The sequence below is a fragment of the Bradyrhizobium sp. JYMT SZCCT0428 genome, from assembly GCF_018131075.1.
GTDB lineage: Bacteria > Pseudomonadota > Alphaproteobacteria > Rhizobiales > Xanthobacteraceae > Bradyrhizobium.
The window spans coordinates 56,498-110,053 of sequence record NZ_JAFCLS010000020.1; the positions used below are offsets into that span (position 1 = coordinate 56,498).

66 protein-coding genes and 2 pseudogenes (2 of these 68 only partly in view) are annotated in these 53,556 nt (G+C 62.8%); 17 read left to right on the forward strand and 51 right to left on the reverse strand.

Annotated elements, in window-relative coordinates:
• From JQ575_RS21410 to JQ575_RS21420, 3 genes are all read left to right on the forward strand, one after another.
• Positions 1-4, forward strand: the 3' portion of a protein-coding gene (locus JQ575_RS21410) for a helix-turn-helix transcriptional regulator (protein ID WP_212035169.1). It extends 695 nt beyond the left edge of the window; 4 of the gene's 699 nt are visible here — the last part of the coding sequence; its start codon lies off the left edge, out of view; the stop codon is at positions 2-4.
• Positions 5-202: 198 nt separating this feature from the next.
• On the forward strand, positions 203-466 hold the full coding sequence (locus tag JQ575_RS21415) for a GCG_CRPN prefix-to-repeats domain-containing protein (RefSeq protein WP_212035170.1): 264 nt from the start codon (positions 203-205) through the stop codon (positions 464-466).
• A 110-nt stretch (positions 467-576) separates the two neighbouring features.
• Positions 577-1,086 (forward strand): hypothetical protein, encoded by a 510-nt coding sequence (locus tag JQ575_RS21420; RefSeq protein WP_212035171.1) that lies wholly within the window; start codon positions 577-579, stop codon positions 1,084-1,086.
• A 76-nt stretch (positions 1,087-1,162) separates the two neighbouring features.
• Here the strand turns inward: JQ575_RS21420 and JQ575_RS21425 are convergent, their stop codons facing one another.
• The gene (locus JQ575_RS21425; RefSeq protein WP_212035172.1) at positions 1,163-1,552 is read right to left on the reverse strand and encodes a twin-arginine translocation signal domain-containing protein; all 390 of its coding nucleotides are present in this window, start codon (positions 1,550-1,552) and stop codon (positions 1,163-1,165) included.
• Between the two features lie 245 nt (positions 1,553-1,797).
• Complete coding sequence (locus JQ575_RS21430; RefSeq protein WP_212035173.1) at positions 1,798-2,106, reverse strand: hypothetical protein; 309 nt, start codon at positions 2,104-2,106, stop codon at positions 1,798-1,800.
• Positions 2,107-2,256: 150 nt separating this feature from the next.
• On the opposite strand from JQ575_RS21430, the gene JQ575_RS21435 reads away from it, so the two are divergent.
• Together JQ575_RS21435 and JQ575_RS21440 are read left to right on the forward strand one after the other, a co-directional pair.
• Positions 2,257-3,504, forward strand: coding sequence for a glycerophosphodiester phosphodiesterase family protein (locus JQ575_RS21435; RefSeq protein WP_212035174.1), 1,248 nt, complete (start codon positions 2,257-2,259; stop codon positions 3,502-3,504).
• A gap of 185 nt (positions 3,505-3,689) precedes the next feature.
• Positions 3,690-4,211, forward strand: a complete 522-nt coding sequence (locus tag JQ575_RS21440; RefSeq protein ID WP_212035175.1) for a hypothetical protein — start codon at positions 3,690-3,692, stop codon at positions 4,209-4,211.
• Positions 4,212-4,230: 19 nt separating this feature from the next.
• Here JQ575_RS21440 and JQ575_RS21445 read toward each other — a convergent pair whose 3' ends face one another.
• The gene (locus JQ575_RS21445) at positions 4,231-4,578 is read right to left on the reverse strand and encodes a hypothetical protein (RefSeq protein WP_212035176.1); all 348 of its coding nucleotides are present in this window, start codon (positions 4,576-4,578) and stop codon (positions 4,231-4,233) included.
• A 262-nt stretch (positions 4,579-4,840) separates the two neighbouring features.
• On the opposite strand from JQ575_RS21445, the gene JQ575_RS21450 reads away from it, so the two are divergent.
• The gene (locus JQ575_RS21450) at positions 4,841-5,845 is read left to right on the forward strand and encodes an alpha/beta fold hydrolase (RefSeq protein WP_212035177.1); all 1,005 of its coding nucleotides are present in this window, start codon (positions 4,841-4,843) and stop codon (positions 5,843-5,845) included.
• A gap of 107 nt (positions 5,846-5,952) precedes the next feature.
• Here JQ575_RS21450 and JQ575_RS21455 read toward each other — a convergent pair whose 3' ends face one another.
• Positions 5,953-7,485: an acyl-CoA carboxylase subunit beta gene (locus JQ575_RS21455; protein ID WP_212035178.1), complete on the reverse strand. Its 1,533-nt coding sequence runs from the start codon at positions 7,483-7,485 to the stop codon at positions 5,953-5,955.
• 192 nt (positions 7,486-7,677) lie between these two features.
• On the opposite strand from JQ575_RS21455, the gene JQ575_RS21460 reads away from it, so the two are divergent.
• Together JQ575_RS21460 and JQ575_RS21465 are read left to right on the forward strand one after the other, a co-directional pair.
• Positions 7,678-8,028, forward strand: a complete 351-nt coding sequence (locus tag JQ575_RS21460; RefSeq protein ID WP_409364809.1) for a DUF4260 domain-containing protein — start codon at positions 7,678-7,680, stop codon at positions 8,026-8,028.
• A gap of 75 nt (positions 8,029-8,103) precedes the next feature.
• Complete coding sequence (locus JQ575_RS21465; protein WP_212035180.1) at positions 8,104-9,105, forward strand: dienelactone hydrolase family protein; 1,002 nt, start codon at positions 8,104-8,106, stop codon at positions 9,103-9,105.
• A 106-nt stretch (positions 9,106-9,211) separates the two neighbouring features.
• Here JQ575_RS21465 and JQ575_RS44785 read toward each other — a convergent pair.
• Positions 9,212-9,673: pseudogene (locus JQ575_RS44785) on the reverse strand (penicillin-binding transpeptidase domain-containing protein); the annotation flags it as partial.
• Between the two features lie 294 nt (positions 9,674-9,967).
• Positions 9,968-10,414: pseudogene (locus tag JQ575_RS44790) on the reverse strand (saccharopine dehydrogenase NADP-binding domain-containing protein); the annotation flags it as partial.
• A 119-nt stretch (positions 10,415-10,533) separates the two neighbouring features.
• On the opposite strand from JQ575_RS44790, the gene JQ575_RS21475 reads away from it, so the two are divergent.
• Positions 10,534-11,151, forward strand: a complete 618-nt coding sequence (locus tag JQ575_RS21475) for a TetR/AcrR family transcriptional regulator (RefSeq protein WP_212035182.1) — start codon at positions 10,534-10,536, stop codon at positions 11,149-11,151.
• On the opposite strand, the gene JQ575_RS21480 is transcribed toward JQ575_RS21475, so the two are convergent.
• The 3 genes from JQ575_RS21480 to JQ575_RS21490 all read right to left on the reverse strand — a co-directional run bounded on the left by JQ575_RS21480 (position 11,148) and on the right by JQ575_RS21490 (position 13,837).
• Entirely contained in the window at positions 11,148-11,414 is a 267-nt protein-coding gene (locus JQ575_RS21480) for an EscU/YscU/HrcU family type III secretion system export apparatus switch protein (protein WP_212035183.1), read from the reverse strand. The genes JQ575_RS21475 and JQ575_RS21480 overlap by 4 nt on opposite strands.
• Positions 11,411-12,991, reverse strand: a complete 1,581-nt coding sequence (locus JQ575_RS21485) for a flagellar hook-length control protein FliK (protein ID WP_212035184.1) — start codon at positions 12,989-12,991, stop codon at positions 11,411-11,413. Before JQ575_RS21485 ends, JQ575_RS21480 begins: the two co-directional genes overlap by 4 nt.
• Before the next feature lie 69 nt (positions 12,992-13,060).
• Positions 13,061-13,837 carry an ATP12 family chaperone protein gene (locus JQ575_RS21490; RefSeq protein ID WP_212035185.1) on the reverse strand — a complete coding sequence of 259 codons (777 nt, stop codon included), beginning with the start codon at positions 13,835-13,837 and terminating at the stop codon, positions 13,061-13,063.
• 141 nt (positions 13,838-13,978) lie between these two features.
• Between JQ575_RS21490 and JQ575_RS21495 the strand changes: the two genes are divergently transcribed.
• A complete protein-coding gene (locus JQ575_RS21495) occupies positions 13,979-14,425 on the forward strand; it encodes a hypothetical protein (RefSeq protein WP_212035186.1) in 447 nt (148 codons plus the stop codon).
• Position 14,426: 1 nt separating this feature from the next.
• Here JQ575_RS21495 and JQ575_RS21500 read toward each other — a convergent pair whose 3' ends face one another.
• The 3 genes from JQ575_RS21500 to JQ575_RS21510 form a co-directional block, all read right to left on the reverse strand.
• Positions 14,427-15,431 (reverse strand): amidohydrolase family protein, encoded by a 1,005-nt coding sequence (locus JQ575_RS21500; protein ID WP_212035187.1) that lies wholly within the window; start codon positions 15,429-15,431, stop codon positions 14,427-14,429.
• An 18-nt stretch (positions 15,432-15,449) separates the two neighbouring features.
• Positions 15,450-15,653 carry a hypothetical protein gene (locus JQ575_RS21505; protein ID WP_212035188.1) on the reverse strand — a complete coding sequence of 68 codons (204 nt, stop codon included), beginning with the start codon at positions 15,651-15,653 and terminating at the stop codon, positions 15,450-15,452.
• 137 nt (positions 15,654-15,790) lie between these two features.
• Positions 15,791-16,990 (reverse strand): RluA family pseudouridine synthase, encoded by a 1,200-nt coding sequence (locus JQ575_RS21510; RefSeq protein ID WP_212035189.1) that lies wholly within the window; start codon positions 16,988-16,990, stop codon positions 15,791-15,793.
• A 303-nt stretch (positions 16,991-17,293) separates the two neighbouring features.
• Between JQ575_RS21510 and JQ575_RS21515 the strand changes: the two genes are divergently transcribed.
• The gene (locus tag JQ575_RS21515; RefSeq protein WP_249166806.1) at positions 17,294-18,196 is read left to right on the forward strand and encodes an alpha/beta hydrolase; all 903 of its coding nucleotides are present in this window, start codon (positions 17,294-17,296) and stop codon (positions 18,194-18,196) included.
• A 203-nt stretch (positions 18,197-18,399) separates the two neighbouring features.
• The gene (locus tag JQ575_RS21520; RefSeq protein ID WP_212035191.1) at positions 18,400-18,744 is read left to right on the forward strand and encodes a hypothetical protein; all 345 of its coding nucleotides are present in this window, start codon (positions 18,400-18,402) and stop codon (positions 18,742-18,744) included.
• A 31-nt stretch (positions 18,745-18,775) separates the two neighbouring features.
• On the opposite strand, the gene JQ575_RS21525 is transcribed toward JQ575_RS21520, so the two are convergent.
• From JQ575_RS21525 to JQ575_RS21540, 4 genes are all read right to left on the reverse strand, one after another.
• Positions 18,776-19,375 (reverse strand): tetratricopeptide repeat protein, encoded by a 600-nt coding sequence (locus tag JQ575_RS21525; protein WP_312015982.1) that lies wholly within the window; start codon positions 19,373-19,375, stop codon positions 18,776-18,778.
• Between the two features lie 111 nt (positions 19,376-19,486).
• On the reverse strand, positions 19,487-20,824 hold the full coding sequence (locus JQ575_RS21530; protein ID WP_212035193.1) for a replication-associated recombination protein A: 1,338 nt from the start codon (positions 20,822-20,824) through the stop codon (positions 19,487-19,489).
• On the reverse strand, positions 20,821-22,212 hold the full coding sequence (locus JQ575_RS21535; RefSeq protein WP_212035194.1) for a DegQ family serine endoprotease: 1,392 nt from the start codon (positions 22,210-22,212) through the stop codon (positions 20,821-20,823). The genes JQ575_RS21530 and JQ575_RS21535 overlap by 4 nt, the downstream gene beginning before the upstream one ends.
• Before the next feature lie 74 nt (positions 22,213-22,286).
• Entirely contained in the window at positions 22,287-22,664 is a 378-nt protein-coding gene (locus JQ575_RS21540) for a helix-turn-helix domain-containing protein (RefSeq protein WP_212035195.1), read from the reverse strand.
• Between the two features lie 118 nt (positions 22,665-22,782).
• Here JQ575_RS21540 and JQ575_RS21545 point away from each other — a divergent pair, with 118 nt between their 5' ends.
• From JQ575_RS21545 to JQ575_RS21560, 4 genes are all read left to right on the forward strand, one after another.
• Positions 22,783-23,796, forward strand: a complete 1,014-nt coding sequence (locus JQ575_RS21545) for a zinc-binding alcohol dehydrogenase family protein (RefSeq protein ID WP_212035196.1) — start codon at positions 22,783-22,785, stop codon at positions 23,794-23,796.
• Positions 23,797-23,926: 130 nt separating this feature from the next.
• Positions 23,927-24,904 carry a tripartite tricarboxylate transporter substrate binding protein gene (locus tag JQ575_RS21550; RefSeq protein ID WP_249166800.1) on the forward strand — a complete coding sequence of 326 codons (978 nt, stop codon included), beginning with the start codon at positions 23,927-23,929 and terminating at the stop codon, positions 24,902-24,904.
• A 21-nt stretch (positions 24,905-24,925) separates the two neighbouring features.
• Complete coding sequence (locus tag JQ575_RS21555; RefSeq protein ID WP_212035197.1) at positions 24,926-26,419, forward strand: amidase; 1,494 nt, start codon at positions 24,926-24,928, stop codon at positions 26,417-26,419.
• A gap of 229 nt (positions 26,420-26,648) precedes the next feature.
• On the forward strand, positions 26,649-27,053 hold the full coding sequence (locus tag JQ575_RS21560; RefSeq protein ID WP_212035198.1) for a hypothetical protein: 405 nt from the start codon (positions 26,649-26,651) through the stop codon (positions 27,051-27,053).
• A gap of 103 nt (positions 27,054-27,156) precedes the next feature.
• On the opposite strand, the gene JQ575_RS21565 is transcribed toward JQ575_RS21560, so the two are convergent.
• The 33 genes from JQ575_RS21565 to rpsL form a co-directional block, all read right to left on the reverse strand.
• Positions 27,157-27,951, reverse strand: a complete 795-nt coding sequence (locus tag JQ575_RS21565; RefSeq protein WP_212035199.1) for an SDR family NAD(P)-dependent oxidoreductase — start codon at positions 27,949-27,951, stop codon at positions 27,157-27,159.
• Between the two features lie 135 nt (positions 27,952-28,086).
• A complete protein-coding gene (gene rplQ, locus JQ575_RS21570; RefSeq protein WP_192733846.1) occupies positions 28,087-28,503 on the reverse strand; it encodes a 50S ribosomal protein L17 in 417 nt (138 codons plus the stop codon).
• 124 nt (positions 28,504-28,627) lie between these two features.
• Complete coding sequence (locus JQ575_RS21575) at positions 28,628-29,659, reverse strand: DNA-directed RNA polymerase subunit alpha (protein ID WP_192733847.1); 1,032 nt, start codon at positions 29,657-29,659, stop codon at positions 28,628-28,630.
• A gap of 118 nt (positions 29,660-29,777) precedes the next feature.
• The gene (gene rpsK, locus JQ575_RS21580; protein ID WP_192733848.1) at positions 29,778-30,167 is read right to left on the reverse strand and encodes a 30S ribosomal protein S11; all 390 of its coding nucleotides are present in this window, start codon (positions 30,165-30,167) and stop codon (positions 29,778-29,780) included.
• Positions 30,168-30,288: 121 nt separating this feature from the next.
• The gene (gene rpsM, locus JQ575_RS21585) at positions 30,289-30,657 is read right to left on the reverse strand and encodes a 30S ribosomal protein S13 (protein WP_192733849.1); all 369 of its coding nucleotides are present in this window, start codon (positions 30,655-30,657) and stop codon (positions 30,289-30,291) included.
• Between the two features lie 184 nt (positions 30,658-30,841).
• Positions 30,842-31,711 carry an adenylate kinase gene (locus tag JQ575_RS21590; RefSeq protein ID WP_212035200.1) on the reverse strand — a complete coding sequence of 290 codons (870 nt, stop codon included), beginning with the start codon at positions 31,709-31,711 and terminating at the stop codon, positions 30,842-30,844.
• Complete coding sequence (locus tag JQ575_RS21595) at positions 31,708-32,817, reverse strand: preprotein translocase subunit SecY (protein ID WP_249166801.1); 1,110 nt, start codon at positions 32,815-32,817, stop codon at positions 31,708-31,710. The genes JQ575_RS21590 and JQ575_RS21595 overlap by 4 nt, the downstream gene beginning before the upstream one ends.
• A gap of 95 nt (positions 32,818-32,912) precedes the next feature.
• Entirely contained in the window at positions 32,913-34,244 is a 1,332-nt protein-coding gene (secY, locus tag JQ575_RS21600; protein ID WP_192733852.1) for a preprotein translocase subunit SecY, read from the reverse strand.
• A gap of 146 nt (positions 34,245-34,390) precedes the next feature.
• Positions 34,391-34,879 (reverse strand): 50S ribosomal protein L15, encoded by a 489-nt coding sequence (gene rplO / locus JQ575_RS21605; RefSeq protein WP_212035202.1) that lies wholly within the window; start codon positions 34,877-34,879, stop codon positions 34,391-34,393.
• An 83-nt stretch (positions 34,880-34,962) separates the two neighbouring features.
• Entirely contained in the window at positions 34,963-35,154 is a 192-nt protein-coding gene (rpmD, locus tag JQ575_RS21610; RefSeq protein WP_212035203.1) for a 50S ribosomal protein L30, read from the reverse strand.
• Positions 35,155-35,195: 41 nt separating this feature from the next.
• Positions 35,196-35,771: a 30S ribosomal protein S5 gene (rpsE, locus tag JQ575_RS21615; RefSeq protein WP_028349043.1), complete on the reverse strand. Its 576-nt coding sequence runs from the start codon at positions 35,769-35,771 to the stop codon at positions 35,196-35,198.
• Between the two features lie 62 nt (positions 35,772-35,833).
• Entirely contained in the window at positions 35,834-36,193 is a 360-nt protein-coding gene (gene rplR, locus JQ575_RS21620; RefSeq protein ID WP_212035204.1) for a 50S ribosomal protein L18, read from the reverse strand.
• An 11-nt stretch (positions 36,194-36,204) separates the two neighbouring features.
• On the reverse strand, positions 36,205-36,738 hold the full coding sequence (rplF, locus tag JQ575_RS21625) for a 50S ribosomal protein L6 (RefSeq protein WP_212035205.1): 534 nt from the start codon (positions 36,736-36,738) through the stop codon (positions 36,205-36,207).
• Between the two features lie 14 nt (positions 36,739-36,752).
• A complete protein-coding gene (rpsH, locus tag JQ575_RS21630) occupies positions 36,753-37,151 on the reverse strand; it encodes a 30S ribosomal protein S8 (protein WP_212035206.1) in 399 nt (132 codons plus the stop codon).
• Between the two features lie 14 nt (positions 37,152-37,165).
• Entirely contained in the window at positions 37,166-37,471 is a 306-nt protein-coding gene (rpsN, locus tag JQ575_RS21635) for a 30S ribosomal protein S14 (RefSeq protein WP_192733858.1), read from the reverse strand.
• A 44-nt stretch (positions 37,472-37,515) separates the two neighbouring features.
• Positions 37,516-38,073 (reverse strand): 50S ribosomal protein L5, encoded by a 558-nt coding sequence (rplE, locus tag JQ575_RS21640; RefSeq protein ID WP_192733859.1) that lies wholly within the window; start codon positions 38,071-38,073, stop codon positions 37,516-37,518.
• Positions 38,066-38,380, reverse strand: a complete 315-nt coding sequence (gene rplX / locus JQ575_RS21645; protein WP_212035207.1) for a 50S ribosomal protein L24 — start codon at positions 38,378-38,380, stop codon at positions 38,066-38,068. The genes rplE and rplX overlap by 8 nt, the downstream gene beginning before the upstream one ends.
• Entirely contained in the window at positions 38,380-38,748 is a 369-nt protein-coding gene (gene rplN, locus JQ575_RS21650) for a 50S ribosomal protein L14 (RefSeq protein ID WP_011473865.1), read from the reverse strand. Before rplN ends, rplX begins: the two co-directional genes overlap by 1 nt.
• Before the next feature lie 84 nt (positions 38,749-38,832).
• Positions 38,833-39,081, reverse strand: a complete 249-nt coding sequence (rpsQ, locus tag JQ575_RS21655) for a 30S ribosomal protein S17 (protein ID WP_192733861.1) — start codon at positions 39,079-39,081, stop codon at positions 38,833-38,835.
• A 10-nt stretch (positions 39,082-39,091) separates the two neighbouring features.
• Positions 39,092-39,298: a 50S ribosomal protein L29 gene (gene rpmC / locus JQ575_RS21660; protein WP_192733862.1), complete on the reverse strand. Its 207-nt coding sequence runs from the start codon at positions 39,296-39,298 to the stop codon at positions 39,092-39,094.
• A 5-nt stretch (positions 39,299-39,303) separates the two neighbouring features.
• Entirely contained in the window at positions 39,304-39,717 is a 414-nt protein-coding gene (gene rplP / locus JQ575_RS21665; protein WP_025588649.1) for a 50S ribosomal protein L16, read from the reverse strand.
• A gap of 30 nt (positions 39,718-39,747) precedes the next feature.
• Positions 39,748-40,446: a 30S ribosomal protein S3 gene (rpsC, locus tag JQ575_RS21670; RefSeq protein ID WP_192733863.1), complete on the reverse strand. Its 699-nt coding sequence runs from the start codon at positions 40,444-40,446 to the stop codon at positions 39,748-39,750.
• A gap of 17 nt (positions 40,447-40,463) precedes the next feature.
• Entirely contained in the window at positions 40,464-40,850 is a 387-nt protein-coding gene (gene rplV / locus JQ575_RS21675; protein WP_192733864.1) for a 50S ribosomal protein L22, read from the reverse strand.
• A 10-nt stretch (positions 40,851-40,860) separates the two neighbouring features.
• Positions 40,861-41,139, reverse strand: coding sequence for a 30S ribosomal protein S19 (rpsS, locus tag JQ575_RS21680; RefSeq protein ID WP_027536815.1), 279 nt, complete (start codon positions 41,137-41,139; stop codon positions 40,861-40,863).
• 12 nt (positions 41,140-41,151) lie between these two features.
• Complete coding sequence (rplB, locus tag JQ575_RS21685; protein ID WP_211998086.1) at positions 41,152-41,985, reverse strand: 50S ribosomal protein L2; 834 nt, start codon at positions 41,983-41,985, stop codon at positions 41,152-41,154.
• Positions 41,986-41,997: 12 nt separating this feature from the next.
• Positions 41,998-42,297: a 50S ribosomal protein L23 gene (locus JQ575_RS21690; RefSeq protein ID WP_192733866.1), complete on the reverse strand. Its 300-nt coding sequence runs from the start codon at positions 42,295-42,297 to the stop codon at positions 41,998-42,000.
• Complete coding sequence (rplD, locus tag JQ575_RS21695; RefSeq protein ID WP_192733867.1) at positions 42,294-42,914, reverse strand: 50S ribosomal protein L4; 621 nt, start codon at positions 42,912-42,914, stop codon at positions 42,294-42,296. Before rplD ends, JQ575_RS21690 begins: the two co-directional genes overlap by 4 nt.
• A 1-nt stretch (position 42,915) precedes the next feature.
• Entirely contained in the window at positions 42,916-43,638 is a 723-nt protein-coding gene (gene rplC / locus JQ575_RS21700) for a 50S ribosomal protein L3 (protein WP_192733868.1), read from the reverse strand.
• A 53-nt stretch (positions 43,639-43,691) separates the two neighbouring features.
• The gene (gene rpsJ, locus JQ575_RS21705; protein WP_002712302.1) at positions 43,692-44,000 is read right to left on the reverse strand and encodes a 30S ribosomal protein S10; all 309 of its coding nucleotides are present in this window, start codon (positions 43,998-44,000) and stop codon (positions 43,692-43,694) included.
• 89 nt (positions 44,001-44,089) lie between these two features.
• Positions 44,090-45,280 (reverse strand): elongation factor Tu, encoded by a 1,191-nt coding sequence (tuf, locus tag JQ575_RS21710; protein WP_192733869.1) that lies wholly within the window; start codon positions 45,278-45,280, stop codon positions 44,090-44,092.
• 39 nt (positions 45,281-45,319) lie between these two features.
• On the reverse strand, positions 45,320-47,392 hold the full coding sequence (fusA, locus tag JQ575_RS21715; RefSeq protein WP_212035208.1) for an elongation factor G: 2,073 nt from the start codon (positions 47,390-47,392) through the stop codon (positions 45,320-45,322).
• Between the two features lie 30 nt (positions 47,393-47,422).
• The gene (gene rpsG, locus JQ575_RS21720) at positions 47,423-47,893 is read right to left on the reverse strand and encodes a 30S ribosomal protein S7 (RefSeq protein ID WP_192733871.1); all 471 of its coding nucleotides are present in this window, start codon (positions 47,891-47,893) and stop codon (positions 47,423-47,425) included.
• 15 nt (positions 47,894-47,908) lie between these two features.
• On the reverse strand, positions 47,909-48,280 hold the full coding sequence (rpsL, locus tag JQ575_RS21725; RefSeq protein WP_057849132.1) for a 30S ribosomal protein S12: 372 nt from the start codon (positions 48,278-48,280) through the stop codon (positions 47,909-47,911).
• 700 nt (positions 48,281-48,980) lie between these two features.
• Between rpsL and JQ575_RS21730 the strand changes: the two genes are divergently transcribed.
• Complete coding sequence (locus tag JQ575_RS21730; RefSeq protein WP_212035209.1) at positions 48,981-50,210, forward strand: NAD(P)/FAD-dependent oxidoreductase; 1,230 nt, start codon at positions 48,981-48,983, stop codon at positions 50,208-50,210.
• On the opposite strand, the gene JQ575_RS21735 is transcribed toward JQ575_RS21730, so the two are convergent.
• On the reverse strand, positions 50,147-52,189 hold the full coding sequence (locus tag JQ575_RS21735) for an ABC transporter ATP-binding protein (protein WP_212035210.1): 2,043 nt from the start codon (positions 52,187-52,189) through the stop codon (positions 50,147-50,149). The two genes, JQ575_RS21730 and JQ575_RS21735, sit on opposite strands and share 64 nt — an antisense overlap.
• Positions 52,190-52,328: 139 nt before the next feature.
• Positions 52,329-53,556: the 3' portion of an FAD-dependent oxidoreductase gene (locus tag JQ575_RS21740; protein WP_212035211.1), read on the reverse strand. It continues 827 nt past the right edge of the window; only the last 1,228 of its 2,055 coding nucleotides appear in the window; its start codon lies beyond the right edge, outside the window; the stop codon is at positions 52,329-52,331.

Sequence of the window (53,556 nt, forward strand, 5' to 3'; positions counted from 1 at the left end):
TTAATTCCTGCAGCGGTTAATTCGTGCAGCCCGTTTGTTTACGAATTGGCCGCAAATGAGGCGCGGCAACGAGAATGTGACAGCCGCACAACCGGCAATTTCTTGCTGCTGTTTCACGAATCAACAACATTCATTTTCTATTCAGGTCTCCGTGACTAGGTTCGGAACCGTGCCGCATGGCGGCTAAAAATCGGGAGAAAACATGAAGTACCTTTTCGCTGCAGTCTTGGTCGCAGCCTCGTTTGCGAGCTTCAGCGCGGCGAATGCCGCAGGCGGATGCGGCCCCGGCTGGCATCGCGGTCCGTATGGCGCATGCGTCCGCAACGTCGGCCGCGTTTATGTCGCCCCGCGTCCGGTCTACGTCGCCCCGCGCGTGGTTGTACGGGAGCCGGTTGTGGTGGTGCGGCCTGGCCGCGGCTGCGGCCCCGGCTTCGCGTGGCGTGGTGGACGTTGCCGTCCTTTCTGATCCCCCTTGATACGAAAAGGCCCCGCTCCGGCGGGGCTTTTTATTTGGGCCTTGAACGTAGCGGCTTGTTGCGCAGACGAAACGGCGTAACCGTTTCCATGCGAGAATCCATGAACTCCCTGCTATGCGCCGTAGCCGCCGCGATCGCGCTGGCCTCCCTCACCATGCCGGCGCATGCCGAAGGACCGCCCAAATTCGCGGACCATCCGGCCAGGGTCTACGCCGGCAAAGTCGCAAAACCGAGGCTGGTGACACCGGATTTGCGCGCCCGCCGGGAGACTTTTCTCGCCGCAGCCGACGACGGGAAGATCGACGCGGCCGGCCGTTACATCGCGGTCAAGCTGCCCTGCGGCTCGAGCTGCGTCGCGCCCACCTTGCTCGATGAGCGCACCGGCAAGATCATCGAGCTGTTCACGGTCTCCGGCTGGCACGAGGTGTCAGATGATTTCGATCCTGTCGTCAGCCGCGCCAACAGCCGCATGATCGTGTTTCGCGGCGCCCGCAACGAAAAGGGTATCGTCGGAAACCATTTTTATCTGATCGAGGATGGCGGAAAGCTGAAGCACCTGCATACGCAGGACACGCAGGCGAATTTCGAGACGTCGCCGAAAATCAGATAGCCGGTGGGATGAAGTCCACGCCGAGCCGAACAAGGCAGGGACGGCAAATGCCATCCCCGCCCCGGACCCGCGAACCTTACCAGTAGCGGCGACGCCAGTAGCGACGGCGCCAGTAGCGGCGACGCCAGCCATAATGCCTGCGGCGCCAGCCCCAGCGCCGGCGGCGCCAGCCCCAACGACGACGACCCCAGCCCCAGCGACGACGGCCCCATCCGCGGCCTCGGCCCCAGCCACGGCCACGACCCCATCCGCGGCCACGGCCTCGGCCCCCGCGCACTTCCTCTGGCTGAAGCCGATCGACCTCATCGCCAGACGTGACGGCGGGTTGCGCATCCGGATTGGCAGGGAGTTGGCCGTCCGGAACCAGCGGCTGCGGCGTCAGCGGCGCCGCCTGTGCGCCAGCCGCAAGTGCGATACCACCCGCCGCAAATCCAAAGGCGAGTTTCAGAAAGTGCCGGCGCTCCATGACATCTCCTCCTCTGCGATCGGTTGGATTGAGCAGGAGAGTTTCGGTGCGCCGAGATGAATGCCAGCTGAACTGCGCGTTCAGCTACGCGAAGCGCGCCTCTTAAACACTAGCGTCGTCCCTGCGAAAGCAGGGACCCATACGCCGCAGCCAAGGTTGCTGGAAAAGGAAGATAACGGCCAGCGTGCAAAACAATAACCGGCGGTGGCTATGGGTCCCTGCGTTCGCAGGGACGACGGCAAACCTTACTTCTCCTCGGCCAGCACCAGCACCTCGCGCGTGCGCGTCACGTCGGGCCAGTCGCGGTTGAAATCGGCGATCAGCCGGGTCATGTCGGGAGCTTTGGTCGCGCGATCGAGCGCGGCCTCGTCGGAAAACTGATACATCGCGTGATGCAGTGCGGGATCGCTGAGGCTCCAGTAGCGCCACGCTTTCTCGGCGCCGAACGATTTGACCGCGTCCGGCAGATGCTCGCGCGAATACCAGGCATCGAACGCCTGACGCTTTGCGGCATCCGTCACGGTGGCCCGGACGACGAACAGGGTTTTGGGCATTTCGGTTCCTCCCGATTGTTATTTTGCGTAAGATCGCCGCCGTGCGACCGCGCGAACTGTAGATAAACGCCAAGCGAGCGCAACCCCACACGCAGACGTCATAATGTCGTGGTGATATGTTTTTTACTCTGCCACTTCCGAGGTTCGTTCATGCACTCTCGCCGCCTTCTGGTTCTATTCTCCGCGCTCGCGCTGTTCGCGTCCGCCGCTCCCACCGCGGCGCAAAGCGTGCCCCTGCCCCGCGAGGCGCAGATCGGCCCGCGCCCGTTCTACCTCGTCGACAAGATGAAGGATGGTCCGCTCAAGGAAAAGCTCAGCCAGTGCACCGGGCCGTTCCACAAGACCGACTTTTCGATCGGCCATCGCGGCGCGGCGATGCAATTTCCCGAGCACACAAAAGAATCCTATACTGCAGCAGCCCGGATGGGCGCCGGCATCATCGAATGCGACGTGACCTTCACCAAAGACCGCCAGCTGGTCTGCCGGCATGCGCAATGCGATCTGCACACCACCACCAACATCCTGTCGGTGCCGGCGCTAGCAGCCAAATGCACGCAAGGCTTCAGCCCGGCCGATCCCGCCGCCGGCAAGAAGGCTTCCGCCAAGTGCTGCACCAGCGACATCACGCTCGCCGAGTTCAAATCGCTGACCGCGAAGATGGACAGCTTCAATCCTGATGCCACCAACGTGGCCGATTACCAGAACGGCACGCCGCGCTGGCGCACGGATCTGTACGCCGCTTCCGGCACGCTGATGACGCATGACGAAAGCATCGCGCTGATCAAGAGCCTCGGCGCCAAGTTCACGCTCGAACTGAAGTCGCCCGAAGTGCCGATGCCGTTCGACGGCGACTACACCCAGGAGAAGTATGCCGCGCAAATGCTGCAGGCGTACAAGGCCGCGGGCGTTCCGGCGAGCGACGTGTTCGCGCAGAGCTTTAATCTGGCCGACGTCCTGTTCTGGATAAAGACCGAGCCCGACTTCGGCGCGCAGGCGGTCTATCTCGAGGACCGCTACGAAAAGCAGGGTCTTGATCCCGCCAAGCCCGAGACCTGGAAGCCGTCGATGGCCGAGCTGAAGGCATCAGGCGTCAGGATCCTGGCGCCGCCGATCTGGACCATGCTGACGCTGAACGACAAGAAAGAAATCATCCCGTCCGAATACGCCAAGGCCGCGAAGGCCGCCGGCCTCGATCTGATCGGCTGGTCGCTGGAGCGCGACGGCCCGCTGAACAAGGGCGGCGGCTTCTACCATCGATCCATCAAACCAGCCATCGACCGCGACGGCGATACGCTGACCGTGCTCGACGTCCTCGCAAAACAGGTCGGCATCCGCGGCATGTTCTCGGACTGGCCGGCGACCACGACGTTCTATGCGAGCTGCATGGGGATGAAGTAGCGGGAGATCGTAGGGTGGGTTAGCCGCAGGCGTAACCCACCGATGCCCCGCTTAGCGGCACACAGTCCAAAGTCCGAAGGGCGCAGCGCTTGACGAGTGCGGCGAGACCGGCAAGTCTTGCCGCAGATCGGCGCTGTTTTGCCGATGGGTCCCCAGGACCCCTCTTCATTGGACACCAATTTATTATGCAAAACGTCATTCGATATCTCGCCAAAGCCGCCCTGCTGTCAGCCACACTCGCCATTGTCGCCCTGCCTGATATGGCGCGCGCGCAATCCGGCAGCGCCGGCGGCAGCATCGGCAATGACGAAAAATCGCTGTCCGGTTCACGCGCGACGCCCCGGGCGGTCGAACCCCCAAAGCCGGCACGACGCAGCAAGCCCGAAGCGGAGGCTCCGCGCCGGGGACCGAGAAGCAGCGGGGGCGGCAATGCCGGCGGCGGTGGTAGCAATCTGGATGGAGCATGGGTTCTTACCAGCGTCGGCACGCCCTGCGGCAGCTCCACCGACACGGTGGTCGTCTCGGGCGCCAAGATGGTGGGGCAATATGGCACCGCTCAAGTCAGCCCGAATGGCTCGGTGTCCGGAGTCGGAAGCGCCGGGAGCCTGAGCTGGACCATGTCCGGCCGTTTCTCGGGCCGCAGCGGCGGAGGTTCGTTCCGGCGATCCGATGGATGTGCTGGAAGCTGGACCGGATCAAAACAGTAATTGCGAATGGCGGCTAGCCTCACACCAGCTTCATCGGCGCATCACGAACCATCCGCAGGTCGATCCTGCTGATCAGATCGGACCGGAGCAGCTCGGCAGCGCCGATGGCTTCCTCCGTCTGCCGCAACGTGCTGACATTCGACCCGAGCGACACTATTCCGCCCAGGATCATCGCGATCGATCCGAGAACTGCCGTCTGACCGACCGCTAACAGGCCGAGCATCGTGACGAGCAGCAAGGCGGCGCCGCCGGCGATGGCCGCCTTGGAAGCCAGAATATACTTCCGGCATCGCTCGGCGGCCTCGGCAAGCTCCTCAAGCCGCGCTTCGATCCGTGAAATCTCTTCAGTCGGGTCGTCTTCAATCATTGAAGGGAAGATACCGGAATTGGTGGAAATTCACCCTACGCGCTGTTGGCGCCAGTGATCAAGGCGTCGGGCTTCGAGCCTGCACGCAGGACCGGTGGCGCGATACTGGCTCAACGAGCGCGATCCCGATCAAGCGATGGTGACGTTTCGTGAAGGGCTTCTCCCTTCCTTTCGAAACCATAACGCCGGTATGTCGTTGCCAAAAGTGGACATCGCGTCGTGATTCCGATGCCGCCACAAGTCAACGCCGTCGGAGTTCCCAATGAATCGTCTTTGTGCCGCGGCGCTGGCCAGCGCCCTGCTCACTTCACTTCATGCACCAGCCAGCGCCGCCGCGCGCGAGCCCTATGGCATCGGGCTGGAGGGCTTCGCCTATCCCTATCCGGTCAGCCTGTTGCCGCTCACGAATGACGGCGAGCAAGTGCGGATGGCCTATATGGATGTCGCCCCGGCGCAGCCGAACGGGCGCACCGTGGTGCTGCTGCACGGCCGCAATTTCCCGTCGAGCTATTGGGCGCCGGTCATCAAGACGCTCACGGACGCAGGCTATCGCGTGGTGGTGCCGGACCAGATCGGCTTCGGCAAATCCTCCAAGCCGCAGGGCGAGCTGCATTTCGACACGCTGGCGCGCAACACGATGGCGCTGCTGGATCATCTGCAGATCGGCAAGGCCGACATCGTCGCCCATTCGCTCGGCGGAATGCTCGGCGTGCGGATCGCCCGCGCCTACCCTGACCGGGTCGATCATCTCGTGCTGACCGCGCCGATCGGGCTCGAGGACTACCGTCTCTATGTGCCGCCGACGCCGACCGAAAATATTCTGGAGAATGAGGACAGGCTGACCGCTGACGGATATCGCAAGCAGCTCGAGACCAATTATGCCCTAAAACTGCCGGCGGACCAGGTGACGCCGTTCATCGATGCGCGTTTCAACATCAAGGGCAGCGCCGAATACCCGCGCTGGCTGCGCGCCTTCGTAAGCTCCGCGCAAATGATCTACCGCGAGCCGGTGGCGCATGAGATTCCGCTGATCACGCGGCCGACCCTGTTCATCATGGGCGCCGACGACCACAACGCGCCGGGCAAAGCCAATGCGCCCGAAGCGCTGCGGCCGAAGATGGGCCACAACGCCGACCTCGCCAAAGCGCTCGCCGCCAAAATGCCGAACGCCCGCGCCGAGGTGATACCGGATACCGGGCATCTGGTGTTTCTGGAAGCGCCGGCGAAATATAACGAGTTGCTGTTGGGGTTTCTCGGAGGTCGATAACGCTGCGTAGGATGGGTGGAGCGAAGCGATACCCATCAATTGCCGGCGCGAAGACCAAAGATGGTGGGTTACGCTTCGCTAACCCACCCTACGAAGCTACGAAGCGCTCACAACGGCAAATTGTCGTGCTTCTTCGCCGGCATCTCGACCTTCTTATCCCTAAGCATCGCCAGCGCCCTTGCGATCCGCTTCCTTGTCGAATGCGGCATGATGACGTCGTCGATGTAGCCACGTTCGGCGGCGATGAAGGGGGACAGAAAGCGGTCTTCGTATTCCTTGGTGCGGGCAGCGATCGCATCGGAATCGCCGATGTCACTGCGGAAGATGATTTCCACCGCGCCCTTGGCGCCCATCACGGCGATCTGGGCGGTCGGCCAGGCGTAGTTCATGTCGGCGCCGATTTCCTTGGACGCCATCACGTCGAACGCGCCGCCATAGGCCTTGCGGGTGATGACCGTCACCAGCGGCACCGTGCATTGCGAATAGGCGAACAGCAGTTTGGCGCCGTGCTTGATCAGGCCGCCATATTCCTGCGCGGTGCCCGGCAGGAAGCCCGGCACGTCGACAAAGGTCACGATCGGGATGTTGAAGGCGTCGCAGAACCGAACGAAACGCGCGGCCTTGCGTGAGGCGTCCGAGTCGAGCACGCCCGCCAGCACCATCGGCTGGTTGGCGACGAAGCCCACGGTGCGGCCGGCGATGCGGCCGAAACCCGTGACGATGTTTTTCGCAAAGGTTTCCGAGATCTCGAAGAAGTCGCCCTCGTCCACGACCTTGAGGATCAGTTCCTTCATGTCGTAGGGCTTGTTCGGATTGTCGGGGATCAGCGTATCCAGCGACATATCGAGGCGTTCGATATTGTCGAAGCTCGGCCATTCCGGCACGCCGTCGGTGTTGTTAGAGGGCAGGAAGTCGATCAGCCGGCGCATCTGCAGCAGCGTCTCGACGTCGTTGTCGAACGCGCCATCCGCGATCGAGGAACGCGTGGCGTGCACGGAGGCGCCGCCGAGTTCCTCGGCCGTGACCACCTCGTTGGTGACGGTTTTGACCACGTCGGGTCCGGTGACGAACATGTAGCTCGTGTTCTTCACCATGAAGATGAAGTCGGTCATCGCGGGCGAATAGACGTCGCCGCCGGCACAGGGGCCCATGATGACCGAGATCTGCGGGATCACGCCCGAGGCGATGACGTTGCGGCGGAACACGTAGGAATAGCCCGCAAGGGCAGCTACGCCTTCCTGGATGCGCGCGCCGCCGGCATCATAGAGCCCGATGATCGGCGCCCTCGCCTTCATCGCCATGTCCTGCAGCTTTGTAATTTTCAGCGCATGGGTCTCCGACAGGGAGCCGCCGAACACGGTAAAATCCTTGGCGAACACGAAGGTCTTGCGGCCGTTCACGGTGCCCCAGCCGGTGACGACGCCGTCGCCGGGGATCTTGTTCTTTTCCATGCCGAATTCGACCGAGCGGTGCTCGACGAACATGTCGAATTCCTCGAACGAGCCCTTGTCGAGCAGCAGTTCGATGCGCTCCCGCGCCGTCAGCTTGCCGCGGGCGTGCTGCGCCTCGATGCGCTTCTCGCCGCCACCGAGCTTGGCGCCGGCGCGCCGTTCTTCGAGGGTGTCCAGGATGTCTTTCATGTGCTGCCGCCCGTCATAGGTCCGAATTGGCCGGGGTTCTAACACGGCCTTTTGCGAACCGGAAACACCCCTCCATGCCCTCTGGTACCGGTGCGGAAATGCACCTATATCCGCACCTCTGCACAGGGGATGCAATTGACGGATACTGCGACCGCCGAGCCTGCCGGGACCGTTACCGGGGGCCTGCGAACCATGCTGCGGCTGGAAGGCCTGGCGCTGTTTTTGGGGATGACGCTGCTCTACTGGGTCTGGGACGGATCGTGGTGGGTCTATGCCGCCCTGTTCCTGGCGCCCGACCTCAGCTTCGCCGCCTATTTTTTCGGACCGCGCTTCGGGGCGATGCTCTACAACGCCGCCCACACCTACATGGTGCCGATGGCGCTGATGACGGTCGGCTTTGTCACGGCCGAGCCTTTGGTGCTGTCGATCGCGATGATCTGGCTCGCCCATATCGGCTTCGACCGCGCGCTGGGCTATGGGCTGAAATATACCACCGGGTTCGGCTTCACCCATCTCGGGCGGATCGGGAAGAAACCGACCTAGGGCTAACCGGTTTGACAGGCATTGCCCTGCTTGGTCTAGTTGCCCCCACAACGAAAAAACACTGGGGGCATACCGATGCTGAGAGACTGGCGCTTTGCCGTCACGGCCGCGATCTGTTGCGGCGGGATTCTCCTGAGCTCGCTCGAGGCCAACGCGCAATCGATTCCGAAGGACGTCGCCGCGCGCACCGAGATCTATGCGATCCCGTCGCTGACGATTTCGGACCAGCAGTTTCTGAACGGCGACGCCAACGGCAAGCAGGTCACCGTCGCCGGTCAATTCCGCATCGCGCAAGGCACTGGAAAACTGCCGGTCGTGGTGCTGATGCACGGCTCGAGCGGCGTCGGCGCCGGGATGGATCCGTGGGTGCGTCAGCTCAACAGCCTGGGGATTTCGACCTTCGTGATCGACGGCTTCTCCGGCCGCGGCCTCACCGCTGTTGGCCCGAATCAGGGCCTGCTCGGCCGGCTCAATTTCATCGTCGACATCTACCGCTCGCTGGAGATCCTCGCCAAGCATCCGCGCGTCGACCCTGAGCGGATCGTGCTGATGGGATTTTCGCGCGGCGGACAGGCCACGCTCTACGCCAGCCTCGATCGCTTCAACAAACTGTGGAACAAGTCCGGCGCGCAATTCGCCGCCTACATCCCGTTCTATCCGGATTGCTCGACGAGCTATGCCACCGACACCGAAGTCGCGGCGCGTCCGATCCGGATCCATCACGGCACGCCTGACGATTATAATCCGGTGTCGAGCTGCAAGGCCTATCTGGCGCGGCTGCAGGAAGCCAAGCGCGACGTGGTGCTGACTGAATACCCGGATTCTCCGCACGGCTTCGATTCCGGCCTGCTCGGCCTCAGCACGACGACGGTCTCGGCCAACGCGCAGACCGCGCGCAGTTGCAAGCTCAGCGAGGGCGAAGGCGGCGTCTTGATGAACGCCGACACGAAGGCGCCGTTCAGCTACAAGGATGCCTGCATCGAACTCAACCCGCATGTCGGCGGCAACCCGGCGACCGCCGCGGAAGCGCGCAAGGCCGTGAGCGATTTTCTGCAGGCGCTGTTCAAATTGGGGTAGCCGCTAGCATCGTCATTGCGAGCACAGCGAAGCAATCCATATCGACGAGCGATAGAATGGATTGCTTCGTCGCTTTGCTCCTCGCAATGACGATGGGGCAAGTCCTTCAAATCGCGACAATATCCGTGAGGCATTGCTGCGTCACCGTCATGCGCGCGGCGATGTGGGCGGGCTCCTTGCAATCCATGTTCATCGCGAACACGGTTTGCATGTTGCCCTTCTCGGCCCAGCCGACCATCCAGCCCAGGGATGGCTTGCCCTGCTCGGCGCCCAGCAAACCGCTCTTGGCGCGGATCGTGGCGTCGCCGACTTTCGTTACGGGGAGGATGTCGCGCACCAGCTCCTGGCTGCGCTTGCTGACCGGCAGCACGCCGCGCCGCAACCGGTCGACGAAATCGATCTGCTGGACGGGATCGATGCGCAGATTTCCGGTCAGCCAGAACTGATCGATGCCGCCGCCGATGTCGCGGTTGCCGTACTCGAACAGGTCGAGATATTTCTGCATCCGCACTAAGCCGATGCGCCGGGCGATCTCCTGATAGACCGGCACCGCGGAGACCGCGATCGGCGGCGCGGCGCGCAGATCCTTTACCGTTCCTACCGTCATCATCACCCTTATCTCTGATGTTGTGAGGTAGCGCGGGATGGTCACCACTTCGGGAGCCGGATAATCCAGCAAGACCGGCGCCTCTCCCACCGGCGCGGGAAAGCTGAACGTCGAAAACCTGGGATCGCCGGTGCGGATCTCGAACCGTCCATTGGCATGGACGCCACGCCGCCCGCCGAGTTCGGCCATGGCCTTGAGCGACCCAATCGTCGGCTTCCAGCCCTTGACGGAATAGGCGATCAGAACATCGTCAGCTGCAACAAGATCGGGCGCGCTGGCGCGCACCATCAATTCAGCCAGCGATCCATAGAAGCCGATCGCAGGTGCAATCACCAGCTTCTTCGCCGTGGCCGCCTTGCCCAACTCCAGATGAAGCGCGTTGACGATCGAAGCATCGGTCGTGAAATCGAAATAGTGAATGCCCTGTTCTACCGCGAGCGAGGCCATCGGCATGGCCGTGGCCTGAAACGGCCCCGCGCAATTGACCACCGCGCTACAGCCGTTCAGGAACGCACGCAGTTCGTCGCTACGCGCGATATCGGCGGTGCGAACCTCCACGCCGTACAGCCCCTGCGCCGCGGCCTCCAGTTTGGCGCGATTGCGTCCGCCCAGAACCGGCACGAAGCCCCGATCCCGCAGTTCGGCCGCCACCATTTTCGCGGTGTGCCCCGCGCCGCCATAGATACCAATCTGCTTCGTCATCACGGATCCTCCACTCGGCGTTTCGGACCCATAAACGCTACAGGTCTGTATCGCTTGATGTAGTACGGACAGGTCTGTACTGTCAAGCGACGTGAGGGTTCCAAAGAGGATGCTGTGCGATGGCGGAAGCGATCGAACCGACCAACAAGCGCCGGCCGCGGCAAAGCAGCCCGGTGCGCGAGAAGATTCTGAACGTGGCCAGCGAGCTATTTTACCGTGACGGCATTCGCGCGGTCGGGGTTGATACCGTCGTTGCCGAATCCGGCGCGGCCAAAACCAGCCTCTATCGCTGGTTCCCGACCAAGGACGATCTGGTGGCCGCGTTCCTGGAACGCGAGCACCGCGATTTCTTTGCGCACTGGGACAGGGTGGCTGCGGCGAACAAGGATCGGCCGCGGCAGGAGTTGAGCGAACATTTGAAATGGCTCGCGGCCTACATCACCGGTCCGCGCTATCGCGGTTGCCCGTTTCTCAATATGGCGATCGAGTTTCCGCAGCCCGGCCTGCCCGGTCGCGCCGTTGCGCAGAAAAACAAGTCCGAGCTGCATCAGCGATTCCTGGCGCTCGCCAAGGCGATCAAGGCGAGATCGCCCGAGAACCTGGCCGATCAGCTTGTGCTGTTGATTGACGGTGCGTTTGCCAACAGCCAGGTGCTTGGCAAGAAGGGCCCGGCGCGGGCGCTTGTCGAAGGCGGGGAAGCGGTGATCGCGGTTGCGACCGGCACGAAGCGCAGCTAGCGAATTCGTCCCGACAGCCGCAGCACGAAGATCAGCACTTCGGCGACCGCCTTGTAGAGTTCTTCCGGGATTTCGTCGCCGATCTCGACATGGGACAGCGCGCCCGCCAGCACCTCGTTCTCCTCGATCGGGATGTCGTGGGCCTTGGCGAGTTCGATGATCTTGGCGCCGATGGTGCCCTTGCCCTTGGCGACGACGCGCGGCGCGCCTTTCTTGTCGTAGTGCAGCGCGACCGCAAGCTGGTTTCGGAGCTCGACGCTCATAGCGCGCGATCCAGGAAATGCCCGGCCTTGGCGGGGGCGGCCTGCGGCGGCGCGCCGTCGCGGATCACGATCTCGCCGGGCTGCAGTTCGGCTCTCGTGAGCGCCTGGCTCAAATCCGCAGCGCCCGCGCGCAGCTGCGCGGCGGTGGCCGGCCGCTCCGCCCACATTCGCACGGAAGTTTTTTCGCCGACCAGCGACACCAGCGCATGGATCGGACCTGCCGGCTCGACGTCGAGCGAAAACCGCGCCCGCCACACCCGCTTGGCGGCCTCAGCCTCGCTGGCGCTGCCGTCGCGGGCAATCTCGAACTGCGCCATCGCCGTGCCTTGCGACGTCACGAACGGGATTTCGAAATTCCAGCGCGGCGTCGTCGCGTCGACCTTCGGCCCCGTCACATCGATGCGGTCCGGCAGCGAGGCGACCTGCAGCAGGGTCTGCCGCGCAATCGCGGCATCGGTTTCGTCGAGCAGATGATGGGCCGTGGTGGCAAGCGGCGCGTCGGGCGCGAGCGAGGGTGACGCGACCGGCTGCGCCGTCGGCGATGCGCCGCGAAACGGCGGCGGCGGCGTGTTGGTGTGAACGGTGACGTCGTCGCCGGGTGCCGCCTTCGATAGTGTTGCCGTGCGCGCGGGAGTGCCGAGCTGCTGCAGCGCTTCCTGCAGCAGGTTCATGGTCGCGCCCGCGCTCGGTCCGGAATTGAGGGCCTGGGCGAGCGCACCCTGCAGGCCGCCGCGCGTTTGGACCTGGTCCTGAGCCACAGCTAGCCGCGCTTGCGGCAGCAGGATTTCGTGGACGTCGAGATCGGGAGCCGCAGCAGGCGCGAGGCCGGCGGCGGCATTCGGCAAACCGGCCTGGGCCGGCGCCGCTTTCGTGGCCGTCGTTCCATCCGTACCGAGCGTGGATTGCAGCGTCTGGCGCAGCACGATCAGCGCGGCCTTCAGATCGGGCGCACCTGACGATGGCACCGCGCCCGAGGCCAGCGACGCCTCGAGGAAAATCCCGGATTTCTGGAACGCGGTCTTGATGTCGCCGCCGTCGAGATTCTGGTCGAGGCTGGTCTGTTGCGACAGCACCTGTGCAATGGCCGCTTGCAATTTCGGCGGCAGGTTCGCGGATGATACCGCAGCGCCGAGATTGGCGAATAATGGCGCGAGACTGTCCTGCTCGGTCGCCGCGCTCTGCGCCGCGACCGACACCGCCGCGCGTTCCAGCGGCGTCAGGACGTTTTTGGAGGGTGCCACGATTGTCGGTCGGTTGGCCGCGGCATCGACCATCGCCTGCGGCGACAGCGTGACGGCATCATTGGCGACGCCGCCCTGCCCGACCAGCGCAAGCCTGATCCCGTCCTTGGTCTGCGACACCGCCAGTTGCAGCGACTGTCCCGCCTGCAGCGGAATCTCGGTGGCGACATCGATGGAGAGCGCGGCGATGGCGATCCGCACCAGATTGGCGTCGAGAATTTTCAGGACCTGCGCATTGACCACACTGCCCTGCGCCAGCACGAGTTCGGGCGCCACGCCACCGACCTCTTGGGCGGCAAGCACCGGAAGCACTGACTTGTTGATAGAGATCGCCATATCAGAGGTCTCGGCCAGGGCATCAGGCTACCCGGGCGTCGTAAACCTCTCGTTAACCGACCACCGGATTCAAGGCTTCAAGGCCTTCAGAATGGTGACCGCGGCGGTGAAATCGACCAGCCGGGCTGCCCTGCGGGCTGCGACCTCCTCGTCGAGGCCCCATTTTTCGATATTCCAGTCCTCATCGACATGGGCGGCGGCCCAGACCGCGTCGGCGTTGCGCACGCCGTGGAAGAGCGCCAGCGCCAGCAGCGCGGAGCCCGTCAGCGTCGTCACCACATGCAGCGCCGCGATCGACCAGGGATCAGTTGGGAACACCGCGCGCGCAGCCTGGATCGCAGGCTCCGGCTGGGTGACGTGCACGATCCCCTCGGCCAGCATGAAATGGGCGCCGAGTTCATTGGCGGCCCAGAACACCACGGGATCCCAATGCGCGGCTTCTTTTGCGACAAGCGCTTCGGGATGGCCGGCGCGATAGAACAGCAAATCGGTGCCGAGATATTTCGCGACGTCGTCGGCGACGGCGTCGACACGATCGACAACCCCCTCGCCGACGCTGTTGGCAAAGCGCGTCAGCGGCATCGTCAGGGGATTGATGGTCTCGACTTGCGCATTCCATTCCGCCGCGATCGCCTCCGCAATAACAGCGTTGGGGGCGACGACATGGCGGCCGGAGGGCGTGCGGATCGGCTTGCCGTCGAGCGTGACAGTAAAGCCGCCATCCGCTTCACCGACGCCGGCACTGGTGTAAAAGCGCTTGCGCTGTGGCACGCGGGTCGCGCGCCGCACCGCCTCCTCGGGGTCGAACGGAGATTGGCCGGCCACTTCATCGAATAATTCACGCATCCGCGCCTTATAGCGCTTTTGGCCGAAATGGACACCGGTTCACGCCAAAAAACGCTTCAATTCGAGCCGTGCGCAAGGCTTTCGCCTGACGTCATTTGCCGCCAAAATGGGCGCGGTGAAACCAAGAAAGGTCCGCGAGCCGTGAAACTCCTTGCTGCGATCCTGATTTCGACGGCTGTTCTCGCCGCCCTGCCCGCGCAAGCCGGGTTCCGCACGCCGGAATCCCTGGTCCGCAATGTCTACGCCTATTACGGCAAGGGCTCGTCAGACCTCTCGAAGGGATTGCCGCGCAGCGCCGAGATCGCGGAACAGTTTTTCGACCGCAGTCTGCGAAGCGCGTGGATCGCCCCGCGCGAGGCGCCGTACGATTTCATGGTGCAGAGCCCGAGCTGGAAAATCGGCCCGGTCGCGACCAAAATCCTGCGCACGGAATTCGACAAGACCTATGTCACCGCCAGCTTCAACAATAACGGCCGCGCCGTCACGCTGAACTTCATCGCCGTCAAGGGGCCTGACGGTTGGGTGATTTCGGACATTGAAAGCTCGCACGATTCACTGCGGCTGTTTCTCACGCAGTTCAAGCGCTAGCTCAGGGCTTCTGATAGATCACCCTGCCCGCGCGGATGGTGTAAGCGACCTTGGCGAGGTTGCGAACATCGGTCATGGGATCGCCTTCCAGAACCGCGAAATCCGCGTCAAAGCCCTTTTCAAGCCTGCCCTTCTTCGGCGCCTTGAAATATTTGGCGGGATTGGTCGTCAGCGTTGCCAGTACTTCGCGTTCCGAAAGCGCGCGGTGCATCAGTCCGTATTCGAGCGACGTGTCATAAAGCTTGATGAAACCGACATCGGTTCCGAACAGCACGACGCCGCCATTCTCCGAGAACTGCTTGAGTTGATTGACGGCGGCAGCAATGATGTGAGCCGTAACGGCGGGGTCGAGCACGATCGTCGTGAAAAGCGACAGCGTCGGCGTCAGTGCAATACCCTGCGATTTGAACTGCGCGAGTTGCTCCGGCGAGTAGCCGCCGCGTTGACTGGGAACGGTGTGCGCCATGACATCGACGCCGGCGGCGATCACGGTTTCGACGCCGGCCGTATTTTGCGGATGGGCAAATACCGGTTTGCCCTCGGCATGGGCGACATCGACCGCCGCTTTGGCGACGGCAGCGTCCATGTTCACGACGGGCTTGTCGCCCATGAATGCTCCGGTAAACAGCTTGATGCCGTTATGGCCCATCGCGAGAAAGTCGCGTGCCGTCTTTGCCGCTTCATCCGGGGTCGCCACTTCGGGAACCTCCACCTCGGGCGGCACATAAATGGGATGGCCGCCCTTGGGATACATATTGCCAGCAAGCAGAATGTTGGGACCTGCGACATTGCCGGCGTTGATACGCGCGCGCAGCGGCAGGGAAGCTCTGGGGTCGGAGCCGAGATCCCATACCGTGGTGAAGCCCCATTTGGTCAGCATGTCCCGCATCGGTGCTTCAAGTGCCGCGGCCGGCGCGCTTGCTGCGTCTTTCCATACCTCTTCCGTGAAGTGGACGTGGCTGTTCCAAAAACCGGCAACGACGGTCTTGCCGGTGCAATCGATCACGCGCGCATCCGACGGGACTTACACTTCGCTGCGGCTGCCGATCGCGGTGATGACGCCGTCGGTCGTTACAACCACCGCATCCGTGAGCGGCGTGGCCTCGGGCGATGCGTAGACCCGGCCGCCTACGAGCGCGAGCGTTTCCGCTCTCGCTGGCGCGCCGAGCGAGGCAGCTTCACCCAGCAGAAAACAGAAAAGCGCAGCGCGGAGCCAAGTCACGGTCATAGGCCGATCCCTTGTTCACGATGGCAGCCTGGTGCCAAAACAAACCGGACCGGGCGATAACTGATTAGCATGCCCTCGATTTGATCGTTCTTGCGCTCCCGAAAAGTTGATGGCGGCGCATGGACGGATCGAACGCCCTACTCCTCCGGCGCGTTCTCGATCGGATCGAAGCGGTCGGCTTCGAGGCCGAGCAGGTTCCAGGATTGCAGCATGTGCGGCGGCAACGGCGCGGTCGCGTCGATCACGCCGCCACGCGGATGCGGGATCACGATCCGGCGCGCCAGGAGATGCAAGCGGTTCTGGATGCCGCCCGGCAGGTCCCAGTTTTCCTTGTTGAAGTATTTGGGGTCGCCGACGATGGCATGGTCGATATGCGCCATATGGGCGCGCAATTGATGGGTTCGCCCGGTCACCGGCTTCAGCGACACCCAGGCGAGTTTCTGCGCCGAGGTCTCGACGACAGCATAGTAGGTTACCGCGTGGCTGGCGCCTTCGTCGCCGTGCTTGGCGATCCGCATGATGGTATCGTCCTCGCTCTCTTCCTTGGCGAGATAGGTCGAGATGCGGCCCTGCTTCGGCTTCGGTACGCCCGCCACCATCGCCCAGTAAATCTTGCGCGCCGAGCGATGCCGGAACGAGCCGGTCAGCGCGGTGGCGGCAAAGCGCGTCTTTGCGATCAACAGACAGCCCGAGGTTTCCCGGTCCAGCCGGTGCACCAGTCTTGGTTTTTGTCCCTTGGCGTCGCGCATTACTTCCAGCATGTCGTCGACATTGCGCGTGATGCCGGAGCCGCCCTGCACCGCAAGCCCTGCGGGCTTGTTCAGCACCATGACGTCGGCATCCTCGAACAGGATCATGTCCTTGAGCGCCTGCAGCGTCTTGGTCGCGGCTTCCGAGAGCGTGCCGCCGACCTTCGGCGTATCGAGCTTGAGCGGCGGAATCCGGATGCTCTGCCCCTCCTCGATCCGGTCCTTGCTGTCGGCGCGCTTGCCGTTGACGCGCAGCTCGCCTTTACGGACGATGCGCTGGATGTGAGAGAACGACAGGCCCGGGAAACGCGCCTCGAGGAAGCGATCGACGCGCATGTTGTTCTCGTCCGCGGTCACGACCACGGTCTGAACCTTGGTCGGCAGCGGCGGCGGCTCGGCGACCACTTTCTCCGGCTCGGGCACGTAAGGCGCCGGTTTCGGCGCGCGGGGGGCCGCGGCCGCAAAACGCGCCGGCGGCTTGCCGCCCGGACGATGGGCCGGCCGCTCGGCTTTCGAGCCCCGATAGGGACGCGCGCCCTTGGGGCGGTCGCCCGCCGGGCGGAGAGGTTTTTTGACGCGACGGCTCATGATTGGCTTGGCTCCGGATAAGGCCGTTGCCTAGCGCAAAAGCAGCGAATCGTCACGGTGAATCGGCCCGTTCCGGCGAATGTCTGCGCAAATCCCGGCCGATCCGGCTTCAATTTCCGCTGCATTTGGTCTCGCGCCAGATCCATCTGATACTCGTGTGGGCGCGGGTCGCGTGCGAAAGCTTGTCCGCCTGGCCGGCGGCCAGCCAGGCACCGGCAGGATGATGGTTTGGAAGCAAACGGGAGTTGCGGGATGAAATCGACGACATGGGCCGTGAAGGTGTTCCTGGCCGTGACCGCAGCAATGTGGGCGGGTTCAGCCCTCGCACAGCAGCCGGCGATGTCCGAAGATTTGGCGTGGAAGCTGCTGGAGCTCGGGCGCACCATCGACCCGCCCAAGACCGCCGCGCTCTACGCGCCGATGCAGCAAAAGGAGCCCTACGAGGGCATCAAGACCGAGCGCGACGTCAAATACGGCGCGGCGGAGCGGCATCTGCTGGACGTGTTTACGCCGGACACTAATTCATCCGCGCGGCCGGTGCTGATCTTCATCCACGGCGGCGGCTTTGTTGCCGGCAACAAGCGCAATCCCGGCAGTCCCTTTTACGACAACATCATGCTGTGGGCGGTGAAGAACGGCTTCGTCGGCGTCAACGCCACCTACCGCCTGGCGCCGCAATTCGTGTATCCAGCCAGCGCCGAAGACCTTGCGTCGGTGGTGCAATGGGTGAGCGAGAAAATCCGCGAGCGCGGCGGCGATCCCGATCGCATCTTCCTGATGGGGCAATCCGCCGGCGCGGTGCATGTCGCCAACTACGTATCGCATCCCGAGCTTCACAAGGTGAAGGGCGGCGGCCTTGCGGGCGCGATCATGGTCTCCGGCATCTATGATCTCACCGCCTCGCCGGTCGGCGACGCCGAGATCACCTATTTCGGTTCCGATCCCTCGCGCTATGCCGAACGATCCTCGCTGCGAGGTTTGCTGGAAACAAAGATTCCATTGATGGTCACGGCCGCCGAACTCGATCCACCGCGCTTCATCGAGCAATACGAATTGCTGAAACAGGCCACCTGCAAAAGCGCCAACGGATGCGCGCGCACCTTCATGCTGCCGCAGCACAGCCACATGTCGGAGGTCTACGCGATCAACACGTCGGATACGCGATTGACTGATGAAATCATGGAGTTCGTGAAGGCGGGGAAGTAAGTTTGCTCTCGCCTCTACGTGCCCGGAAATCCCCGCGCTGAACTCTCACGAAGCGATCCTCCACCCGCAACGACGAAAGCCGGCCGGTGTGACCTTTGTCACTGAGCTATTCCCGAAGATGCTCATGATCTGCCGAGCGTGCCCGTGGAGCTTGCCGAACGGGCCGGCGCAGCTTGCGAACGCCAATCGAAGGGATCACGGGAATGTCCATCTTCGTGGAAATTCTGATCGCCATCCTGGGTACGGCGATGATCGTCGTCGGATCAGGCTTGGTTCTCGCATTCCGAATGGCGCTCCGCATCTTCGACCAATCGCTCAGCAGCGAGTTTGCCGGCCAGGGCCGAGAGCAGGTCGAACGCATCGCGATGAAAATCAGCAATCCGTTCGTGCGGCAAATCGTATTGAAGCATGTCGTGACAGCCGGAGGAACTCTGGCCGTCTCGCTGGCACGTGGGGCCATCGAGTCGCGGAAGCGAACGGCGCTGTATCTGGTGATCGCCGGCATTCTTACGTTCGCCCTGGCCTGCATTCAATTCGCGAAGGGTTGATGGCCGCTCGTGCAGGCCGAACTCCGGGTGCTCACTTGCACTGCGCGTCATTCCTCAAGCGGTTGAGATCGACGCTCGCATTGCTCGACGGACGCTGCTTCATCGCTACATCAGCCGCCGCGCAGGCGGCGTCGCGGTCGCCGTTTTGCAGGCGGGCGTGGGCGAGATTGATCCAGGCGTCGCCGAAGTCCGGCGTGTCCTTGACCGCCTGCTCCAGCACCGGCTGCGCCTCCTTCGGACGCTTGGCGACCAGCAGCACGCGGCCATAGTCCGCATTCAGCATCTTCAACGGATTGGGCTGCTTCTGCGCGATCCGGAACAGCTCTTCGGCGTAGTCGAGGTCCTTGAAGCGGATTTGCGCGATCGCCGCCAGGCCGTGATAGACGACGCTCTGTTCGGGAGCCACGAGATAGGCCTGGTTGAATCGCAGTGCAGCTTCGGGGTACTTGCCCGATCCAAGCGCCCGCCAACCACGCTTGACCACTTCGTCCAGGGCCTTCTCCTTGGTCCCGGCCGCCTGCACCAGCGCCTTGACGAACTTGTCGTCCTCATTCCGCTCCGCGTCGGTCTTGGCTGCGAAGCCAAAGAACGGCTGTTCCTTGCTCGGCGCCGCATAGCTACGCTTCGTCACCTGTATCCCCGGCGCAACTTCCACGGTGTCAGCCGACGCGGAATGCGCAAACCCCACGGCAAGAAGCGCGCACGCGAAAGCGAACAAGCCACGGCACTTCAGACCAATCATTCAGCTTTCCCCACTGCGTTCCCGTCGCAGCTTCGCCCAATAATCCAGCCGCTTGCGGATTTCGCGCTCAAAACCGCGGTCGGGCGGATCATAAAATGTCTGGCGTCCCAGCGCGTCCGGGAAATAGTCCTGGCCGGAAAACGCATCGGGCGCATCGTGGTCGTATTCGTAGCCGGAACCGTAGCCTTCCGACTTCATCAGCTTGGTCGGCGAGTTGAGAATGTGCTTTGGCGGCAGCAGCGAACCGCCCTCCTTCGCCGTGCGCATCGCCGCGCCAAAGGCCTTGTAGGCGGCGTTCGATTTCGGCGCGGTGGCGAGATAGATCACGGCCTGCGCGATCGCCAGTTCGCCCTCGGGATGGCCGAGGAAATCATAGGCGTCCTTGGCGGCGTTGCAGATCACCAGCGCCTGCGGATCGGCAAGGCCAATGTCCTCCACCGCCATGCGCACCACCCGCCGCGCCAGGAACAGCGGGTCCTCGCCGGCGTCCATCATGCGCGCGAGATAATACAGCGCCGCATCCGGATCGGAGCCGCGCACCGCCTTATGCAGCGCCGAGATCAAATTGTAGTGGCCGTCGGCGGATTTGTCGTAGATCGGCGCGCGGCGTTGCAGGATGTCCTGCAACTTCTCGGCGTTGAAGACTTCACCCTTGCGTGCGGCGCGCCAGACTTCTTCGGCGAGCGTCAGCGCGGCGCGGCCGTCGCCATCGGCCATCCGCACCAGCACGGCGCGGGCCTCGGCATCGAGCGGCAGTTTTTTGCCCTCGATCTTTTCGGCATGGGCGTAGAGCTGTTCCACCGCCACTGCATCAAGTGAATGAAATACCAGCACGCGCGCCCGCGACAGCAGCGCCGCGTTGAGCTCGAACGACGGATTTTCGGTGGTGGCGCCGACCAGCACCACGGTGCCGTCTTCCATCACGGGCAGAAACGAATCCTGCTGCGCACGGTTGAAGCGATGCACCTCGTCGACGAACAGCAGCGTGCCCTTGCCGGTCTCGCGGCGGGCGCGCGCGGCATCGAACACTTTCTTCAGATCGGCGACGCCGGAAAAAACCGCGGAGATCTGCTCGAAATGCAGTTCGGTGGCATCGGCGAGCAGCCGCGCCACGGTGGTCTTGCCGGTACCGGGCGGCCCCCAGAACACCAGCGAGCCCAGCGTGCGCGTTTCCAGCATCCGCGTCAGCGCGCCGTCGGGGCCGAGGATGTGATCCTGGCCGACGACATCGGATAGCGACTGCGGGCGCAGCCGGTCCGGCAGCGGACGCGGCGCGTCCTGCTCCATCCCTGCCGCGGCAAAGAGGTTGGCAGCTTCGCGTGGCTGCTTCGGGCTCATCCGCCGAGCGTCACGTTGATCTGCTGGTCGCCGCGCACCACCGTGATGCGCCAGATCCGCGCCGAGGTTTTGGACGCCTTGTCGAGATCGCTGGTCTTGGCGATCTTCTGGCTATTGACCGCGAGGATGATGTCGCCCTTCTGGAAACCAACGCCGGCGGCCGTTCCGCCATCGGCGAGATCGATCACGACGACGCCTTCGGTCGAAGCGTCCAGCCGCAGCTCGTCGGCCACCGCCGGCGAGATGTTGGCGACCTTCGCGCCCTGGAACGGCGAGCGTGCGGTCAGCACGATCTCATCGCGATTGGTATCGGGCGCGGTTTCCAGCGGCACATTCAGCTTCACGGTCTTGCCGGCGCGCTGCACGTCGATCTGCGCCGAACCACCCAACGGACGGGTGGCGAAGCGATAGTCGAACGCGTTGGGGTCGTCGATCACCTGTCCGTCGATAGCCACGATCAGGTCGGACAGTTTCAATCCGGCGCGCGCTGCCGGGCTGTTCGCCGCGACGTTGGCGACCAGCGCACCGGTCGGTGACTTCAGCCCCAGCGTCTCCGCGATCTCGGGCGTCACCGCCTGCAACCTGGCGCCAAGATACGGGCGCTTCACCGCCTTGCCGCCGCTCTTGGCGGAGGCCACGACCACGCGCACCATGTTGGCGGGAATCGCAAAGCCGATGCCCTGCGAGCCGCCGGAGCGCGAGAAAATCGCGGTGTTGATGCCCGCAAGCTTGCCGGTCATGTCGACCAGCGCGCCGCCGGAATTGCCGGGGTTGATCGCGGCATCGGTCTGGATGAAGAACTGGTAGTCGGTGATGCCGACTTGCGTGCGCGCCAGCGCCGAGATGATGCCCTGCGTCACGGTCTGGCCGACGCCGAAGGGATTGCCGATCGCGAGCACGACGTCGCCGACCAGCAATTCATCGGAATTGGCAAAGTCGATCGTCGTGAACTTCTCCTTGGAGTCCTTGATGCGCAGCACCGCCAGATCGGTGCGGCTGTCTTTCAGCACGATCTCGGCTTCGAATTCGCGCTTGTCAGCCAGCGAGATCTTGACCTGATCGGCGCCTTCGATGACGTGGTTGTTGGTAACGACGAGGCCGGAGGCATCGACCATCACGCCCGAACCCAGCGAACGCTGCATCTGCTCGGGCTGCTGACCGGGCACGCCGAAGAAGCGGCGGAAGATCGGATCGTCCAGCAAGGGATTGCGGTTCTGCACGGTCTTGGCGGCATAGACGTTGACCACCGCCGGCTGCACCCGCTGCACGATCGGCGCAAAGGATAGCCGCAGTTCGGCTCCCGACGACGGCACGCGGCGGTCCTGCGCCAGCGCCGGCGTGGCAACGATCGCGGAAACCAGTAGCAGGGCAAGAGAGCGAATCAACATGCAAGAAATCCCGTAATTTGGTGCGTCAGATATAGATGCGAGGCGGCAACGAGAGAAGACAAAGCGGTACACAACTACGCTGCGCGATCGGGCGCTTTGATGGTTTCCGGTGCGGGTCCACAGGACAGCCGGTCCCGATGGCTCTCGCCCCACGCTTTCAGCGTATCGATCACGGGACGCAGGCTCTCGCCGAGCTCCGAGAGGGTATATTCGACCCGCGGCGGCACCTCGGCATAGACCTTGCGGACCACCAGTTTGTCATCCTCCAGTGCGCGCAGCTGCTTGGTCAGCATGCGCTGGGTAATGCCGGGCATCCGCCGCCGCAACTCCCCAAATCGCTGGGTACCGGCCTGCAGATGGAACAGGATCACGCCTTTCCATTTGCCGTCGATCAGGTCGAGGGTGACTTCCACCGAGCAGCCGGGCCGATGAGCAAAATTCCGCCTTTTCATGCGTTATTTTCCAATAGTATCCAAACAGGGACTAGTTCCCCTATTTTACAGTACTTGCCAAATTGACGCCAGCGCGACAGGTAGGCTCAATCAACAGAACTGGCAGGAGACAGCAGCCATGAAGGCCGTCGGATACCAAAAATCGCTCCCCGTCGAGGACGCGAATTCGCTGATCGATTTCGAGATCACCAAACCGGAGCCGAAGGGACGCGACGTCAGAGTCGCCGTAAAAGCGATTTCGGCCAACCCGGTGGACTACAAGGTCCGCAAGCGCGCCGCGCCGCCCGAAGGCGAGACCAAGATTTTGGGTTATGACGCCGCCGGTGTTGTCGATGCGGTCGGGCCTGACGTGACGCTGTTCAAGCCGGGCGATGAAGTGTTCTACGCCGGCTCGATCCTGCGCCAGGGCACCAATTCGGAATTCCATCTGGTCGACGAGCGCATCGTCGGCCGCAAGCCAAAGTCGCTCTCCTTTGCGCAGGCCGCCGCGCTGCCCCTGACCTCGATCACCGCCTGGGAATTGTTGTTCGACCGGCTCGGCGCGGTACCGGGCAAGAGCGTCGATCCGCGCACGCTATTGATTACCGGCGGTGCCGGCGGCGTCGGCTCGATCCTGATCCAGCTCGCGCGTCGCCTCACCGGCCTCACCGTGGTTGCCACCGCGACCCGGCCGGAATCGAAAAAGTGGTGCCTCGATCTCGGCGCGCATGCTGTGATCGATCATGGCAAGCCGATGAAGGAGCAGATCGAGCAATTGAAGGTGCCGCCGGTCGGCCTCGTCGCCAGCCTCACCTACACCGATCAGCACTACAAGGGAATCGCGGACCTGATGGCGCCGCAGGGCAAGTTCGGCCTGATCGACGATCCCCCGGAATTCACCATGAGCGCCTTCAAGGGCAAGGCGATCTCGGTGCACTGGGAATCGATGTTCACGCGCTCGTCGTTCCAGACGCCGGACATGATTGCGCAGCATATGCTGCTGAACGATGTCGCCGACCTCATCGACAAGGGCGTGCTGCGCACCACGCTCGACCAGACCTTTGGCACCATCAACGCCGCCAACCTCAAGCGCGCGCATGCGCTTCTGGAGTCGGGAAAATCGCGCGGCAAGATCGTGCTGGAAGGATGGTAGCGGGCCAATAATTGGGTTGATCAGAAGCCCGATTCAAGGGACCGTGTCCTGCATCGATCCGGGACCGCTGTCGCCAAAAACCCCGGCGCGAATTGCCAGGGTTTACGGAAGACAGGAGTACTTGTTCGACATGATACGCACGTTTCTGATGGCCGCGATGACGGCGGCCGGCCTGGTCGGAAGCGCCAACGTAGCGGAGGCGCAGGCGAACTATCCCGAAAAGCAGCTCCAGTTGATCCTGCCCTTCCCGGCCGGCGGGGCCTCCGATGTCGTCGGCCGCATTATCGCCAGCGAGTTGGAGGCCCGGCTCCGCAAGCCGGTGATCGTCATGAACCGCCCCGGCGGCGGCACCACCGTCGGCGCCCGGGAGGCGGCCAATGCCGCGCCGGATGGTTATACGTTGTTCTTCTCCTCGAACTCTACCTTCACGCTGCAGAATGCGGTGAAGGAGACCGTGCCCTTCGACAGCGCAAAAGACTTCGAGCCGATCGGCCAGATCGGCACCATTGGCATGGTGCTGGTGACCCATCGCGACAACCCGATCAAGGATGTCGCCGCCCTCGTCGCCGCCGCCAAGGCCAATCCCGACAAGCTGTCGCTGGCCTCATTTGGCGCGGCAACCATTTCCCATTTTGCCGGCGAACTGTTCAAGTCGAGCGCCGGCATCAAGATGGTGCACCTGCCCTACAAGGGCAGCGCGCCGGCGATGAACGATCTGATCGGCAAGCACATCGAGTATCACGTCGATACGATGATCGCGGTCAAGACACAGGTCGAGGCCGGCACCGTACGACCGCTCGCCATCTTCGCCGCCAAACGCTCGGCGTTCCTCCCTGATGTGCCGACGCTCGCCGAACTCGGTTATCCCAAGGCCGACATCACCTCCTGGGGTACATTGGTCGTGCCAAAGGGAACGCCCGCCGCGATCCGCGACAGGCTGGCGGGTATGCTTGAAGAGGCGATCGCAAACCCTGTTGTGGCCGAGCGTTTCCAGAAGGTCGGGTTCGAGCCGGCATTCAAGCGCTATACGGACTGGCCGGGCTTCGTGACCAAGGAAATCGCCGAGATGAAGGCGCTGGCGCAGGCCGCCGGCATCAAGGAAGAGTGATCCTGATATGACAGAGCTGAAATGACCGAACCCTGCGACCTCTCCGCGGTGACGGCGCGGGCGCTGATCGGCGAGCGCAAGCTTTCGCCGGTCGAACTGCTCGATAGCTGCATCGGCCGCATCGAGGCGGTCGATCCGGCTGTCAACGCCATGATCGCGCGTGGGTTTGATTCTGCGCGCGAGACGGCGCGACAGAGCGAGGCCTCTGTGATGCGCGGCGACGCGCTCGGGCCGCTGCACGGGCTGCCGCTGGGGGTCAAGGACCTGATCGACGCCAAGGGGCTGCCGACGAGTTTCGGCAGCGTGCTGTTCGCCGACAATATTGCCAGGAGCGATGAAGCCATCGTCGCGATGCTCAGGCGTGCCGGGGCGGTTGTTATCGGCAAGACCAACGTTCCCGGATGGGGCGCGGGCGGCAACACCCGCAACGCGCTGCATGGCGCGACGGGCAATCCGTTCGACCCCGATCGGTCCGCGGCCGGCTCGTCCGGCGGATCGGCGGTGGCGCTTGCCACCGGCATGGTGCCGCTGGCGACCGGCTCCGACACCGGCGGATCGGTGCGCAATCCCGCCGCCTTTTGCGGCGTCGTGGGCTTTCGTCCCTCGCCCGGGTTGATTGCCAGCAACAGCCGCAACATGGCCTGGCTGCAGATCTCGCAGCTCGGCCCGATGGCCCGCACCGTATCGGACGCCTGCCTGATGCTGTCCTGCATGCTGGACCGCGACGCGCGGGATCCGCTTTCTGCGATCCTTCACGCCGGCGGCTCGCCGGCGCCATCAGCCTATCGCGATCCACCAACAACCGACCTCGGCGCCTTGCGAATTGCGGCAACGACCGACTTCGGCTTCGCGCCAACGGAGCGCGCGATCGCCGATACCTTCAAGACCAAGCTTGCAACCTTCGGATCGGCGTTCCGCAGCGTCGAATGGACCCATCCGGATTGCAGCAATGCCGACGACGTGTTCGCGGTCCTGCGCGCGGTCGCCTTCCTCGGCCGCCACCGCGAACTTGCGGAAAAACATCCGGACAAGGTCGGCCCCAATATTCGCGACAACGTGGCCGAGGGCCTCGGCTATTCAGCGCTCGACGTCGCGCGCGCGCTGTCGATGCAGACCGAGATGTATCGGCGCTGGCAGGAATTTTTCGGCGATCACGATTTCGTTCTCGCGCCCGCGATCACGATCAGCCCGCGGCCGTGGTCGGAATTGTACCCTGCAATCATCGATGGCCGCCCGACAAAATCCTATTTCCACTGGCTGGCGATGGCCTATGCGGTCACCAATGTCGGGCATCCCGCGGTGGCGATACCGGCGGGCCGCGACGGCGCCGGAATGCCGTTCGGTATCCAGGTGATCGGACCGCGAGGCGGCGATCTCGCGACGCTGTCGGTGGCCCGCGAGATCGAGGCGCTGCTGTCAGCCAATCCGGCGACCGCCCGTCCCGTTCCCGACCTCGCCTGGCTGGGCCGCCAGAAGCCGATTGCCGGCAAGCCGGGATTCCGCGATTTCGACTGAGGATGCAGGCGTCGCGGGCGCATTCACGCCGGCGCCACCCCTCCTCAAACATCAGCCGGCGCTCCAGCGCCCTGTGCCTTGCGACGGGGGCACTGAAAGCCGCCTGAACCCTTGTTCATGAATATTAAATCTGCCGCCCGGCCGTCCGGCCGCTTGCCGCGTGCAACAAACTTCACTTGAATGTGTTTATTGAGCGTCTGCTTTACGGATTTGCGGAAAGGAGTGTTCCATGAGGAAAGCACCTTTGATCCTAGCACTTGCGGCCGTCCTCGGCCTGACGGCGGTCGCGGCGCCCTCGCCCGCGGAAGCGCGCTGGCGCGGCGGCGGATTTTTCCCGGGGATCGCTGGCGGATTGCTGGCGGGAGCAGTGATCGGCGGTATTGCGTCGAACGCTTACGCCTACGGTCCGGGCTACGGGTATTACGGCCCCGGCTACGGGTATTATGGCGGCGGCTACGCGCCAGCATATTACGGCGGCGGGTACGCGCCCGCCTATTATGGTGGTTACGCACCGGGCTATTACGGCGGCTACTATGGTGGCCCCTATGTTCGCCGCGTATATCGTCCGGTCTACGCCTACGGTCCGCGCTTCTACGGTCCACGGTACCATCGCGCCTACTACCGCCGCTGGTAGTTGCACTAACAAGGGCCGCCCGAAATGGCGGCCCTTTTTGTCTTAGGCAGTTCGCGTCAGTCGGATATGCGACGCCGCGCCGTGCACACACGCCGGCAACGCCTCATGCGATGGTTTGCACGATCCCGCCTTCGACACGAAGCGCGGCGCCGTTGGTGGCGGAGGCTTCCATCGAGCTGACATAGACCACCATGTTGGCGATCTCCTGAACGCTGGCAAAGCGCTGCAGCAGCGAGGTCGGGCGATGCTGTTTGACGAAGCTGGAAGCCGCCTCCTCGACAGACTGGCCATTCTGCTTTGCCAGATCCCTGACGAAGGTCTCGACACCCTCCGACATCGTCGGCCCCGGCAATACCGAATTGACCGTCACCGCGGTGCCGCGGGTCAGCTCCGCAAGACCTCGCGCAACCGCGAGCTGCGCGGTCTTGGTCATGCCGTAATGGATCATCTCCTTCGGAATATTCAGCCCGGATTCCGAGGATATGAAGACGATGCGCCCCCAGTTGCGCGTCAGCATGCCCGGCATATAGGCGCGCGACAGCCGCACGCCCGACATCACGTTGACCTCGTAGAAGCGGCTCCAGTCCTCGTCGGGAATATCGAAGAAGCCCTTGGGCTCGAATATCCCGGCATTGTTGATCAGGATGTCGACGCTGGGCAGCGCGGCCAGCAGCGCCTTGCATCCCGCGCCGGTCGAGACATCGGCGGCAACGCCGCGGACCTTGGCGCCGGGCACGGCCTTGGTGATGGCACCTGACGCGGCATCGACCTTGGCTTGCGAGCGTCCATTGACGACCACGCTGGCGCCGGTTGCGGCGAGGCCTTTGGCGATGGCGTGTCCGATGCCGGCGGTCGAGCCTGTGACCAGCGCGGTTTTCCCCGAAAGATCGATGTTCATTGAAATGCCTCCATCATTGATGACGGAGATATTGGAAGCGGCGCACAAAACCGCAATCGCTACTCACCCGCAGGTGATGCTCAAAAAAAAGCGGCGCCCGGAGGCGCCGCTTTTGGAAACTGATTTCGGGAAACCTTACGCCGCTTCGGCGGACTTTTCCTGCACCGGGCCGGAGTCCTTGCCCTTGGCATCGACGTCGCGGTCGACGAATTCGATCACGGCCATCGGGGCGTTGTCGCCGTAGCGGAAGCCGGCCTTGATGATGCGGGTGTAGCCGCCCTGGCGGTCCTTGTAGCGGGACGCCAGCACGTCGAACAGCTTGCGGACCTGATCCTTGTCGCGCATTTCGGAGATCGCCTGGCGGCGCATGGCCAGACCGCCCTTCTTGCCGAGCGTGACCAGCTTCTCGACGATCGGGCGCAATTCCTTGGCCTTCGGCAGCGTGGTGACGATCTGCTCGTGCTTGATCAGCGCCGCGCACATGTTGGCGAACATCGCTTTGCGATGCTCGGCGGTGCGGTTGAGCTTCCGGTGAACCTTGCCGTGACGCATGTTGAATTCCTCAATACTTGATCTGTCGCGACGGTTCGTCGGACTTGTTGCTCAGGTGGGCCGCCTGCGTTCGCCCAAAATGCAATGGCCGCGCTTTCGCCCGGCCATCGCGGTCATTGCTAAATCAATAGTGGTCTTCGAAGCGCTTGGCGAGCTCGTCGATGTTCTCCGGCGGCCAGCCCGGCACTTCCATGCCGAGATGCAGACCCATCTGGGCCAGCACTTCCTTGATCTCGTTCAGCGACTTGCGGCCGAAGTTCGGGGTACGGAGCATTTCCGCTTCCGACTTCTGCACGAGGTCGCCGATGTAGACGATGTTGTCGTTCTTCAGGCAGTTTGCCGAACGCACCGACAACTCCAGTTCGTCGACCTTCTTGAGGAACGCCGGGTTGAACGCGAGATCGGGGATGATCTCCTGCGCCACTTCCTTGCGCGGCTCTTCGAAGTTCACGAACACGTTGAGCTGATCCTGCAGGATGCGGGCGGCATAGGCCACCGAATCTTCCGGCGTGATCGCACCATTGGTTTCGATCGTCATGGTCAGCTTGTCGTAGTCGAGGATCTGGCCCTCGCGGGTGTTCTCGACCTTGTAGGAGACCTTGCGGACCGGCGAGAACAGGCTGTCGACCGGGATCAGGCCGATCGGCGCGTCTTCGGGGCGGTTACGCTCGGCGGCGACGTAGCCCTTGCCGGCAGCGACGGTGAATTCCATGCGGATTTCCGCGCCCTCGTCCAGCGTGCAGATCTGCAGGTCGGGATTGAGCACCACGACGTCGCCGACGGTCTGGATGTCGCCGGCGGTGACGACGCCCGGGCCCTGCTTCTTCACGACCATACGCTTGGGGCCTTCGCCCTGCATCTTGATCGAGATGTCCTTGATGTTGAGCACGATGTCGGTGACGTCCTCGCGAACGCCCGCGATCGAGGAGAACTCGTGCAGCACGCCGTCGATGTGCACCGACTGCACCGCTGCACCCTGCAGCGACGACAGCAGGATGCGGCGTAGCGCGTTACCGAGGGTCTGGCCGAAGCCGCGCTCGAGGGGTTCTGCGACAACGGTCGCAAACCGGGCCGCATCGGTGCCCGGCGTTACCTGCAGCTTGTTCGGTCGGATAAGTTCTTGCCAATTTTTCTGGATCGTCACTGTGTCACCCATGTGTCAGTCCTTTGGGCCAGTCGTGCCCGCAACTGACGTTGGAGATCGCGGATCAGCCCGCGGCTGTCGAAATTCCAAGGCAATCGCGCGGCGGATAGATCCGCCCGCGACCAAAACATCAAACGCGCCGGCGCTTGCGCGGACGGCAACCATTGTGCGGGATCGTCGTCACGTCGCGAATCGATGTGACGGTGAAGCCCGCCGCCTGCAGCGCGCGAAGCGCCGACTCACGGCCCGAACCGGGGCCTGCAACTTCCACTTCCAGCGTGCGCATGCCGTGTTCCTGCGCCTTCTTGGAAACGTCTTCGGCCGCGACCTGCGCGGCATAGGGGGTCGACTTGCGCGAACCCTTGAAGCCCATCGTGCCGGCCGACGACCAGGCAATGGTGTTGCCCTGCGCGTCGGTGATGGTGATGGTCGTGTTGTTGAACGACGAATTCACATGCGCGATGCCGGAGGCGATGTTCTTGCGTTCGCGGCGGCGTATGCGGGTGGCTTCCTTGCCCATTCCAAAACCTTTCCTGTGATCTCAAACGCCGCCGTAGTGCCAGCGGCTACACCTAAAACGCGAAAAGCAGACGGTGAGGAGCGAATGGAAATTCGCCGCCTCGCGTCAGCTGTTCGCGAGCTTATTTCTTCTTGCCGGCAATCGACTTGGCCGGGCCCTTGCGCGTACGCGCATTGGTGTGGGTGCGCTGACCGCGCACCGGAAGGCCGCGGCGATGACGCAGGCCGCGATAGCAGCCGAGGTCCATCAGACGCTTGATGTTGATGCCGACTTCACGACGAAGATCGCCCTCGACCAGATAGTCGCGGTCGATGACTTCGCGGATCTGCAGAACTTCCTGGTCGCTGAGCTGGCTGACGCGGCGCTCGGCGGGAATCTTCACCTTCTCGATGATCTCGGCCGCGTTCTTCTGGCCGATGCCATGGATGTACTGGAGCGCGATCAAGACGCGCTTGTTGGTCGGGATATTCACGCCGGCAATACGGGCCACGGACTTCTCTCCTGTCACCGATCCCTCGCGGACCGGGCTATGTTCTTGCTAACTCGGGCAGGTGTCCGCAAACGCGAACACGACGCCCGTCCCCTCAGATTCTTTGGGGCCCGGCATCGTCTGAAACTATCCGACTTGGATGCGGGGCTTATTAAAGGATTCAACTCGGTTTCGTCAACCGTCTCTATCGTTTAGCTCGCTTTTTCGTGACCTTTTTCACGGCCTTCTTGGCGGGCTTTTTGACCGCCTTTTTGGCCGTTTTCCTGCCAGTTTTATTGGCAATTTTCTTGGTCGCCTTTTTGGCCTTTTTTGCCCCCTTGGAGACCGCTTTGGTGGCCTTTGGAGCGGATTTGGCGGCCTTCCCGGCGGTTTTGACGGCTTTTTTGCCCGCGGGCTTGGTGGTCTTCCTGGCGCCTGCCTTGGCCTGTTTGGCCGGTGCCGCCGCCTTTGAAGCTTTGGGTTCCACCGCGCCGATCGCGGACAGGATCCGGTTAATTTCCCGGGTGACGTGCTCGATGGTCATCATACCGTCGACCGTGAGCAGCTTCCGCCGCTCCGAATAGTAGTGAATCAGCGGCTCGGTCAGGGTCCGGTAGCTCGCCAGCCGCTTCGACAGCACCTCCGGGGTGTCGTCGATTCGCACTTCCTCGCCCCTCGCCCGCATCTCGGCGACGCGACTCTCGACGCGGTCGAGCAGCGCGCTCTCGTTGACGCGCAGCTCGATCACGGCGTCGAGCTTGATGTGCTTCTTCTTCAGCAGGTCATCGAGGGCTGCGGCCTGCGGCACCGTGCGTGGAAAGCCGTCGAGGATGAACCCGTTCTTCATGTCGGGCTGGTCGAGGCGGTCGGAGATGATGCCGATCACGATTTCATCCGGCACCAGCGACCCGCTCGCCATGATGTCCTTGGCCTGCAGGCCGATCGGCGTCTGGGCGGCCACCGCAGCGCGCAGCATCTCGCCGGTGGAGAGCTGGATCAGGTTGTGTTTGTGGACCAGCCGTTGCGCCTGGGTCCCCTTGCCCGCACCCGGCGGCCCCAAAAGGATCAATCTCATGACAATTCGCCCCCCGGCTTGGTGAGCGAATGCCCGCGCACCTGCGTTTTGATATCAAGGATAGTGCAAACCACAATCAGCGCCGACCCACCACCAAAAAGAAAGGGCAGCCTACCGTAAGCCACCAGGGCTTCCGGAATCAGCGACACGGCCACGAGGTAGACGGCTCCGATGAAGGTCGTCAACGTCACGACGCGATCGAGATGGTCGGCGGTGGGTTCGCCCGGCGCCACGTCTGTAATGGCGCCGCCCCGCTTGTGCAAGACCTCGGCGATGCGCGCGGGATCAAGCACATAGGCGGTATAGATGAAAGCCAGCACGAAGACCGCAATGGATCCGAGGATCATGTGGACCGGCCGGGCGAACTGGATATGGTCGTAGGCAGCGGCGAGCGTCGGTGTCTGGCCGAAAGCCAGGGTCGCAAGCACCAGCGGAAGATAGAAAATCCACGGCGTCACGGTGGCCGGGATCAGGAACCCGGCGCTATTGATCTTGATCGGCAGCACCGAGGAGCGCGCAGGAAGCAGGCGTGTTCCTGCCTGGCGCGCGGCAAATTGCACCGGCACGTTCCGCCGCGCGCCTTCGACGAGGACGATGACAGCGACCCCCACGACCGCGAGGATGGCCAGCAAAAGCAGAAGGTTGCCGGAGATCGCGCCCTGTCCCAGCAGTTCGAAGGTGGCGGAAATATCCGCCGGAAGCGAAACGATGATGCCGACGAACAGAAGCAGCGCGAGACCGTTGCCGATCCCGTAGCGGGTGATTTGTTCGCTGAGCCAGACCAGGAAGAACACGCCACCTACCATCGTTGCAGCGGCCGACAGCAGGAACCAGCCGCCGGGCTCGGTGACGAGGCCGGGAACGTCCTGAAGACCGGACGCGACGCCGAAGGCCTGGAATGTCGCAAGCAGCAGCGTCAGGATCAGCGTGAAGCGGGTAATCTTGCGGCGGCCGGCCTCACCCGATCGTTCGAGCGCGCTCAGCCTGCCCCACACCACAGCGACAAGCTGCATGACGATCGCGACACTCAGATAGGGAATGATGAAGAGCGCGAAAATCGAAATGCGGATGGCAGCGTGCGATGAAAGCAGCAGGCCGGCCTGCATCTGTGGCGAGAGGCCCGCAAGCGGGATATGACTGCCGAGCCGGAAGATGAGCAGCGCGCCGATCGTGATCGCGATCCGGCGCGGCAGCTCAGACTTCATCGACGGCGGCCCTTGAGCTTCGACTTGCGGATCAGCCCTTCATACTGATGGGCAAGCAGATAACCCTGCACCTGCGCCACCGTATCCATCGTCACGCTGACGACGATCAGAAGCGAGGTTCCGCCAAAGTAGAACGGCACCGCGGCGTAGGAGATCAGAACTTCGGGAATCAGGCAGACGATGGCGAGATAGATCGCGCCGAGCACCGTCACGCGCGACAGCACGTAGTCGATGTATTCGGCGGTACGCTCGCCCGGACGGATGCCGGGGATGAAACCGCCATGCTTCTTCAGATTGTCCGCGGTCTCGGTCGGATTGAACACGATCGCGGTATAGAAGAACGCGAAGAACACGATCAGCGCGAGATAACAGAACAGGAATAGCGGACGGCCGTGGCTGAGCTGGGTGTTGAGCCACTGGAACCACTCCGGACCCTTGCCGGCGTTGAAGTTGGCAACCGTGGTCGGCAGCAACAGCAGCGACGAGGCGAAGATCGGCGGGATCACGCCCGAGGTGTTGAGCTTGAGCGGCAGATGCGAGGACTGACCCTCGAACATCTTGTTGCCGACCTGGCGCTTCGGATACTGGATCAGGAGCCGTCGCTGCGCGCGTTCCATGAACACGATGAAGGCGATCACGACGACAGCCATCACGATCACGACCAGGATCAGGGCGGTCGACAGCGCACCCTGACGGCCGAGTTCGAGCATGTTGGCGAGCGCCGAGGGCAACTCGGCGACGATGCCGGCCAGAATGATCAGTGAAATACCGTTGCCGATGCCGCGCGAGGTGATCTGCTCGCCGAGCCACATCAGGAACATGGTGCCGCCGGTCAGCGTGATCGCGGTGGAGATCAGGAAGAACGGCCCGGGTTCGCTGACGACGTTACCGGCGCCCTGCAGGCCAACGGCGATGCCGTAGGACTGGAACGCGGCGAGGATCACCGTGAGATAGCGGGTATACTGGTTCAGCGTCTTGCGGCCGGCCTCGCCTTCCTTCTTCAGCGCCTCGAGCTGCGGCGAAACCGTGGTCAGAAGCTGGATGATGATGGACGCCGAGATGTACGGCATGATGTTCAGGGCGAAGATCGCCATGCGGTTGATACCGCCGCCGGCGAACATGTTGAACATGCCGAGGATGCCGCCGGCCTGCGACTTGAACACCTGCTCCCACGCCGCGGGATCGATGCCGGGCAGCGGAATGTAGGTGCCCAGCCGATAAACAAGCAGCGCACCCAGTGTGAACCAGATGCGCTTCTTCAGTTCGTCGGCTTTGCCGAGCGCAGAGAAATTGAGGTTTGCCGCAAGTTGTTCTGCTGCTGAGACCATGTCTAGGCTTTCTCCCGCCGTCCCTCACGCCGTGGGCCCCGAGCGGGGCCATCGGCAGACGCCGGACATTATTTGGTGCTCGGCTTCGATAAGTCCATCGTTCAAACGGCGCATTGCCCGCGCCGCGGCGGGCAATGACGCAGATGTTACGCCGCCTCGCCTTCTTCCTTCTTGGCCGGAGCCAGAACCTTCACCGTGCCGCCGGCCTTTTCGACCGCCGCAATCGCGGATTTCGAGGCGCCATGCACCTCGATGGCGAGCTTGGCCTTGATTTCGCCTCGGCCGAGCAGCCGCAGGCCGTCCTTGGCGCGGCGCAGCACGCCGGCCTTCACCAGCGACTCGGCGGTGATGGTTTCCTTGGCGTCGACCAGCTTGGCATCGATCGCGTCCTGCAGGCGGTCGAGATTGATCTCGGCGAAATCGAGCTTGAAGATGTTGTTGAAGCCGCGCTTCGGCAGGCGCCGATGCAGCGGCATCTGGCCGCCCTCGAAGCCCTTGATGCGCACGCCCGAACGCGCGGTCTGGCCCTTGCCGCCGCGGCCCGCAGTCTTGCCCTTGCCTGAACCGATGCCACGGCCGACGCGCATGCGCTTTTTGCGCGAGCCGGCGTTGTCGGCGATATCGCTGAGCTTCATCGCGAAATTCCTCTCTCTTGGGAGCATGATCTTGACCGAAAACCGGTCCCCACTTTTCGGGATCATGCTCCTCCCTGTCTTGCTTACTCGCCGACGACGCGGACGAGATGTTGAACCTTGCTGATCATGCCGCGAACTGCAGGCGTATCCTGCAGCTCGGAAACCCGGCCGATCTTGTTGAGCTTGAGGCCGATCAGCGTCGCACGCTGCGAGTGGTGGCGGCGGATTGCGCTGCCAGTCTGCTCGACCTTGATCATCTTTGCGGCCTTGGCCATCGTCTTGACTCCGAACGGCGCGGGAAACTGCGCCTGATTGTTTATTCAGCCACCACTTCGGCATCGCCACCGACGCGGCGCGACTGCAGCGTGGACACCTTGATGTTGCGGCGTGCCGCCACCGAACGCGGCGAATCCTGATGCTTCAGCGCGTCGAAGGTTGCGCGAACCATGTTGTAGGGGTTCGACGAGCCGATCGACTTCGCCACCACGTCCTGGATGCCGAGCGTTTCGAACACCGCGCGCATCGGACCGCCCGCGATGATGCCGGTACCGGCCGGGGCTGCGCGCAGATAGACGCGGCCCGCACCGTGACGGCCGGCGATATCGTGATGCAGCGTGCGGCCTTCGCGCAGAGCAACGCGCGTCAGGTTACGCTTCGCCGATTCCGTCGCCTTGCGGATCGCCTCGGGAACTTCGCGCGCCTTGCCGTGACCGAAACCGACCCGACCCTTCTGGTCGCCGATCACGACCAGCGCCGCAAAGCCGAAGCGCTTGCCGCCCTTGACGACCTTCGCCACGCGATTGATGTGGACCAGCTTGTCGACGAACTCGCTGTCGCGCTCTTCGCGATCCCTGCTCCGTTCGCGTCCGCCGCGTTCGCGTTCACCTGCCATGGTGTTTTCCAATCTCAGGGAGCCTAACGCCCCTGTCCTTCATCTTGGTTCAAAATCGGTTGTTAGAAGCTCAATCCGCTTTCGCGGGCCGCATCCGCAAGCGCCTTGACGCGCCCGTGATACAGGTACTGACCGCGATCGAACACCACTTCCTTGACGCCCTTCTGCACGGCGCGTTCCGCCAGCAGCTTGCCGACGGCCTTGGCCGCATCGATGTTAGCGCCCGTGTTGCCGCTCTCGCGCATGGTCTTTTCCAGCGATGATGCGGAAGCCAGCGTCTCGCCCTTCAGGTCGTCGATGACCTGGGCATAGATGTGCTTCGACGAGCGGAACACCGACAGACGCGGACGTCCATTGGCGGAGCGGCGCAGTGAATTCCTCACACGCTGCTTGCGCCGGGCATTTGTAACTTTCAGTGACATGGCCGGCTCCGTTACTTCTTCTTGCCTTCCTTGCGGAAGATGAATTCGTTGGCGTACTTCACGCCCTTGCCCTTGTAGGGCTCCGGCGGGCGATAGGCGCGGATTTCAGCCGCAACCTGACCGACGCGCTGGGAATCATTGCCCGTGATCGTGATCTCGGTCGGCTTCGGCACCACGATGGTGATGCCATCCGGGATCGCGTAGACGACGTCGTGGCTGTAGCCGAGCGCGAGCTGCAGGTTCTTGCCCTGCAGCGCGGCACGATAGCCGACGCCGGTGATCTCGAGCTTCTTCTCGAAACCCTTGGTGACGCCCTCGACCAGGTTTGCGACCTGAGCGCGCGCGGTACCGTACATGGCCTGCGCCCGGTTGGTTTCGAGCTTCGGCGCGACCTTGACCGCGCCGTCCTCGAACTTCACCTCGACGTCGTCATGCACGACGAACTGAAGCTGGCCCTTCGGCCCCTTCATCTTGACGGTCTGCCCTTCGACCGTCGCCGTCACACCGGACGGGATCGGCACGGGCCGTTTGCCAACACGTGACATGCTAAAATCCTTCCTCAGAACACCGTGAAGAGAACTTCGCCGCCCACGTTCGCTTCACGCGCTTCGTGGTCAGCCATGATTCCCTTCGGCGTCGACAAGACCGAAATACCGAGACCGTTGTTGACGCGCGGCAGGTTCCTCACCGAGGCGTAAACCCGGCGGCCTGGCTTGGACACCCGCTCGATTTCGCGAATGACCGGCTCGCCGTCGAAATATTTCAGTTCGATCTCGAGTTCGCTGCGGCCGGACAAATGCTCTACGCTGGCGTAGCCGCGGATGTAGCCCTCGGACTTCAGCACTTCGAGAACGTTGGCGCGCATCTTCGAGCCCGGGGTCGAAACCTTGGACTTCGAGCGCATCTGCGCGTTGCGGATGCGGGTGATGAGATCGCTGATCGGATCGTGCGTAGACATCTGACGACCCTCCCTTACCAGCTCGACTTCACGAGCCCGGGAACCAGGCCCTTGGAGCCGAGTTCACGCAGCGCGATGCGGCTGAGCTTGTTCTTGCGGTAGACCGAGCGCGGGCGGCCGGTGAGTTCGCAGCGGTTGCGGATGCGCGTCGCCGACGAGTTGCGCGGCATCTCGGCAAGCTTCAGCGTCGCCGCGAAGCGCTCTTCCATCGGCTTGGTCTTGTCGGCGATGATCGCCTTCAGCTTCGCGCGCTGGGGTGCGGCGTTCTTGGTCATCCGCTTGCGCCGGTTGTTCTTCTCGATTGAACTCTTCTTTGCCATGCTTGGCTCCTGGGTTTCCGCGTTTGAGAGGCTTTAACTGCGTCTCACTGCCGGAACGGGAAATTGAAAGCGGTCAACAAGGCACGCGCCTCGTCGTCGGTCTGCGCCGTGGTGCAAACCGTGATGTCCATGCCGCGGGCTTCCGAAACCTTGTCGAAGTCGATTTCGGGGAAAATGATGTGCTCCTTGAGGCCGAGCGAATAGTTGCCGCGGCCGTCGAAGCTCTTCGGATTGAGGCCGCGGAAGTCGCGCACGCGCGGCAGCGCCACGTTCACCAGACGGTCGATGAACTCGTACATCTTGGCCTTGCGCAGCGTGACCTTGCAGCCGATTGGCTGGTTTTCACGCAGCTTGAAGGTCGCGATCGCGACGCGCGAATAGGTCACGATCGCCTTCTGGCCGGCGATCAGCGACAGGTCGCCAGCCGCGGTCTCGGCCTTCTTGCGGTCGTTGACGGCATCGCCGACGCCCATGTTGAGGACGACCTTGTCAAGACGCGGCACCTGCATGACGTTGGCATAGCCGAACTGTTCAGTCAGCTTGCTGCGGATGCTCTTGTCATACTCCACGCGCAGGCGCGGCACATAAGCGGTTTCAGCCATCGATCTCTGCTCCCGAGCTCTTGGCAATGCGTACCTTCTTGCCATCAGCCTGAATCTTGAAGCCCACGCGGGTCGGTTTGCCGTCCTTGCCGACATACGCGATGTTGGACAGGTGGATCGGCGCCTCCTTGGAGATGATGCCGCCTTCCTGGGCCTGGGTCTGCTTCTGGTGACGCTTCACCAGGTTGACGCCGCGCACGAGAGCCTTGTTCTCGTCGGGACGGACCTCGAATACTTCGCCGGTACGGCCCTTGTCGCGGCCGTTCAGCACGATGACCTTGTCACCCTTGCGGATCTTGGCAGCCATCACAGCACCTCCGGCGCAAGTGAAATGATCTTCATGTGGTTCTTGGCGCGCAGCTCGCGCGGCACGGGCCCGAAGATACGGGTGCCGACCGGCTCCGACTGATTGTTGATCAGCACGGCGGCGTTGCGGTCGAAGCGGATGACCGAGCCGTCGGCGCGGCGGATGTCCTTGCGGACCCGCACCACGACAGCCTTCATCACGTCGCCCTTCTTCACCTTGCCGCGCGGAATCGCTTCCTTGATCGACACAACGATAACATCGCCCACGGTGGCATAGCGGCGCTTGGAGCCCCCAAGCACCTTGATGCACATGACACGGCGTGCGCCTGAATTATCGGCCACGTCGAGGTTGGTCTGCATCTGAATCATTGATGCACCTCGTCCTCTTTCTGATGCGCTGAAACGCGCTTAAAATTTCCCAAAACCAGTCAGGCCAACTAAGCCCGACCTGCTTCAGGCCGTTTTCTTCTGTTCGCCCCGGACAACCGTCCAGCGCTTCAACTTCGAGATCGGCTTGCTCTCCTCGATCCACACCATGTCGCCCGGCTTGAACTCGTTGTTCTCGTCGTGCGCGTGGTAGTTCTTGGAGCGGCGGATCGTCTTCTTGTAGATCGGGTGGGTGAAGCGGCGATCGACGCGCACCACGATGGTCTTGGCTTGCTTGTCGCTCACGACCACGCCCTGAAGGGTTCGTTTCGGCATATCCGGCCTCTTACTTCTTCTTCGCGCGCGCTTGCGCGGCGATGGTCTTGATGCGGGCGATATCGCGGCGGGCTTCACGCAGCCGCGTAGTGTTCTCCAGCTGCCCGGTGGCGCGCTGGAAACGCAGGTTGAAACGCTCTTTCTTCAGGTTGAGGACGGCGTCCTCCCTCTGATCGTCGCTCATCGCGCGAATGTCGGCGGTCTTCATCTCGGCCATGAATGTTACTCCGCAATGCGCGCGACGAAGCGCGTCTTGATCGGCAGCTTGGCGGCGGCGAGCGAGAGCGCTTCCTTTGCGGTCTGCACCGTGACGCCGTCGATCTCGAAAATCACGCGGCCGGGCTTGACCCGGGCCACCCACAATTCCGGCGTACCCTTGCCCGAGCCCATGCGGACTTCGGCGGGCTTCTTCGACACCGGCAGGTCCGGAAACACGCGGATCCAGACGCGGCCGGCGCGCTTCATGTGACGGGTCAGCGCGCGGCGTGCGGCTTCGATCTGACGGGCGGTGATGCGCTCGGGCGCCATCGCCTTCAGGCCGAACTGTCCGAACGACAACGTCGCGCCCGAAGTCGCAACGCCGTGGATACGGCCCTTATGCGCCTTCCGGAACTTCGTTTTCTTTGGTTGCATCATGGCTTACGCCCTCAAACCTTCTCTAATGTCTCAAGCAGCGTCGCGACGCGGACGGGTATTGTCGCCTTCGGCCATCTTCTTGTCCTGGGCCATCGGATCGTGCTCGAGGATCTCGCCTTTGAAGATCCAGACCTTGACGCCGCAGGTACCGAATGTCGTGAACGCAGTCGCGACGCCGTAATCGACGTCGGCGCGCAGCGTGTGCAAGGGAACGCGACCTTCGCGATACCATTCCATACGCGCGATTTCGGCGCCGCCGAGACGGCCCGAGCAGTTGATACGAATGCCTTCGGCGCCAAGACGCATCGCCGACTGCACCGCGCGCTTCATGGCGCGGCGGAATGCGACGCGGCGCTCGAGCTGCTGGGCGATCGATTCGGCGACCAGGGTGGCGTCGAGTTCAGGCTTGCGGATTTCGACGATGTTGATGACGACGTCGGAAGCCGTGATGTCGGCAACCCGCTTGCGCAGCTTGTCGATGTCGGCGCCCTTCTTGCCGATCACGACGCCCGGACGCGCCGAATGGATCGTCACGCGGCACTTCTTGTGCGGACGCTCGATCACGATGCGGGCGACGGCTGCCTGCTTGAGTTCCTTGTGGAGGATCTCACGGATCCGCACGTCCTCATGCAGCAGCTTGCCGTACTCGTTCTTGCCGGCGAACCAACGGGAATCCCACGTACGGTTGATGCCGAGACGCAGTCCGATTGGATTGATTTTTTGACCCATCGTCTTCTCCCGCGCCCTTAAGCGCCAGCCTCGGCCTCGACCTGACGAACCACGATGGTCAGGTGCGAGAACGGTTTGTAGATACGACCCGAACGGCCACGGCCGCGCGGCGAAAAGCGCTTCATCACGATGCCGTTGCCGACATGGGCCTCGGCGACGACCAGATCGTCGACCTCGAGGTCGTGGTTGTTCTCGGCGTTCGCGATCGCCGATTCCAGGCACTTCTTGACGTCGACCGCGATCCGCTTGCGCGAGAACTGCAGGTCGGCCAGTGCCGCAGACGCCTTCCGGCCGCGGATCAGCTGCGCGACAAGATTAAGCTTCTGCGGGCTCACGCGCAGCATCCGGGCCACAGCCTTGGCCTCGTTATCCGCGAGCACTCTTTCGCGCTTTGGTTTGCTCATCGCTTATTCCTCAAGCCTTCTTGGCTTTCTTGTCGCCAGAATGGCCATGGAAGGTACGGGTCGGCGAGAATTCGCCGAACTTGTGACCCACCATTTCCTCGTTGACCGATACCGGCACATGCTTCTGGCCGTTGTAGACACCGAAGACCAGGCCGACGAACTGCGGCAGGATGGTCGAGCGGCGGCTCCAGATCTTGATGACGTCGTGACGGCCGGACGCGCGCGCGGCATCTGCTTTCTTGAGCAGAGAGCCTTCGACGAACGGGCCTTTCCAGACTGAACGAACCATGTCCGGCGTTCCTTACTTCTTCCGCTTGTGGCGGCTTAGGAGGATGAATCTGTTGGTCGACTTATTCGAACGGGTCTTCTTGCCCTTGGTCGGCTTGCCCCACGGGGTCACCGGGTGGCGGCCGCCCGAGGTGCGGCCTTCGCCGCCGCCGTGCGGATGGTCGATCGGGTTCATGACGACGCCGCGGTTATGCGGACGCCAGCCCAGCCAGCGGGTACGGCCGGCCTTGCCGATCGAGATGTTCATGTGATCGGGGTTCGACACCGCACCGATGGTGCCGCGGCAACGGCCGTGCACCAGGCGCTGCTCGCCCGAGTTCAGGCGCAGAATGACGTAGTCCTGATCACGGCCGACGATCTGGGCGTAGGTGCCGGCGGAACGTGCGATCTGGCCACCCTTGCCGATCTTCATCTCGATATTGTGGACGATCGTGCCGACCGGCATGTTGCCGAGCGGCATGACATTGCCGGGCTTCACGTCGACATAGTTGCCGGCAACGACGGTGTCGCCCGCGGCCAGCCGCTGCGGCGCCAGGATGTAGGCCTGCTCGCCATCGGCATACTTGATCAGCGCGATGAACGCGGTGCGGTTCGGATCGTATTCCAGGCGCTCGACGGTCGCGGAAACGTCGACCTTGTCGCGTTTGAAATCGACCATCCGGTAGGCCTTCTTGTGGCCACCGCCACGAAAGCGAACCGTGATACGGCCGGTGTTGTTGCGGCCGCCATTGCTCTGCTTGCCCTCGGTCAACGCCTTGACAGGCTTGCCCTTGTACAGCGCCGAACGGTCGACCATCACCAGCTGGCGCTGGCCCGGCGTCGTCGGATTGTATGTTTTCAATGCCATCGTCGTAACGCCTTATAGTCCGGTGGTGACGTCGATGCGGTGGCCCTCTTCGAGGGTCACGATCGCCCGCTTCACATCCGACTGCGAACCGAAATTGCCGCGGAACACCTTGGTCTTGCCTTTGCGGACCAGCGTGTTCACGCTCTTCACCTTGACGTCGAACAGCTTCTCGACGGCTTCCTTGATTTGCGGCTTGGTCGCCTTGGAGGCAACCTTGAACACAACCTTGTTGTGCTCGGACGCGACAGTCGCCTTTTCGGTCACCACCGGGGCAACGATCACGTCGTAATGGCGCGGATCGATATTCTTCATTTGAAGCGCGCCTCCAGCGCATCCACCGCCGACTTGGTCAGCACCAGCTTGTGACGGCGCAGAATGTCATAGACGTTGATGCCCTGGATCGGCAGCACGTCGATGTTCGGAATGTTGCGGGCCGCGGTCGCGAAACCGGTGTTGACCTCGGCGCCGTCGATGATCAGCGCATTGGTCAGGCCGAGACCCGAGAAATGCCCGACCAGAGCCTTGGTCTTGGCGGCCTCGAGCGTCGCCGATTCGATCACGATCAGCCCGCCGTCCTTTGCCTTGGCGGAGAGCGCATGGCGAAGTGCCAGTGCGCGCACCTTCTTGGGCAGGGCGAAGGCGTGCGAGCGCACCACCGGACCGAACGCACGGCCACCGCCGCGGAACTGCGGAACGCGGGCCGAACCGTGACGAGCACCGCCGGTGCCCTTCTGCTTGTACATCTTCTTGCCGGTGCGCCAGACATCGGCGCGGCCCTGCGTCTTGTGCGTGCCGGCCTGTCGCTTGGCGAGCTGCCAGTTGACGCAGCGCTGGATGATGTCCTTGCGCGGCTCCAGGCCGAAAATCTCATCGGACAGCTGGACCGAACCGGCTTCCTTGCCCTCAAGGGTCGTGACTTTCAGTTCCATCTCACGCGCCCTCCTGCTCGGCCGGTGCAGCAGCCTGCTCGGCGCCGCCGACAACCCTGAACTTGCCGGGCTTCGGAGCTTCCTTCGGCAACGGCTTCTTCACCGCATCACGCACCGAGATCCAACCGCCCTTGGAGCCGGGAACGGCGCCCTCGACGAGGATCAGGCCGCGCTCGACGTCGGTCTGCACGACGCGCAGATTGAGCGTGGTGATGCGATCGACGCCCATGTGACCGGGCATCTTCTTGTTCTTGAAGGTCTTGCCCGGATCCTGACGTCCGCCGGTCGAACCGATCGAACGATGCGAAACCGACACACCGTGGGTGGCGCGAAGACCGCCGAAGTTCCAGCGCTTCATGCCGCCGGCAAACCCCTTACCGACCGAGGTGCCGGTGACGTCGACGAACTGGCCGACCACGAAATGGTCCGCCTGAATTTCGGCGCCAACCGGGATCAGCGCGTCCTCAGACACGCGAAACTCGGTAACCTTCCGCTTGGGCTCGACCTTGGACACCGCAAACTGGCCGCGCTCTGCCTTGGGCAGATAGACGGTCTTGCGGGTACCGGAACCGAGCTGCAGCGCAACGTAACCGTTCTTCTCGGTCGTGCGGTGGCCCAGAACCTGGCAATTGCCCAGCTTCAGCACGGTCACTGGGATATGTTCACCGGTCTCCGTAAAGACCCGCGTCATCCCGACCTTTTGTGCGATCACTCCGGAGCGCATCGGCGTGCTTCCTGTTCTTTCTGTCCGCTAACTACGGACGATCTAAAAAAATCTTAGAGCTTGATCTCGACGTCGACACCGGCGGCCAGGTCGAGCTTCATCAAAGCATCGACGGTCTGCGGGGTCGGGTCGACAATGTCGAGCAGGCGCTTGTGGGTGCGCATCTCGAACTGCTCACGGCTCTTCTTGTCGACGTGCGGCGAACGGTTGACGGTGAACTTCTCGATGCGGGTGGGCAGCGGAATGGGTCCGCGAACCTGAGCACCGGTACGTTTCGCCGTGTTCACGATCTCGCGGGTCGACGTATCGAGAATTCGATGGTCGAACGCCTTGAGACGGATGCGAATATTTTGGCCGTTCATTGCCGCTGTCTTTCTTTGTCGTCGTATTTGCGAATGGTGGCTAGCAAGTAGCGGATGATTTCATCCGCCACTCGCCAATTCCTGTTCGCTTACTCAATGATGGCGGAGACGACACCCGAGCCGACGGTGCGGCCACCTTCGCGGATCGCGAAGCGGAGCTTCTCTTCCATCGCGATCGGCACGATCAGGTGCACTTCCATCGCGATGTTGTCGCCCGGCATCACCATTTCGGTGCCTTCGGGCAGATGCACGACGCCGGTCACGTCGGTGGTGCGGAAGTAGAACTGCGGCCGGTAGTTGGTGAAGAACGGGGTGTGACGACCGCCCTCTTCCTTGGTCAGGATGTAAGCCTCAGCCTTGAACTTGGTGTGCGGCTTAACCGAACCCGGCTTGCACAGCACCTGGCCACGCTCGACTTCCTCGCGCTTGGTACCACGCAGCAGCGCACCGATGTTGTCGCCGGCCTGGCCCTGATCGAGCAGCTTGCGGAACATTTCGACGCCGGTGACGATGGTCTTCTGGGTATCGCGCAGACCGACGATTTCGATTTCCTCGCCGACCTTGACGATGCCGCGTTCGACACGGCCGGTCACCACGGTGCCGCGGCCCGAGATCGAGAACACGTCTTCGACCGGCATCAGGAACGGCTGGTCGATCGGACGCGCCGGCTGCGGGATGCTTTCGTCGACGGCCTTCATCAGCTCGAGAACCGCATCGTGGCCGAGCTTCTTGTCCTTGTCTTCGAGGGCGGCCAGAGCCGAACCCTTGATGATCGGGATGGTGTCGCCCGGGAACTCGTACTTCGAAAGCAGTTCGCGGACTTCCATCTCGACCAGTTCGAGCAGTTCCGGATCGTCGACCATGTCGCACTTGTTCAGGAACACGACGAGCGCGGGAACGCCGACCTGACGGGCGAGCAGGATGTGCTCGCGGGTCTGCGGCATCGGGCCGTCGGCGGCCGACACAACCAGGATCGCGCCGTCCATCTGCGCCGCACCGGTGATCATGTTCTTGACGTAGTCGGCGTGGCCCGGGCAATCGACGTGGGCGTAGTGCCGGTTCGCGGTTTCGTATTCGACGTGAGCGGTCGAGATCGTGATGCCGCGCGCCTTTTCTTCGGGCGCCTTGTCGATCTGGTCGTACGCCGTGAACGTCGCACCGCCGGTTTCAGCCAGCACCTTGGTGATCGCTGCGGTCAGCGAGGTCTTGCCATGGTCGACGTGACCGATGGTTCCGATATTGCAGTGCGGTTTGTTACGTTCAAATTTTGCTTTGGCCATTTGACTCTCCGTTTAATCGTTGACTGCCGCCAACGACAATCAGGCAAACTTCTTCTGGACTTCTGCGGACACGTTCGCGGGTGCTTCCGCGTAGTGATCGAATTGCATCGTAAAGGTCGCGCGTCCCTGGCTCATCGAGCGCAGGTTATTCACGTAGCCGAACATGTTCATGAGCGGCACCATCGCGTTGATGACGTTGGCGTTGCCGCGCATGTCTTGACCCTGGATCTGGCCGCGCCGCGAATTCAGATCGCCGATGACCGAACCGGTATAGTCTTCCGGGGTCACCACTTCGACCTTCATGATCGGCTCGAGCAGGACGGACTTGCCCTTCGTCAGCGCTTCGCGGAATGCCGCGCGCGATGCGATTTCGAAGGCCAGCGCCGACGAGTCGACGTCGTGATACTTGCCGTCGACCAGCGTCACCTTGACGTCGACCACCGGGAAGCCGGCGACGACACCCGAGCCCATCACGCTGTTGAGGCCCTTTTCGACGCCGGGGATGTATTCCTTCGGCACCGAACCACCAACAACCTTGGACTCGAACTCGTAGCCCTTGCCGGGCTCGTTCGGCTCGACCACGATCGAAACTTCGGCGAACTGACCGGTACCGCCGGTCTGCTTCTTGTGCGTGTACTTGACCTCGGCCTTTTTGGTGACGCGCTCACGGAACGCCACCTGCGGCGCGCCAATGTTCGCATCGACCTTGTAGGTACGGCGCAGGATGTCGACCTTGATGTCGAGATGGAGTTCGCCCATGCCCTTGAGGATGGTCTGGCCGGACTCCTGATCGGTCGACACCCGGAACGACGGATCTTCCGCAGCGAGCTTCGCCAGTGCGACGCCGAGCTTCTCCTGGTCGGCCTTCGACTTCGGCTCGATCGCGATTTCGATCACCGGCTCCGGGAATTCCATCTTTTCCAGGATCACCTGCTTGTCGGGATCGCACAGCGTGTCACCGGTGCGCGCTTCCTTCAGGCCCGCCAAAGCAACGATGTCGCCGGCATAGGCTTCCTTGATGTCTTCGCGGTTGTTCGCATGCATCAAAAGCATGCGGCCGATACGTTCTTTCTTCTCGCGGGTCGAGTTGACGACGCCGGTACCGCTCATCAGCACACCCGAATAGATGCGGCAGAAGGTGATGGTGCCGACGAACGGGTCGTCCATGATCTTGAACGCGAGCAGAGCCAGCGGCTCCTTGTCGTCGGCCTTGCGGGTGACTTCGTTGCCGTCTTCATCGATGCCCTTGATCGCGGGCACGTCGACCGGCGACGGCAGATAGTCCACGACCGCGTCGAGCAGCGGCTGCACGCCCTTGTTCTTGAACGCCGAACCGCACAGCACCGGGAAGAACGCGCCGGTCAGCACGGCCTTGCGGATCATGCGCTTCAAGGTCGCGACATCGGGCTCCTTGCCGTCGAGGTAAGCAGCAAGAACGTCGTCGTCGAGTTCGACGGCGGCTTCCAGCAGCTTCTCGCGATATTCATTGGCCTTCTCGACCATGTCCTCGGGAATATCGATGTCGACGAACTTGGCGTCGAGCTTCTCTTCTTCCCAGACTACGCCCTTCATGCGGACGAGATCGACCAGGCCCTTGAAGTTGTTTTCGGAGCCGATCGGAAGCTGGATCGCAATCGGCTTGGCGCCGAGGCGATCGACAATATCCTGCATGCATTTGTAGAAGTCGGCGCCGGTCTTATCCATCTTGTTGGCGAAGACGATGCGCGGAACGCGGTACTTGTCGCCCTGACGCCAGACGGTTTCGGTCTGGGGTTCAACGCCCTGGTTCGAGTCGAGCACGCATACCGCGCCGTCGAGCACGCGCAGCGAACGCTCGACTTCAATGGTGAAGTCGACGTGGCCGGGAGTGTCGATGATGTTGAGGCGCTTGCCTTCCCAGAACGCGGTGGTCGCAGCCGACGTAATCGTAATGCCGCGCTCCTGCTCCTGCTCCATCCAGTCCATCGTCGCAGCACCTTCGTGCACTTCGCCGATCTTGTGGCTCTTGCCGGTGTAATAAAGGATGCGCTCGGTGGTCGTGGTCTTGCCGGCATCGATATGCGCCATGATACCGAAGTTGCGGTAGTTCTCTATGGCATGAACGCGGGGCATGGGTTGTTCCTTAAAATCCGTGTTTCGCCGTTACCAGCGATAGTGCGAGAAGGCGCGGTTGGCTTCAGCCATCCGGTGCACGTCTTCACGCTTCTTGACGGCGTTCCCCCGGTTATTCGACGCGTCGAGCAGCTCGGCCGAGAGCCGCTCCGTCATCGTCTTCTCGTTGCGATCGCGCGCCGCGGTGATGATCCAGCGAATGCCGAGCGCCTGACGGCGGACGGAACGCACTTCAACCGGCACCTGGTAGGTGGCGCCGCCGACGCGGCGCGAACGCACTTCGATGGTCGGCATGACGTTTTCCAGCGCCTGCTCGAACACCGGCAGCGGGCCCTGCTTGGTCTTGGCCTCGATCATGGCGAGCGCGCCGTAGACGATGCTCTCGGCGGCAGACTTCTTGCCGTCGTACATGATCGAATTCATGAACTTCGTAATGATGATGTTCCCGAACTTCGGATCCGGGTTCACTTCACGCTTTTCAGCTGAATGGCGACGAGACATCTTGGCTGTTCCCGCTTACTTCGGACGCTTCGCGCCGTACTTCGAACGACGCTGCTTACGGTTCTTGACGCCCTGGGTATCGAGGACGCCGCGGAGAATGTGGTAGCGCACGCCGGGCAAATCCTTGACGCGGCCGCCGCGGATCATGACCACCGAGTGCTCCTGCAGGTTATGGCCTTCACCGGGGATGTAGCCGATCACTTCGAAGCCGTTGGTCAGGCGCACCTTGGCAACCTTACGAAGCGCCGAGTTCGGCTTCTTCGGGGTCGTGGTATAGACGCGCGTGCAAACGCCGCGCTTCTGCGGCGACTGCTGCAGCGCCGGCACCTTCTTGCGCGACTTCTGCACGGTACGCGGTTTTGCGATCAGCTGGTTGATCGTCGGCATGTCAGCCTTCACCCTTTAGTTCGCGCGAAACCGGAGATGGCTTCGCAAATTCTTCTCGGGACTAGCCGCCCCGTTCGGCCGCCTTGCACAGGAAAACACCCACGCAAAACGAAATCGCGCCAACCACTCATTGCTGAGCGGAAAGCGCTTCGACGCCACAGAGGACCGCGACCGAAGGCCGATCAGCGTTCGCTGTTCGGCCTGCTACCGAGGTCATGCATCCGAGTTCACTCTCAAGAGAACGTGCTCAAGAGAACTAAAATCGCACTGGCATTGCCTAGCTATATGATCGACAGCGTTTGAGCGGCATTCGTCGAGGTTGGTGCCCGTCTCAGTCCAGAAGGATTTGGGTCCATAAGGATTTGAAGGGTGTTCCGTTCCGACGCTGGCGACGCTCACCGCCTGTCGTGAAGTGGGGGTCTTCTATAAGCCGTGGGTAGCTAAGTCAAGCGAAACGACAACGCAGGAAACGCCTATGGCACCTGCAGATTCAGAGCTTCGCGTGAACCGATGCGTAGCGAAATCGGCGACGCTCCCCGCTTCTTCGAATCGAACCGTGCCAGCGATTCTCGCCAATTTTACCCGGGTAAATATATCCAGAAACATAATTCCCCGGGTTCCCGTCCAAAGCAGATTGCCAAGCTAAGCCTTTATTTGCCTTTCCCGGCGCAAAACTAGCCCTTCAAGGCCGGAAATTCCTATGCGGTACACCGACATTGCAATTATCGGGGGCGGCCTCGCCGGCTCGACTGCGGCCGCGATGCTCGGACGCGCCGGGATTCCGACGCTCCTGATCGACCCGCATGAAAATTATCCGTTCGATTTTCGCGTCGAAAAGCTGAGCGGCGGCAGCCAGGTCGACCTTTTGCAGAAGACGGGATTCGCCGATTCGCTGCTGCGTTCGACCACCCATGACGGCGAAAACTGGATCGCGCGGGCCGGCTATCTGCTCGACAAGCGGCCCAGCCAGCAATTCGGCATCATGTATGACGCGCTGATCATGGCGATTCGGTCCGAAATCCCCAAGCCTGCCGAACTGGTCTACGCCAAGGTCACGGATGTCTCGACCAGCGACGATCGCCAGAAGCTCACGCTGTCGAACGGCGAATCGATCTCGGCGCGGCTGGTGGTGCTGGCCAATGGGTTGAACATCGGGCTGCGCCGCAATCTCGGCATCGAACGCCAGATCATCAGCCCGTGTCACTCGATCTCGATCGGATTCGACCTTGCGCCCGCCGGTCGCGCCGCTTTCGCATTTCCGGCGCTGACCTATTTCTCGGAACGTCCGAGCGGCCGGATCCCTTATCTCACGCTGTTTCCGGTCGGCACCAAGATGCGGGCCAATCTGTTCGCCTATCGCGAGGCCGACGATCCCTGGCTGCGCGAGATGCGGCAAAAGCCGGTCGAGACCATGAATGCCGCGCTGCCGCGGCTGCGCCGCATCACCGGCGAGTATACCGTTTCAGGCGACGTCAAGATCAGGCCAGCGGATCTCCACGTCAGCACAGGCTATCGGCAGCCCGGCATCGTCCTGGTCGGCGACGCCTTCGCCACCACCTGCCCCGTCACGGGCACCGGCACCGACAAGGTACTCACTGACGTCACCCAGCTCTGCAACGTCCATATTCCCGCCTGGCTGACGACCGAGGGCATGAACGAAGCCAAGATCGCGTCCTATTACGAAGATCCGGTCAAGCAGGCCTGCGACGCCTGGTCGATGGCGAAGGCCTTCAGCTTCCGCAAGGTCACGCTGGACCGCGGCATCTACTGGCGCGCACAACGCCTGGCGCGGTTCCTGGCGTGGTTTGGCGAAGGCAATTTGCGACGGCTACGCAAGGCAATCAGCGCGGAAGCAAAAACCCACGCTCACTCCTCCTCGTCGTCCTCGTCCTCATCATCGTCGTCGTCCTCATTGTCGTCGTCCGCCTGACCGGCCGCATTGTGCGGCTTGTGGCCCTGGTCGTCCCAGAGCTTGCGGTAGGCGCCATTGCGGGCAAGCAGTTCCGCGTGCGAGCCGCGCTCGATCGCCTTGCCGTTTGAAATCACGATGATCTCGTCCATCTCGACCACCGACGTCAGACGGTGCGTCGACCAGATCATGGTGCGTCCCTCCGCGACCTTCAGCAGCGTGCGATTGATCGCAGCTTCCGTGGTCTGGTCGAGCGCGGACGTCGCCTCGTCGAGCAGCAGGACGGACGGATTGCGGATGACGGCGCGCGCGATCGCGATGCGCTGGCGCTGGCCGCCCGACAGCGTATCGCCGCGTTCGCCGACCGGCGTGTCGTATCTCTGCGGCAGGCTCATGATGTACTGGTGAATCTCGGCCTTCTTGGCGGCCTCCTCGACCTCTTCGTCGGTCGCGCCTTCCTTGCCGAGCCGAATGTTTTCGCGGATCGACATGTTGAACAGCATGTTCTCCTGGAACACGACCGCCATGCTCCGGCGCAGCGATTCCAGGGTGACGCGGCGGACGTCGACGCCGTCGATGGTCAGGCGCCCCTCGTCGGGCTGGTAGAGCCGCAGGATCAGATTGAGCAACGTGCTCTTGCCGGAGCCGCTGGGTCCGACGATGGCGATGCGCTTGCCGGCATTGAGCTTGAGGCTGAGATTGTCGAGCACCGGCGTCTCGCTGCCCTCGTACTGGAAGGTCACGCGATCGAAGGTGATGTCGTTGGTGATGCGCGGCAGATCGGGCGCGCCGGCGCGGTCGGCCCCGCGGGTCGGCTCGTCCAGCAGTTCCTGCATATGCCGCACCGATGCGGCCGCCTGGATCGACACCGGAATGAAATGCATCAGATGGGCGATGTTGTAGGACACCTCCCAGAACGCGCTCTCGAAGGTCACGAAGGTGCCGATGGTGATCTGGCCCGTGGTGGCGAGATAGGCGCCGATCGCGAGCACCACCAGATGCAGCAACAGCACCGAGATGGTGACGGTGCGTTCCACCATGGTCGACAGGAACACCGCGGACGCGGTCTTGATGCGGACATCCTGGTTGCGCAGGGAGAACCAGCTGAACGCGCGGCGCTGCAGGCTGAAGGCTTTCACCACCGCCTGGGCCGCGACGTTTTCCTGCACCATGCCGAGCAGCGCTGATTCATTCAGCTTCTGCTCGTAATTGGCCTGCACCGCCTTCGGTGTCAGGATCCGCGGGCCGATCAGCGTGATCGGAAACACCAGAAGCGCGACGGCCGCGAGCTGCCAGTTCAGGAACAGCATCAGGATGATGCCGGCGATCAGTTCGAGGAACGGCAGCGCCGCGCTGTTGGCAAAGGTCTTGACCGCCCCCTCGAACGCCGAGAGGTCGATCGAGAAGCGCGAGAGAATTTCGCCACGCTTGGTGCGGGCGAAATAGCTCGTCGGCAAGCCCTGGACATGCTCGAACAACCGCGTCCGGACATCGGAAATGATGCCGGCCGCCAGCCGCGCATCCCAGCGCTCATACCAGATCGCGACGATCGAGGTGATGATGCCGGCGACCGCGAGCACGCCGAGGATCTTGTACAGCGCCTGGAAATCCTCTTCGCCGAGCGCGTCGTCGATCAGGAACTTCAGGCTGAGCGGCATGATGACATTGAACAGCGTCTCGACCAGCACGCCGAAGGAGACGATCGCCAATGGCTTCCTGTAATTGCCCAGATACGGCCTGACGAAGCCGTAGACAGTCGCCATCGCGCCGGCGGCTTCCTTCGCGGTGAAGACGACGAGGTCCTCGTCGTCATCGTCGTCGAGCTCCAGCTCGTCGTCGTCCTCGTCCTTCTTGGCTTTTTTGTCTTTTATGCCGTCATCGGCGGCGGGCACGCCGGCCGGCTTGCCGCTGGCGACAGCCTCGAGCGCGAGCCTCTTCGCAAGCTCAGGATCGTCCGCTGGCGCGGGATTCTGATCCGAAGAAGGAGGCTTTGGCGCCATGAAACCAACCGATGCTGCACGGCCGGCATGACCGCAAATCGAAACGCGATAGCGGTGGACGCTACCGCGCCGATCCTATGCGATCAGGATGAATTCGGCAAAACAATTGGCAAACAATCCGAGTAGCGGCGGCTGCCGATCAGTCTTCGGACTCCACCTTGTCGAAGAACGAATAGCGCAGGCTGTCGGAGTCGGCGTACCACTGCCCCGGCCCCTTGTTGGCGGCAAGCGTCGCCGCCCACAATGCATCGGTGACGTCGCGGCGATGCATTGAGAGGTCGAATCCGTTGCCGAAGAACAACTCCGACCATTCCCACCAGGTGCCGAGCTTCTTCACCCCGCGCAGGAGGTCGTAACGGTCGATCAGCGCCGGCGGCGTGTCCGATGTGACGGAGCCGAACAGCAGCCCGGTCTTGATCACCCGGTTCAGTTCGCGCACCGCGCGCGGGACCTGCTTCTCCGCGACGTGGCACAGGCTGGTCTCGAACACGAAATCGAATTCGCCGTCCTTGAACGGCATATCGACGATCGAGCCGAGCTTGTTGAATTTCTTCAGCGCCTTCGGCGTCCGGGCATGGATGGCCCGGTTGTTTTCGATGCCCCAGGCGTCGATGCCGCGCTCGCGCAGCGCGCCGACCAGTTCGCCGCTGGCGGAGCCCGCGATCAGCAGCTTGTAGCCCCTCGCCCGGTTCCAGACGATCTTGATCAGGTCCGTCAGATAGGCCGGGTCGGTAAACTCGCTCCAGACCTCGCTGTAGGGGCCAAGCCCGCGATAATTCTGGAAATAATCGCGGTCGATCTTGTCGGAGAGCGCCCCGCCCGCCTGCGCGCGTGCGCGGCGCAGCCGCATCATCTCGGAGACGATGATGTCGGTGGCGGCGTCGGAGGAGTCGAGCAGTCCGTTCAGCGTGGAGTCGAACAGATAGTCGCCGACCACGACGATCCCCGGATGTTCCTTCGGCTCGGGCCGGTGGTTGGTCATGACGTCGCGCACCGGCAAGCCGCCCGGCAGCGCATTCACTGACGACAGCCAGCGATGGATCTTGCCTTCCTTGAAATAGTCACGTGCGGTGCCGAGCGAGGCCGGCAGCGACTTCAGCGCGGCGTCGATCAGTTCCTGATCGCTGAGATTGGCAAACGCCAGCGCATCGGAACCCGCGATCAGCCAGTTCAGGACGCCGTGCTTGCCCACATCATGACGCGCGCCCTCGTTGTAGACGCAGCAGCCGCCGAATGCCTCCGACATGAACCAGGCGCCGGGGATCTTCTCGCCCCAGAACGGTTCGTCGAACAGGATCGAGACCCGCAGATAATGCGCGGGCCGGTCGAAATAGGCGACGTGCTTGACCATCGACTTGCGCAGCTCT

Coding starts and splice junctions, on each gene's coding strand:
- JQ575_RS21735 (WP_212035210.1), bottom strand. CDS start 52,189: ATGGCGCCAAAGCCTCCTTCTTCGGATCAGAATCCCGCGCCAGCGGAC.
- JQ575_RS21545 (WP_212035196.1), top strand. CDS start 22,783: ATGAAGGCCGTCGGATACCAAAAATCGCTCCCCGTCGAGGACGCGAAT.
- rpsE (WP_028349043.1), bottom strand. CDS start 35,771: ATGGCAGGTGAACGCGAACGCGGCGGACGCGAACGGAGCAGGGATCGC.
- JQ575_RS21430 (WP_212035173.1), bottom strand. CDS start 2,106: ATGCCCAAAACCCTGTTCGTCGTCCGGGCCACCGTGACGGATGCCGCA.
- rplV (WP_192733864.1), bottom strand. CDS start 40,850: ATGAGCAAACCAAAGCGCGAAAGAGTGCTCGCGGATAACGAGGCCAAG.
- rplF (WP_212035205.1), bottom strand. CDS start 36,738: ATGTCACGTGTTGGCAAACGGCCCGTGCCGATCCCGTCCGGTGTGACG.
- rplC (WP_192733868.1), bottom strand. CDS start 43,638: ATGCGCTCCGGAGTGATCGCACAAAAGGTCGGGATGACGCGGGTCTTT.
- JQ575_RS21490 (WP_212035185.1), bottom strand. CDS start 13,837: ATGCGTGAATTATTCGATGAAGTGGCCGGCCAATCTCCGTTCGACCCC.
- JQ575_RS21515 (WP_249166806.1), top strand. CDS start 17,294: ATGTGGGCGGGTTCAGCCCTCGCACAGCAGCCGGCGATGTCCGAAGAT.
- JQ575_RS21465 (WP_212035180.1), top strand. CDS start 8,104: ATGCTGAGAGACTGGCGCTTTGCCGTCACGGCCGCGATCTGTTGCGGC.
- rplN (WP_011473865.1), bottom strand. CDS start 38,748: ATGATTCAGATGCAGACCAACCTCGACGTGGCCGATAATTCAGGCGCA.
- rpsS (WP_027536815.1), bottom strand. CDS start 41,139: ATGGTTCGTTCAGTCTGGAAAGGCCCGTTCGTCGAAGGCTCTCTGCTC.
- rpsG (WP_192733871.1), bottom strand. CDS start 47,893: ATGTCTCGTCGCCATTCAGCTGAAAAGCGTGAAGTGAACCCGGATCCG.
- rpsK (WP_192733848.1), bottom strand. CDS start 30,167: ATGGGCAAGGAAGCCACCCGCATACGCCGCCGCGAACGCAAGAACATC.
- rplO (WP_212035202.1), bottom strand. CDS start 34,879: ATGAAGCTCAGCGATATCGCCGACAACGCCGGCTCGCGCAAAAAGCGC.
- JQ575_RS21435 (WP_212035174.1), top strand. CDS start 2,257: ATGCACTCTCGCCGCCTTCTGGTTCTATTCTCCGCGCTCGCGCTGTTC.
- rpmC (WP_192733862.1), bottom strand. CDS start 39,298: ATGGCCGAGATGAAGACCGCCGACATTCGCGCGATGAGCGACGATCAG.
- JQ575_RS21475 (WP_212035182.1), top strand. CDS start 10,534: ATGGCGGAAGCGATCGAACCGACCAACAAGCGCCGGCCGCGGCAAAGC.
- rpsL (WP_057849132.1), bottom strand. CDS start 48,280: ATGCCGACGATCAACCAGCTGATCGCAAAACCGCGTACCGTGCAGAAG.
- rplB (WP_211998086.1), bottom strand. CDS start 41,985: ATGGCATTGAAAACATACAATCCGACGACGCCGGGCCAGCGCCAGCTG.
- JQ575_RS21560 (WP_212035198.1), top strand. CDS start 26,649: ATGAGGAAAGCACCTTTGATCCTAGCACTTGCGGCCGTCCTCGGCCTG.
- JQ575_RS21690 (WP_192733866.1), bottom strand. CDS start 42,297: ATGAAGAATATCGATCCGCGCCATTACGACGTGATCGTTGCCCCGGTG.
- rplP (WP_025588649.1), bottom strand. CDS start 39,717: ATGATGCAACCAAAGAAAACGAAGTTCCGGAAGGCGCATAAGGGCCGT.
- rpsC (WP_192733863.1), bottom strand. CDS start 40,446: ATGGGTCAAAAAATCAATCCAATCGGACTGCGTCTCGGCATCAACCGT.
- JQ575_RS21505 (WP_212035188.1), bottom strand. CDS start 15,653: ATGACCGTGACTTGGCTCCGCGCTGCGCTTTTCTGTTTTCTGCTGGGT.
- JQ575_RS21440 (WP_212035175.1), top strand. CDS start 3,690: ATGCAAAACGTCATTCGATATCTCGCCAAAGCCGCCCTGCTGTCAGCC.
- JQ575_RS21530 (WP_212035193.1), bottom strand. CDS start 20,824: ATGAGCCCGAAGCAGCCACGCGAAGCTGCCAACCTCTTTGCCGCGGCA.
- tuf (WP_192733869.1), bottom strand. CDS start 45,280: ATGGCCAAAGCAAAATTTGAACGTAACAAACCGCACTGCAATATCGGA.
- rplD (WP_192733867.1), bottom strand. CDS start 42,914: ATGGAACTGAAAGTCACGACCCTTGAGGGCAAGGAAGCCGGTTCGGTC.
- JQ575_RS21510 (WP_212035189.1), bottom strand. CDS start 16,990: ATGAGCCGTCGCGTCAAAAAACCTCTCCGCCCGGCGGGCGACCGCCCC.
- rpsH (WP_212035206.1), bottom strand. CDS start 37,151: ATGTCTACGCACGATCCGATCAGCGATCTCATCACCCGCATCCGCAAC.
- JQ575_RS21535 (WP_212035194.1), bottom strand. CDS start 22,212: ATGTTGATTCGCTCTCTTGCCCTGCTACTGGTTTCCGCGATCGTTGCC.
- JQ575_RS21460 (WP_409364809.1), top strand. CDS start 7,678: ATGCTGCGGCTGGAAGGCCTGGCGCTGTTTTTGGGGATGACGCTGCTC.
- JQ575_RS21550 (WP_249166800.1), top strand. CDS start 23,927: ATGATACGCACGTTTCTGATGGCCGCGATGACGGCGGCCGGCCTGGTC.
- rpmD (WP_212035203.1), bottom strand. CDS start 35,154: ATGGCCAAGGCCGCAAAGATGATCAAGGTCGAGCAGACTGGCAGCGCA.
- JQ575_RS21555 (WP_212035197.1), top strand. CDS start 24,926: ATGACCGAACCCTGCGACCTCTCCGCGGTGACGGCGCGGGCGCTGATC.
- JQ575_RS21520 (WP_212035191.1), top strand. CDS start 18,400: ATGTCCATCTTCGTGGAAATTCTGATCGCCATCCTGGGTACGGCGATG.
- rpsQ (WP_192733861.1), bottom strand. CDS start 39,081: ATGCCGAAACGAACCCTTCAGGGCGTGGTCGTGAGCGACAAGCAAGCC.
- rplR (WP_212035204.1), bottom strand. CDS start 36,193: ATGTCACTGAAAGTTACAAATGCCCGGCGCAAGCAGCGTGTGAGGAAT.
- JQ575_RS21455 (WP_212035178.1), bottom strand. CDS start 7,485: ATGAAAGACATCCTGGACACCCTCGAAGAACGGCGCGCCGGCGCCAAG.
- JQ575_RS21450 (WP_212035177.1), top strand. CDS start 4,841: ATGAATCGTCTTTGTGCCGCGGCGCTGGCCAGCGCCCTGCTCACTTCA.
- rplX (WP_212035207.1), bottom strand. CDS start 38,380: ATGGCTGCCAAGATCCGCAAGGGTGACAAGGTCATCGTGCTGAACGGC.
- JQ575_RS21485 (WP_212035184.1), bottom strand. CDS start 12,991: ATGGCGATCTCTATCAACAAGTCAGTGCTTCCGGTGCTTGCCGCCCAA.
- rpsJ (WP_002712302.1), bottom strand. CDS start 44,000: ATGAACGGCCAAAATATTCGCATCCGTCTCAAGGCGTTCGACCATCGA.
- JQ575_RS21595 (WP_249166801.1), bottom strand. CDS start 32,817: ATGCAGGCCGGCCTGCTGCTTTCATCGCACGCTGCCATCCGCATTTCG.
- JQ575_RS21540 (WP_212035195.1), bottom strand. CDS start 22,664: ATGAAAAGGCGGAATTTTGCTCATCGGCCCGGCTGCTCGGTGGAAGTC.
- JQ575_RS21480 (WP_212035183.1), bottom strand. CDS start 11,414: ATGAGCGTCGAGCTCCGAAACCAGCTTGCGGTCGCGCTGCACTACGAC.
- JQ575_RS21420 (WP_212035171.1), top strand. CDS start 577: ATGAACTCCCTGCTATGCGCCGTAGCCGCCGCGATCGCGCTGGCCTCC.
- rplQ (WP_192733846.1), bottom strand. CDS start 28,503: ATGCGTCACGGCAAGGTTCACCGGAAGCTCAACCGCACCGCCGAGCAT.
- rplE (WP_192733859.1), bottom strand. CDS start 38,073: ATGGCTGAAACCGCTTATGTGCCGCGCCTGCGCGTGGAGTATGACAAG.
- JQ575_RS21415 (WP_212035170.1), top strand. CDS start 203: ATGAAGTACCTTTTCGCTGCAGTCTTGGTCGCAGCCTCGTTTGCGAGC.
- JQ575_RS21425 (WP_212035172.1), bottom strand. CDS start 1,552: ATGGAGCGCCGGCACTTTCTGAAACTCGCCTTTGGATTTGCGGCGGGT.
- fusA (WP_212035208.1), bottom strand. CDS start 47,392: ATGCCCCGCGTTCATGCCATAGAGAACTACCGCAACTTCGGTATCATG.
- JQ575_RS21575 (WP_192733847.1), bottom strand. CDS start 29,659: ATGGGTGACACAGTGACGATCCAGAAAAATTGGCAAGAACTTATCCGA.
- rpsN (WP_192733858.1), bottom strand. CDS start 37,471: ATGGCAAAGAAGAGTTCAATCGAGAAGAACAACCGGCGCAAGCGGATG.
- JQ575_RS21590 (WP_212035200.1), bottom strand. CDS start 31,711: ATGAGATTGATCCTTTTGGGGCCGCCGGGTGCGGGCAAGGGGACCCAG.
- JQ575_RS21445 (WP_212035176.1), bottom strand. CDS start 4,578: ATGATTGAAGACGACCCGACTGAAGAGATTTCACGGATCGAAGCGCGG.
- secY (WP_192733852.1), bottom strand. CDS start 34,244: ATGGTCTCAGCAGCAGAACAACTTGCGGCAAACCTCAATTTCTCTGCG.
- JQ575_RS21730 (WP_212035209.1), top strand. CDS start 48,981: ATGCGGTACACCGACATTGCAATTATCGGGGGCGGCCTCGCCGGCTCG.
- JQ575_RS21565 (WP_212035199.1), bottom strand. CDS start 27,951: ATGAACATCGATCTTTCGGGGAAAACCGCGCTGGTCACAGGCTCGACC.